The following is a 53,688-nucleotide window of genomic DNA, read 5'->3' as shown; positions in this document are numbered from 1 at the left end:
GCTCACCGTACCTGAGTACGGCTGCGCTTCTTGGCCACCATTGCTTCCGCTCGTTACGGTTTCTCGAATCCTCTTGAGGCACGTAGCCCCTCATCGTTAGGCGCGCAGTCTGGCGCCGTGTTGTTGCGCCGCCGATGCCAGCGCGGCCATGATGGCCTCGACCGCATCGTCCTGGAGCGTCGATTGAGTATCTTGCAAGCCAAAGCGGAAAGCAAGACTTTTTTCATCTTGCTCCAAACCCTTGCCGCGATATTCATCAAATAAAACAACGGCTTGCACGAGTTTACCATACGCGTTCGACGCCAGCTCGGCCTTGAACGCGTCGAGCAGCACCTGTGCCGGAACGTCCTGTTTCACCACCAGCGCGAGGTCGCGGGTTGCGCCCGGGAACTTCGAGATTTCGGTGTAGGTCGGCACCACGCGCTCGCGCAGGGCTTCGGCATCGACCTCGAACAGCACCGGCGCCTGCGGCAGGTCGTACTTCTGCAGCCAGCGCGGATGCAGTTCGCCGATGAAGCCGATCACCTTGCCATCCAGTTCCACCTGGGCGCAGCGGCCCGGGTGCAGGGCCGGGTGTTCGAGCTTGGCGAAGCGCAGGCTGCGCGGCGCGAACAGCGCTTCGAGGTCGCCCTTGACATCGAAGAAGTCGACGGCGCGGGTCGGCATGCCCCACTGCTCGTCGCTGGCCGGACCGTAGGCGATCGCGGCGACGCGCTTCGGCTGGTCGAAACCGGCGATCGACAGCGGACCGTCGACGGCTTGCGGATTGCGGTGGAACACCGCGCCCACTTCGAACACGCGCACGCGGCCGGCCTTGCGGTTGACGTTGTAGCGCACGTTGGCGACCAGGCTGCCGATCAGGTTCGAGCGCATCACGCTCATCTGGCTTGCGATCGGGTTCTGCAGGCGGATCGGATCGGTGTTGCCGGCGAAGTCGGCTTCCCACTGGCTTTCCACGAAGCTCATGTTGACCACTTCCTGGTAGCCGAGATCGGCCAGCTGGTGGCGGATCGCGAACAGCGAGCGCGTGTTTTCCGGCTCGATCAGCATCGCGCTCGGCGCGCTAGGGGGCAGCGCCGGAATGTTCTCGAAGCCGTACACGCGGGCGACTTCCTCGATCAGGTCTTCCTCGATCTCGATGTCGAAACGGTAGGACGGCGCGGTGACCGTGAAGCGGCCCGGCTCGCGCTCGAACGGCAGGCCAAGGCGGGTGAAGATGTCGGCCACGGTGTCGTCGTCGATCGCCACGCCGATGACCTTCTGCGCGCGTTCGGTGCGGAGTAGGACGGGCAGGCGCTGCGGGATGTTCACGATCTGGTCGTCGACCGGGCCGACCCTGGTGTCGGGCGTGCCGCAAATCTCGACGATCAGCGAAGTGATGCGCTCGATGCGCTCGCAGGTAGAAGCAAAGTCGACGCCGCGCTCGAAGCGGTGCGCCGCATCGGTCGAGAAGTTGAAGCGGCGCGCACGGCCCTGGATGGCGCCCGGCCACCAGAACGCGGCTTCCAGGTAGATGTCGGTGGTGTCCAGCGTGACGGCGGTGGAGTCGCCGCCCATGATGCCGGCCAGCGATTCGATTTCCTTTTCATCGGCGATCACGCCGACCCACTCGTCGACCTCGACGGTGTTGCCGTTCAGGAGCTTCAGCGACTCCCCCTTCTTGCCCCAGCGCACGTCGATGCTGCCGTGGATCCTGGCCAGGTCGAACACGTGCGAAGGCTGGCCGGTTTCCAGCATCACGTAGTTGGAGATGTCGACCAGGCTCGAGACCGAGCGCTGGCCGCTGCGTTCCAGGCGGCGCTTCATCCACTCGGGCGTGGCGGCGCGCGCGTTCAGGCCGCGGATCACGCGGCCGGTGAAGCGGCCGCACAGGTCCGGCGCGGACACTTTCACCGGCAGGACTTCGTCGATGCCGACCGGGACGATGCGCTGGGCCGGGAAGGTCAGCGGCGTGCCGGTCAGGGCCGACACTTCGCGTGCCACGCCCAGCACCGACAGGCAGTCCGCCTTGTTCGGGGTCAGCTTGATGGTGAACTTCTGGTCGTTCAGGCCCAGGTAGTCGCGGATATTCTGGCCGACCGGCGCGTCTTCCGGCAGTTCCATCAGGCCGCTGCTCTCTTCGGAGATTTTCAGCTCCTTGGCCGAGCACATCATGCCCTGCGACTCGACGCCGCGCAGCTTGCCGACCTTGATCTCGAAGGGTTTGCCGTCCGCACCCGGCGGCAGCACGGCGCCGGCCATGGCGCAGATCGCCTTCATGCCGGCGCGTACGTTCGGGGCGCCGCAGACAATATTCAGTAAGGTGCCGCTGCCGACGTCGACCTGGCACACGTTCAGGCGGTCGGCGTTCGGGTGYTTGGCCACTTCCTTGACCTCCGCCACCACGACGTTCGAGAACGGCGGCGCGACCGCTTCCACTTCTTCGACCTCGAGGCCGGACATGGTGAGCAGGTGGGCCAGTTCGTCCGAAGTCATTTTAGGATCGACCATGGAACGGAGCCAGTTTTCGGAGAATTGCATATTAGTTTGCCTTATCGCTGCTTGTCTTTTATAAGAGTTTCTTCTTAATTGAACTGCTTCAGGAAGCGCAGATCGCCCTCATAGAAGAGGCGCAGATCGTTGATCCCGTAGCGCAGCATGGTGAGGCGTTCGAGGCCGGAGCCGAACGCGAAGCCGATGAATTTTTCCGGATCCAGGCCGAAGTTGCGCACCACGGTCGGGTGCACCTGGCCGGCGCCCGAGACTTCCAGCCAGCGGCCCTTCAGCGGACCGGAACCGAAGGCGATGTCGATCTCGGCCGACGGTTCGGTGAACGGGAAGTAGGACGGACGGAAGCGCACCTGCAGGTCGTCGGTCTCGAAGAAGGCCTTCACGAAGTTCAGGTACACGCCCTTGAGGTCGGCAAAGCTGATGTTCTCGCCGATCCACAGGCCTTCGACCTGGTGGAACATCGGCGAGTGGGTGGCGTCGCTGTCGACGCGGTAAGTGCGGCCCGGCGCGATCACCTTGATCGGCGGCGTGTGGGTGCGGGCATAGCGCACCTGCATCGGGCTGGTGTGGGTACGCAGCAGCAGCGGCTTGCCCTGGCTGTCGTTGCCCTCGATATAGAAGGTGTCCTGCATCGAACGCGCCGGGTGGTTTTCCGGGCTGTTCAGTGCGGTGAAATTGGTCCAGTCGGTCTCGATCTCGGGGCCGTCGGCCACGTCGAAGCCGATCGAGCGGAAGATCTGTTCGACCCGCTCCCAGCTGCGCATCACCGGGTGGATACCGCCGGTCGAGCGGCCGCGGCCCGGCAGGGTGACGTCGATGCTCTCAGCGTTCAGGCGCGCCATCAGCTGGACGTTCGCCAGGTCTTCGCGGCGGGCGGTCAAGGCCTGTTCGATTTTTTCTTTGGCGGCATTGATCAGGGCGCCCTGCGCCTTGCGCTGGTCCGGATCGAGCTTGCCGAGGCCCTTCATCAGTTCGGTCACCTGGCCAGTCTTGCCCAGGTATTTCGCTTTTGCGTTTTCCAGCGCGGCGGCGTCTTGCGCGGCACTAAAATCGGATTGGGCCGAGACGACAAGTTCTTCCAGGGCGAGGTTTGCGAGATCCATGCTTGTTCTTTTCCTGTTCGATGGCGGGGAACGCCAGAAACAAAAACAGGGCATCGGTCGTGAAACCTTTGCCCCGTCCTTTGCGCGCCGGCGGTCTTTCAACCGCGCGACGCTGTACTTCTGCTTTGCAGGCTAGCGATTAAGCAGCCAGCTTTGCCTTGACGGTGTTCACGATAGCGGCAAATGCCGGCTTGTCGTTCACAGCCATGTCGGCCAGGACTTTACGGTCCAGTTCAATCGCGGCTTTCTTCAGGCCGTTCATGAATGCGCTGTAGGTCATGCCGTGCGAACGCGAAGCCGCGTTGATACGGGTGATCCACAGTGCGCGGAAGACGCGCTTCTTGTTGCGGCGGTCGCGGTATGCGTACTGGCCAGCGCGCATGACTGCTTGCTTGGCAATACGGAATACTTTGCTGCGGCGGCCACGATAGCCTTTTGCAAGCTCAAGAACCTTCTTATGACGGGCACGTGCAGTAACCCCACGTTTTACTCGAGGCATATTCGCTCCTTAGTGTGAGATTAAACAGCAGACGGCATCATGCGGTAGACGCTCTGGACGTCGGACGCATTGATGTTACGGGTGCCGCGCAGTTGGCGCTTGTTCTTGGTGGTCTTCTTGGTCAGGATGTGACGCTTGAACGCCATACCCGATTTGACGGTACCACCCGGACGCACGCGAAAACGCTTTTTCGCGGAGCTTTTGGTTTTCATTTTCGGCATAGTCTTCTGCCCTCTTAGAGGCAGCCTCATATGTAACAGGATTGCAGGTGGCAGCAACGCTGCTCTTGGATGCCTGCTTTCACTTGTTTCTGCAGCAGAAGCGAGTCCACTACAGTCTTGCATTCCTGCATCATTACGATACGGGAACCGCAGATTTTAGCATAGTTTTCGTTCCGTGGGCACAGCGTGCTCACGCCAAAAGCTTGCATATCAACAGCCCAGGCAGAATAGGCCAGGCCCGGGCAACAGGCGCACCTGCAGCCCGGGCCTGGCCCGGCTTGACTGTCTCAACGAGCGAAGTAGCTTATTTCTTCTTCTTCGGCGCGACCACCATGATCATCTGGCGGCCTTCCAGCTTCGGGAACTGCTCGACCTGGCCGTAGGGCTCCAGGTCGCCGCGCAGACGCTCCAGCATGCGCTGGCCGATGTCCTGGTGGGCCATCTCGCGGCCACGGAAGCGCAGCGTGATCTTGGTCTTGTCACCCTCTTCCAGGAACTTGATCAGGTTGCGCAGCTTGATGCTGTAGTCGCCTTCGTCCGTACCTGGACGGAACTTGATCTCCTTGACCTGGATGATCTTCTGCTTCAGCTTCGCTTCGTGCGCCCGCTTCTGCTCCGAATACTTGAACTTGCCGTAGTCCATCAGGCGGCAGACCGGCGGAGTCGCATTCGGGGCGATTTCCACCAGATCGACGTTCGCTTCTTCAGCCAGACGAAACGCTTCGGCCAGGCTCACAATGCCCAGCGGCTCGTTATCCACCCCGCTCAGACGCATTTCGGGATGGTTGATTTCGCCATTGATGCGATGTGACGACTTGTCAGTAGCTATGGTGTTTCCTTTAAAAGTTAATTAGATCGGGCCGTCTCAAGGCGCAAGAAAACTCACTTCGCCTTGGTTGCCACCTCGCTCTGGAGGCGTTCCAGCAGCGCATCGACGGACATGACGCCCAAGTCGACGTTGCCGCGCGCGCGAACGGCCACAGTATTGGCATCCCGCTCTTTATCACCGACAACTAAGATGTACGGCAGCTTTTGGACGGAATGCTCCCGGATTTTATAGGTAATCTTCTCGTTCCGCAAATCAGCGTGAACACGCAGGCCGGCCGCCTTCAGGCGGGCTTCCACTTCTTTCACATAGGAAGCTTGCGCATCAGAAATGTTCAAGATCGCCACCTGGACCGGCGCCAGCCACAGCGGCAGCGCGCCCGCGTAGTTTTCGATCAGGATGCCGATGAAGCGCTCCATCGAACCCACGATCGCGCGGTGCAGCATCACCGGCACCTTGCGGGTATTGTCTTCCGCCACATATTCGGCACCAAGGCGGCCCGGCATCGAGAAGTCGACCTGCATGGTACCGACCTGCCACGGACGGCCGAGGCTGTCCTTCAGGTGGTACTCGATCTTCGGGCCGTAGAAGGCGCCCTCGCCCGGCAGCTCGGTCCACTCGACGCCGCAGCCGCGCAGGGCCGAACGCAGGGCCTCCTCGGCCTGGTCCCAGACCTCGTCGCTGCCGATGCGGTTTTCCGGACGCAGGGCGATCTTGACATCGATGTTCTCGAAGCCGAAGTCCTCGTAGACCTTCATCGCCTGGGCGTGGAAAGCCACGACTTCCGGCGCGATCTGCTCTTCGGTACAGAACACGTGGCCGTCGTCCTGGGTGAAGCCGCGCACGCGCATCAGGCCGTGCAGCGCGCCCGAGGACTCGTTGCGGTGGCACTGGCCGAACTCGCCGTAGCGCAGCGGCAGGTCGCGGTAGGAACGCAGGCCGGCGTTATAGATCTGCACGTGGCCCGGGCAGTTCATCGGCTTGAGCGCGTAGGTGCGGTTCTCCGACTCGGTGGTGAACATGTTTTCGCGATAGTTGTCCCAGTGGCCGGTCTTCTTCCACAGCGACACGTCGATGATCTGCGGAGCCTTGACCTCGTTATAGCCGGTCACCTGGTAGGTATGGCGCATGTACTGCTCGACCTGCTGCCAGATCGACCAGCCCTTCGGATGCCAGAAGATCAGGCCCGGGGCCTCGTCCTGGAAGTGGAACAGGTCCAGCTGCTTGCCCAGCTTGCGGTGGTCGCGCTTCTCGGCCTCTTCCAGCATGTGCAGGTACTGCTCCTGCTCTTCCTTCCTGGCCCAGGCGGTGCCGTAGACGCGCTGCAGCATCTCGTTCTTCGAGTCGCCGCGCCAGTAGGCGCCGGCCAGCTTCATCAGCTTGAATACCTTCAGCTTGCCGGTCGAAGGCACGTGCGGGCCGCGGCACAGGTCGGTGAACTTGCCTTCCGAGTACAGCGACACGTCTTCGTTTGCCGGGATCGAGGCGATGATCTCGGCCTTGTAGTCTTCGCCGATGGATTTGAAATAGGCCACCGCCTCGTCGCGCGGCAGGACCTTGCGGGTCACCGGCTCGTCCTTCTTGGCCAGTTCGACCATCTTCTTCTCGATGGCTTGCAGGTCTTCCGGGGTGAACGGGCGCTTGTACGAGAAGTCGTAGTAGAAACCGTTGTCGATGACCGGGCCGATGGTGACCTGGGCTTCCGGGAACAACTCCTTGACCGCGTAGGCCAGCAGGTGGGCGGTCGAGTGACGGATCACATCCAGGCCTTCCGGATCCTTGTCGGTGACGATGGCGAGATCGGCATCGCTCTCGATCAGGAAAGAGGTGTCGACCACCTTGCCGTCGACCTTGCCGGCCAGCGCGGCCTTGGCCAGGCTCGGGGCTATATTCTGCGCCACCTGGGCCACGGTCACCGGGCCCTCGAATTGACGGCTGGAGCCGTCCGGAAGTCGCACATTCAGCATCTTGATCTCCTGTTCGGCGCCGTCGCGCCCGCAAAGTTGGGATATGAGTTGAAAAATTTGAAACGAAAAATATTTGGACGAAAAAAAACGCGCACCAGGCGCGTTTTTATCAGTGTTGTCGAGCTTCTCGAGACAAAAGACCACCGTACCGCGTCTAGCGATTCCCCCACAACTCAGTTGTAGTTCGCGGTGTCATAACCGTCGGTGCCTTTCTCGCTCTTACTGAAGAGTATTCTGGTGGGCGGTGCAGAATTCGAATCTGCGACCCCTTGGATGTCGACCAAGTATTCTAACCAGCTGAACTAACCGCCCGTATGCCGCCATTATAGGGGGTCGGCTGCAGTTGTGCAAGGCAGCACGGATGATGGGCATCTTATGCGCACGCCTGAGGTTCGCGGATCGCAGCTGCCGCGTGGGCACGCAGTGCCCACCCTACATGTATACTGCCGCCTGTTCATCTTTATAACGCATCCCAATGTCCGACCAGTCCGCCTCCTCCGCCCACCTGCACGCCCACCTCGACGGCGACGCCCGCCATGGCCACGTCATCGAAGGCCGTAGCCAGGCCGCGATGGGGCTGGCGCTGGGCCTGACCCTGCTGTTCGCCGTGATCGAGGCGGTCACCGGCTTCTTCTCGAATTCGCTGGCCCTGATCTCCGACGCCGGCCACATGACCACCGACGCCGCCGCCCTCGGCCTGGCGCTGATGGCGCAATTGATTGCGCGCCGGCCGCCGTCGAGCCGCCACTCCTTCGGCTTCGTGCGCGCCGAGGCGCTGGCCGCTTTCGTGAACAGTCTGGCGATGCTGCTGCTGGTCGGCTGGATCGTCTACGAGGCGGCCAAGCGGCTGGCCCATCCGGAGCATGTGCAGGGCGGCACCGTGTTCGTGGTCGCTACGATCGGCGCCTGCATCAATATCCTGGTGGCCTGGGTGTTGTCGCGCGGCGAGCAGAGCATCAACACCCGCGCCGCCCTCGTCAACGTGCTGGGCGACCTGCTCGGCTCGGTCGCCGCGATCGCCGCCGGCGCCATCATCCACTTCACCGGCTGGCTGCGGATCGACCCGATCCTGTCGATYTTCGTGTCGCTGCTGATCCTGAAATCGACGTTCGGCGTACTGCGCGAGTCCTACCACTTCCTGATGGAAGGCGTGCCGCACCAGATCGACTACCTGGGCGTCGGCGCCGACCTGGCCGCCGTGCCCGGCGTGCTGTCGGTGCACGACCTGCACGTGTGGGACATGTCGCCGGGCGAACCGGCCCTGATCGGCCACCTCGAGATTGCCGACCTGAACGCCTGGCCCGAGGTATTGCGCGCGGTGAAAGAGATGCTGCTGGCCAAGCATGGCATCGATCACGTGACCCTGCAGCCGGAGCCGCATAATCACTAAGCGATCGACACGGAGGACGCATGCAGACCCAACTCGACTTCCAGCAGATCGTGCAGGACCTGGGCGACTGCGTGATCGTGTGCGACGCCGCCGGCGTGATCGTGTTCTGGAACACGGCGGCAACGCGGATCTTCGGCTTTACCCAGGAAGAAGCGCTCGGCCGCTCCCTCGACCTGATCATTCCGAGCCGCCACCAGCAGCGCCACTGGGACGGCTTCCATCGGACGGTCGCCACCGGGAGTACGCGCTACGGCGGCGAGCTGTTGCGCGTACCGGCCCTGCACAAGGAAGGCCGGCCGCTGTCGATCGCCTTCACGGTGGCCCTGCTGCACGCGCCGGGCACAGTGGAAAACAGGCCGGTAACGGGCATCGCCGCCGTGATCCGTGACGACACCGAGCGCTGGAAGGCGGAGCGCGCCGCGCGGGCCGACCTTTCCTCTTCCTAGTGCTTGTCAGCGCCCTCCGACCCCATGCCGGGGCGCACGCCGATAGGCCGCGCGATGGGTGGATGCCGATAATCGGCACATGCCTATCCAAGATCAAGTCTACGACTGCCTCATCATCGGCGGCGGCCCCGGCGGCCTGACCGCCGCCATCTATCTGCGCCGCTTTACCCGCAGCGTCGCCCTGGTCGACAAGGGCAACAGCCGGCTGCGCCTGATTCCCGTGTCGCACAACTATCCGGGCTTTCCGGAAGGCGTGCCGGGCAACGTCCTGCTCGGCAATCTGTCGGTCCAACTGGAACGCTACGGCGGCAGCGTGATGCCGGGCGAGATCGTCGACCTGCGCATCGAGGACGGCCTGTTCGTCGGCGACTACGCCGCCGAAGATGCGCCCGAGGGCGAGCTCACCCGGATCCGCGCCCACACCGTGCTGCTGGCCACCGGCGTCGCCGATGGCGGCCTGCCGATCGAGAACTGGCGCGAAGCGATCGCCTTCGGTTCGCTGCGCCTGTGCCCCGTGTGCGACGGCTTCGACGTGATGGACAAGCGCATCGCGGTCGCCACCGCCGACACCAACCCGGTCGGCCACGCCCTCTTCATGCGTACCTTCAGCGCCGACGTGACCCTGTTCGAACGCGGCTCGGCCTCGATGCTGAACGATGAAGACAGGCGCCGCCTGGATGCCGCCGGCGTGCGCCTGATCGAATCGCCGCTGCTGTCCGTCACCTTGGACGCGTCGATGAAGCCGGTGCTGCATACCGAGGACGGCGAGGACTATTCGGCCGACGTGTTCTACCCGATGCTGGGCGAGAAGGCGCGCTCGAACCTGGCCGCGAAGCTGGGCGCCCGCACCGCGCAATGCGAGGAATTGCTGGTGGACGCGCACCAGGCCACCAGCGTGCCGGGCCTGTACGCGATCGGCGACGTGACCGTGGGCCTGAACCAGATCGCGGTGGCGACAGGCGGCGCGGCCAGGGCGGCGGTGCGGATCCACAACCAGCTGCCGCCGGCGCTGCGCCGGCCGCCCATTCGGCCGTCCCCCCTTCGGCCGGCTTCCGGCGGTCCGGCGCAGGCGGGATGAACGGCTTCCTGACGGGCAAGGTGTCGATATAATAGTGTCAAGCCGCGCCCGCCCCGGACCGGCATGACAACGTCGACGAGCCCATGAAGAAGACCTTTCCGTCCCTGCTGCTGATCGCCTCCACCCTGTCCGGCGCCGCCTTCGCCGCCGATGATGCCGCCATCCTGAAATGCCGCGCCATGGCCGAAACCGCGAAGCGGCTGGCCTGCTATGACGCGATTCCGGTCGACTTCGCCGCTCCCCCTGCCGCCCGGCCCTCCGCACCGGCTGCCGCGCCGGTGGCGGCCGCCACTGCCGCACCGGCCGCTTCGACCGAGCAGAATTTCGGCCTGCGCCCGGTGGTCAAGAAGCAGAAGGATGCCGAACCCTCGGCCATCCACAGCAGCGTGGTAGGCCGCTTCGACGGCTGGAGTCCGGGAACGGTCTTTACGCTCGCCAATGGACAGGTCTGGAAAGTCACCGACGATGCCGACGCCGTGCTGCCGATCATGCAGAACCCGAAGGTCGAGATCACGCGCGGCCTGCTGGGCGCCTACTTCCTGCAGGTCGAGGGCCATACCAACAGCGCAAGGGTGGCACGGGTCAGGTAAGGCCCGCCTCAGCCTTCCGACGCCAGCGCCATCCGGCGCCGTATCTGTTCCACGGCCTGCATATCGCCCGCCGCCTCGGCGCGCCGCTCCTGCACCCCCAGCCAGGCCAGCAGCGGCCTGCGCCAGCCCTGGTTCGACGCCGTGTCGACCGCATTCCCGATGTCCGCCGGGCTGATCCTGCCAGCCTTGAACAGGGCGCCGGCCGCCACCAGGCGCGCCAGCGGATCCTGCACGCCGGCCAGGCTGCCGCCGGTGACGACGGCGCGGTGCTGCTCGGGCAGCAGGCTGGCGTTCAGCCCCTGCCAGCGGCCCTCGAGGTAGGCCGCATAGGCCTGCTGGGCCGGGTTCGCGTCGCCCGCCACGGCCGCATAGCCGGGACAGTCGAATTCCAGGGCGGCCACGCGCGCCGCGCAGCGCACCAGCTCGGCCTGGGCCACGTTGTCGAAGCGGCCGGTGCTGGCGGTGGCGCGGCGGGCGCGCACGAATTCGGCGTCGGCGGCGGCCGTGTCGCCATGCAGCCAGGCGTCGGTATAGCCTTCGAGTGCGCTCTTCGCGTTCGGCTGCCAGTCGGGCGGCTGGGGCTTGCTGGCGCAGCCGGCCAGGGCGATGGAAGCCATCGTCACGAACAACAAGGCGGTCTTCTTCATGGCAGCTTGATCTCCTCGTCGCGCTTGAACGGCCACTTGCGGTTGATTTCGTCGACCAGCCGGTTCACCTTGCGCAGGCTGGCGTCGACCTCGCCGCGCAGCCGGCCCAGGTCCTGGGTCGCCACCTTCGCATTCGCACCGACGGCCTGGGCCTCTACCAGCACGGCATCGACCTTCTGCAAGGTCGTGCGGGCGTCGCCCAGGACGCCGTTCAGCTGCCGGACCGCGGCCTGGGTATCGTCCATCACGCCGTTCTTGCCGAACACGCGCTGGTCGGTCTTGGCCAGAATGGCGTCGACCCGCTGCAGGGTCTGCAGCAGCTTCTTCGCTTCCTCGTCGCCGCCGAGGGCGGTGCCGAGCACGCCGTATTTGCCGGTCAGGCGGCCGCTGAGGGTCTCGACGTTGGTCAGTGTGTTGCCGATCGCGGAATCGGGGCGGGTCATGGCTTCCAGGTTCTCCAGCAAGGTGTGGGCGGTGGAGAGCAGGCGCGGGATCTCGGCGGCGGCGTCGCCGCGCAGCACCGGGCGCTGGGCCTTGTCCGGCAACGGCGGGTCGGTCAGGATGCCGCTGTAGGCGCGCAGCCGGGTCTGGCCGACCACGCTGGACTCCAGGGTGAACACGCTGGTGGTGCGCAACCATTTGGCGTCATCCTTCGGGATGTCGACCAGGATGTTGACCTTGCCGTCCTGGCCGAGGTCGACCTGGCGCACGCGCCCGATCGGAAAGCCGGCGAAGCTCATGTCCATGCCGGGGATCACGCCCTCGGAATTGTCGGTCACCAGCACCAGGCGCTGGGTGGGCTCGAACACGCCGCGCGCGTACATCACGTACACGAAGAAGGCGATGATCAGGGCGCCGATCACGATCAGCAGGATCAGCGCCTTCGCCTCCACGTGTTTCGGTTCGTCGGGCGGGTTGGCGGAAATGGGGTCGGCCATGCGGGGTCCTTGGTTCCTTGTTTTCTTTCAGATGTATTTCACGGCCAGCGAACTGGCCTCGATCAGCAGCAGCACGAACAGCAGGCGCAGCGCGCCCGGCTGCACATTGCTGCGGTGGCGGCGACGGTGGCGCAGCATGTCCAGGATGGCCGCGCTCGGGATCACGGCCACGGCCAGCCCGAACAGCACGGTCTTGAACACGAAGCCGAGGGTCACGGTCGGATCGAACACGCGGCCCACCGTGCGGGTGTAGTCGGACAGCCCCCACGGCGACACGCCGTACACGTTCAGGTAGGCCAGCACCAGCACGATCACGCTGCTGACCATGGCCAGGCTCAGCACCGAGAAGGCGTTCGCGATCACCTGCGGCACCAGGTCGTGGCGCACGCGGCGCAGGGTCGACTCAAGCGCGTCGCCGGTTGCAACGCCGCTGGCCGCCAGCCCCATCGCATTGGCGTCGAAGGCCATGCTGACGCGCAGGGCTGCGAACATCGCCGCCGACAGCGGGAGCAGTTCCAGCACCAGCACCCGCACCATCATCTCCAGCGCGAAGCCGGACAGGCCGTAGCTCTGCGCCGTCACCAGCACGATGCGGATGATGACGAGGCTGATCAGGGCCGTCAGCACGGTGAACCAGGGCAGCACCGCCCAGGTGCTGGCGTAGATGTAGCGCGAGGTCGCGAGCCGGTTGCCGCGGTGCCAGATGGACGGCGACATCGCCATCACCAGCGCGACGGCGCCCAGGTGCAGCATGGCCCACCAGCTGCCAAGGTAGCGCGCGATGCGGGCGCCCCAGTCGCGCGGCTTGATGTAGAGGAAGGTCGAGAGTGGCATATTTACATGATACATTTTTCGGCATGCGGCACGTCGGGACGTATCACATCGTAGGGTGGGGCCGGCCGGCGCAGGCGCTCCGCGCCCACGCGACCGTTTGCGTCACGCCTGCTTACGCGTGGGCGCGGCGAGCCCACCCTACGTGCGTCGTGCCTCCTGCACGCCGCTCACTTCCCCGATCGCGGCCAGGGCTTTCTGCAGCTGCCCGGTCGATCCGATCTCCGCCGTGAACACCATGCGCGCGAAGCCTTTCGCGCTTTGGGTGTTCACGCCGATCACGTTGATCTTCTCGCGCGCCAGCACCTCGGAGATGTCGCGCAGCAGGCCCTGGCGGTCGGAAGCCAGGATGAAGATGTCGATCGGATAGACGGTCTCCTTGTCGGCGCGGCCCCACTCGGTCTCGATCACGCGTTCCGGCGCCTTGGACGCCATCTCGCCGAAGTTCTTGCAGCTGGCGCGGTGGATCGACACGCCCTTGCCGCGCGTGACGAAGCCGACGATCGGGTCCGGCGGCGCCGGCTTGCAGCACTTGGCCAGCATGGTCAGCATGCCTTCGGTGCCGACCACCAGCACGCCGGACTTGGCGCCCTGCTCCACGCTCGAGGCGCGGCTCTTGTTGACCACCGCAGTGTCTTCCTGCGGCGGGCTTTCTCCCGGATCGTGCAGAGCGGCTTCGACGTGGCGCAGGCTGAACTTCTCCTTGCCGACCGCAATGAACAGGTCGTCGACCTTGGCGAAGCCCAGCTTGTGCGCCAGCGCCTCCAGGTTGACCGCGGTCTTGCCTTCGCGCTGCAGCGATTTCTCGACCAGGGCGCGGCCGTGCGCCAGGGTCTCGGCCAGTTCCTGGGCGTGGAACCAGGCGCGGATCTTGGTGCGGGTGCGGCTGCTGACGGTGTAGCCGGGGCTGAGCCAGTCGCGCGAGGGTCCGGCGCTGCCGGGCGCGCCCTTGGCGGTGATGATCTCGCAGGTCTGGCCGTTCTTCAGCGGCGTGTTCAGCGGCACCATCACGCCGTCGATCTTGGCGCCGCGGCAGCGGTGTCCGACCTCGCTGTGCAGGTGGTAGGCGAAGTCGATCGGGGTCGCGCCCTGCGGCAGCTCGATCACGCGCGCCTGCGGGGTCAGCACGAAGATGCGGTCGTCCAGGGTGGTGGACTTCAGCTTCTCGACCCACTCGCGCTGCAGTTCTTCCTGGTCGCCGCCCGTCATGGCGTCGGCGACTTCGCTGTTCCAGGCCAGCAGCTGGCGCAGCCAGGCGATCTTCTCGTCGTACTGCTGGCTCTTGAAGTTGGAGCCGCCCTCCTCCTTGTAGCGCCAGTGCGCGGCCACGCCGTATTCCGCGAAGTTGTGCATCTCCTGGGTGCGGATCTGCACCTCGAGCGGACGTCCGTCGTCGGCGGTGACCACCGTGTGCAAGGACTGGTAGCCGTTCGCCTTCGGGCGCGAGATGTAGTCGTCGAACTCCTTCGGGATCGGGGTCCAGATGTTGTGGATGACGCCCAGCACCGTGTAGCAGGTCTTGACGTCCGGGACGATCACGCGGAAGGCGCGCACGTCATACAGCTCGCTGAAGTCGAGCTCCTTGCCGCGCATCTTCTTCCAGATGCTGTAGATGTGCTTCGGCCGGCCGCTGACTTCGGCCTTGATGCCGGCCGCGGACAGCTCCGCCTGCAGGCGCTCGATCGAGGATTGCACGAAGCTCTCGCGCAGCATGCGCTTCTCTTCGAGCATCTTGGCGATGCGCTTGTAGGTGTCGGGCTCCATCATCCGGAACGACAGGTCTTCCAGCTCCCACTTGAGCTGGAAGATCCCAAGACGGTTGGCCAGCGGGGCATACAAATCCAGCACTTCGCTGCCGTAGTTGCGGGTCAGCTCGTCGAAGCGCTTCTGCTCCGCGAAATAGCGCAGGGTCGTCACGCAGGAGGCCAGGCGCACCAGCACCACCCGCATGTCGGAGGCCATCGCCAGCAGCATCTTGCGCAGGGTTTCCACCTGCGCCATGGCCTGCTGGGCGGCGTTCTTTCCGCGGCCGACCGGGGCCTGGGTGGCGGTCAGGTCGCGCAGGCGGATCAGCTGGTGCACGCCGTGCACCATGTCGGCGACTTCCTTGCCGAAGCGTTCCTCGAGCTTTTCGGCGATCAGCGGTTCGACCAGGCAGAGCTCGAACAGCAGGCCGGCGATGCGGGTCTCGGCGTCGCTGCGCAGCACGGCGAGCGTGCCCGCCACACCGAGCGAGAACTCGAAGGCGCTCTGGCCGGAGGCGGCATGACGCTCGCCATAGGCCTCGGCGGCGAAATCCAGCGCCGCCTGCACCCGCGCGCAATCGTCCTTGCCTAAGCCGTGGACGAGCTGGGTGGTGGCGTCGCCGAGCGCGGCAATCGATACCATACGGCTTTCTTACGCCTGGGCGGCGGCGACCACGATCTCGACCAGGCAGGCGGGATTCGCGAGCTTCGCCTCGACGGTGGCGCGCGGCGGGGTGTGGCCCGGCACGACCCAGGAATCCCAGACTTCGTTCATGCCCGGGAAGTAGCTCATGTCCGAGATGTAGATCTGGCAGCTCAGGATGCGGGCCTTGCTGCTGCCGGCTTCGTTCAGCAGGCGGTCGACGTGGCCCAGCACTTCGCGGGTCTGGCCGACGATGTCCTGGGTGGTGTCCTCGGCGATCTGGCCGGCCAGGTAGACGGTACCGTTGTGGATGGCGGTTTCGGACAGGCGCTTGCCTACGTGCAGACGTTGGATTTCCATGTGTGTTCTACCTTTTGATTTAAATAAGTTATTCGGTGCTCAAAAAATCCCTGACGATGGCGATCTGGTTCGCGTGCATCAGGGTCGGCGCATGGCCGACGCCGGGGATCTCCGCCAGTATCGGCTTCGGTCCGCGGCGCGTCATTTCTTCCGCTGTCGCGCGCGACAGCAGGTCGGACAGCTCGCCGCGCAGCAGCAGGGTCGGGCAGCGGATCGCATCGTAGGCGGCCCACAGCGCGGCCTGGTCCTGCTCGGCGCGTTCCGGCGTGATCGCGGCGAAGGGCCTGGCCAGGCCGAGATCGTAGTGGCGCACCCATTCGCCGCCGGGTTCCTGGACCAGCACGTCGCTGGCCAGCTTGTGCCATTCGGCGTCGCTGTGCGGGCCGAAGGAGCTCGACACATCCTTGACGAAGCGCGCGCCGGCCTCGAAGTTCGGGAAGCGCAGGTCCTGGCCGATGTATTCGCCGATGCGCGCCATCGCGGCCGGGTCCAGTACCGGGCCGATATCGTTCAGCACCAGGCGGCGGATCGGGCTGTTGTCGAAGGAAGCCAGGATCATGCCGATCAGACCGCCCATCGAAGTGCCGACCCAGTGCACGGCTTCGTCCTCATCGTTTGCCGTCACGCGGGCGATCAGGGTCACCATGTCGGCCACATATTGCGGCACCACGTAGAGATTCGGGTCGCGCAGGCGCTCCGACCGTCCGCGGCCGGCCACGTCCGGGCAGACCACGCGGTAGCGGTCGCTCATGGCATCCGCCAGCGCGTCGAAGTCGTCGGCCACGCGGGTCACGCCATGCACGCAGACCAGCACGCGCGGGTTGGCGGGATCGCCCCACTCCTTGTAGGCCATGCGGTGCAGGCCGGCCGGCGAACTGCATTGCACGCTCTTCAGCCTCGGTTCGCCCATGCCCTGCCTCCTCTCGATTCGTGATGTCTGAACGGCCGCCAACATTTTAACCGGCTAAGCGATTAGAATTCTACCAAGTCCGCGACGCATCACTTCACGATCACCATTTTCTGAGAAGAGGAAGCAATGAAATCAACCATGTTAAGCGGCAAGACCGCCCTCGTGACCGGCTCGACCTCGGGCATCGGCCTGGGCATCGCGCGCGCGCTGGCCGAACAGGGCGCGAATATCGTGTTCAACGGCTTTGGCGACGCCCAGCAGATCGAGAAGCTGTACACCGATATCGGCCAGGAATTCGGCGTGCGCACCGCTTACCACAATGCCGACATGTCCAGGCCGGAACAGATCGAGGCCATGATGGCCTTCGCGGCCGAGAAATTCGGCGGCGTCGACRTCCTCGTCAACAATGCCGGCATCCAGCACGTCGCCAACGTCGACGAATTCCCGGTCGAGAAATGGGACGCCATCATCGCCATCAACCTGACCTCGGCCTTCCACACCAGCCGCCTGGCCCTGCCGGGCATGAAGCAGAAGAACTGGGGCCGCATCATCAACCTCGCTTCGGTGCACGGCCTGGTGGGCTCGGCGGGCAAGTCGGCCTATGTGGCGGCCAAGCACGGCCTGGTCGGCTTCACCAAGGTGACGGCGCTGGAAAACGCCCACACCGGCGTCACCTGCAACGCGATCTGCCCGGGCTGGGTCCTGACCCCGCTGGTGCAGAAACAGGTCGACGACCGCGCCGCCCGCGAAGGCGTCTCGAACGAAGCGGCCAAGAAGGCCCTGCTGAGCGAGAAGCAGCCGTCCGGCGAATTCGTCACTCCCGAGGAACTGGGCGCGCTGGCCGTGTTCTTCTGCTCGCCGGCCGCCGACCAGGTGCGCGGCGTGGCGTGGAATATGGATGGCGGCTGGGCGGCGCAGTAATCTCCTTCCCGCGATTCCCTCCTCCGGCGGCGCCTCCTGCGCCGCCGTTTTGATTGGCTGTGTTCGCGTTATTTCGGTCACTGCGCCATGTAGCTGAGATGGACGGCGGCTTGCAGCAGATGCCGGGGCGTCGCCAGACGCCGCGCATCCAGCATGCGCTGCCAGCCCGAATAATTGATCAGGTAACGGCTTGCCACGCCGCGAAACCGCACCAGCCAGCTCTTGAACCGGCTATGCCAGCCGTTCACGTTTTGCACGTGGATCGCGCCGCGTGTGCGCTCTCGCGCCTGCACGTTCACCCACGCATGCGTGATACCTGAGCGCGCGGCGAAGCGGCGATCAGCGAGCCGAGGTCCGCAGCCTGGCGCTGGAGATCAAGCTGCCTTCGGCGCCCTTCGGGGCGGCCTTGCCGCTCGAACTGCGCGGCAACCTCAGCCGCAACTGGTCGAGCGTCGACACCGTGCCGGGCCCCGGCAACCGTCTCGACCAGCAACCACGCTGGTCGGGCAAGCTCGGCGCCGACGTCAACGGCGCGCRCGGCATGCTGTATGCGAATGCGCTCGGCGCCACCGAACGCGATGCCACCAGCGCCACCTATCGCAGCCTGCGCCTCCAGTACGAACGCAAGTTCGAGCAAGGCCGCGGCCGGCGCGAATCGCCGATTCATGGCATGCTGCGCTTTTTTCAACGCAAGAAAGCAGCACATCCATGACTCAGCGCCTCGACGAACGGGAATTGCAGGACGCCTGCCTGGACCTGGCCCGGGTCGTGCTGGCCGCCGGCCAGCCGCAAGTCTCGAACGACATCCTCGAAACCCTGGCCGACCGCTTCCACCGCGAAGTCATCGACTTCGCGCCCGGCATCGCGCGCGCCGGGCGCGATCCGAATCTCCTGAGCCGCGCGGTCTACTACATGATCGACGCCCACGCCCTGCCCCTGATGGGCACCGACATGGAATGGTTCCGCCAGGCCCTGGTATGCCTGGTCGAACTGGCGGTGCCGGGCATCGCCCTATCGGACAAGGGCGGTGCCTTCCTGCGCGACGTGCAGCTGGGCGTCGAGCAGTCGCTGGGGGACCTGGAGGGCTGAACCGTTCAGCCGGAAGGCTTGCACCGCGGCCGCCAGGCTGTCCGCCTCTTCGCGCAGGGCCTGGGCGGCGGCGGAGGCCTGTTCGACCAGGGCCGCGTTCTGCTGGGTGGCCTGGTCCATTTGCGCAATCGCCTGGTTCACCTGTTCGATGCCCGCCGCCTGCTCCTGGCTGGCGGCCATGATATCGCCCATGATGCCGGTGACCCGGCCGACGCTGCCGACGATCTCCTGCATCGTGCTGCCGGCGCGGTCCACCAGCGCCGAACCGTGGCGCACCTGCCGCACCGAATCGTCGATCAGGGCCTTGATTTCCCGCGCCGCCGCTGCGCTGCGCTGGGCCAGGTTGCGCACCTCGCCGGCGACCACCGCGAAGCCGCGTCCCTGCTCGCCGGCGCGCGCGGCCTCGACCGCGGCGTTCAGCGCCAGGATATTGGTCTGGAAGGCGATGCCGTCGATGACGCCGATGATGTCGGCAATCCGCGTGGCCGAAGCGTCGATCGCACCCATGGTGCCGACCACCTCGGCCACCACCGCGCCGCCCCGGTTGGCCACTTCGGAGGCCGACAGCGCCAGCGCATTGGCCTGGCGCGCATTGTCGGCGTTCTGGCGCACGGTCGCGGTCAGCTCCTCCATCGAAGACGCGGTCTGCTCGAGCGAGGCCGCCTGTTCTTCGGTGCGCGAGGACAGATCCAGGTTGCCCGCCGCGATCTGGCCGGAAGCCGTGGCGATGGTGTCGGTACCGCCGCGCACCCGGCCCACCAGGCTCGCCAGCCCGCGGTTCATCTCGTTCAGCGCGCGCATCAGGCGCCCGGTCTCGTCCTGCGCCGTCACCGCGATGCTCTGGGTCAGGTCGCCGCCGGCCACCGCGCCGGCGACCCGCACCGCCTCTTCCAGCGGCGCGACGATCCCTCGGATCAGCATCGCGCCGACGACGCCGGCCAGGACCAGGCCGAAGGCCATGCCGCCCAGGCAGACCAGGCGCACGATCTCGTAGGTGGACTGCGACTCGCTGCTGGCCCGGCCGRCTTCGTCCAGCTGGAGCTGGATCAGGCCGTCGACGGCAGTGCGCACCGGCACGAACAGCGCGATCATCGGCCCCTGCACGAGGGCCTTGGCGCGCTCCATGTCCCGGGCGCGCAGCGCCTCGACGGCCGGCTGCAGGGCCTCCCCGACGAAGCGGCCACGGGCGCGCACGAAGCCTGCGGCCAGCTCCTTTTCGCGTTCCGTCATCCTGGTGCCGCTGTAGGCCTTCCATTGTTCGTCGATGAACACCTTGTTGCGGGCGATATTCTCGAGCAGGGCCGGCACCGCGCCCGGATCGGCGTTCAGGGCTTCCGCGGCGGCCAGCTGGTTCAGGTTCAGGCGCCGCACGATGCGGTCGAGCTGGCCCAGGCAGACCATGCGGTCGTCGTACAGCGAGTGCAGCTGGTCGTTGGCGTGGCCGAGGCTGAGCAGCCCCACGGTGGCGCCGACGATCAGTTCCAGGCCCAGGAGCACGATCACGAGGATCAGGCGCGTCTTGATAGTGAGTTGTTTGGTGAGTTTATTCAGCATGAACAGCCCTGCTTGTACCGGTTAGAGGATTGGATAGGGAAGGTCTTTCGTCAACAGCCGCTCCAGCTGTTCCGGCCATACCGGCGAGCTGAAGTAATACCCCTGGAACTCGTCGCAGCCGTTCGCCTTCAGGAAGGCCACCTGCTCCGCGGTCTCGACACCCTCCGCCACCGCCTCGAGGTTCAGGCCATGCGCCAGGTCGATGATGGCGCGGGTGATCGCGGCGTCACTGCGGTCGTCGACCACGTCCTTGACGAAGGCGCGGTCGATCTTCAGCACGTCGAGCGGGAAGCGCTTCAGGTAGCTCAGCGACGAATAGCCGGTGCCGAAATCGTCGATCGACAACGCGACCCCGAGCCCCTTCAGCGAGCGCAGCACCTCGACCGCCCTGGCGGTGTCGCGCATCACCGTGCTTTCGGTGATCTCGATTTCCAGGCCGGCCGGATCGAGGCCGCTCCCGGCCAGCGCGGCGCTTACCTGGGCGGTCAGGCCGGCCTGCTGGAACTGGCGCGCCGACAGGTTCACCGACACCCGGCCCAGCGGCAGGCCTTCGTGGCGCCAGCGGGCGGCCCGGCCGCTGGCTTCGCGCAGCACCCACATATCGAGCTGCTCGATCATGCCGGTTTCCTCCGCCAGCGGGATGAAGCGTGCCGGCGCCACCAGGCCCAGCACCGGATGGCGCCAGCGCACCAGGRCTTCGACCCCGGCCATGCCGCCGTCCGGACCCACGCGTGGCTGGTACTGGAGGGCGAGCTGGCCGCGTCCGATCGCATGGCGCAGCATCGATTCGAGGTCGACGCGGTCGCGGATCACCTGTTCCATCTCGGCGCGGTGGAAGCACATCTGGGCCGGGCCGCCGGCGCGCGCCGAATCCAGCGCCACCTCCGCCATCTGCAGCAGCTGCGCCGGCGTGCACGGCGCCGGCGGTGCGGTGGCGATGCCGATGCTGGCCGACAGGAACAGGCGCTGGCCGCCCAGCACGAAGGAATCGCGCATGCAGCACAGCATGGACCGGCCCAGGCGCGCGGCCGCATCGATGCCGGAATCCGGCTGCACCACGATGAACTGGTTGGCGCCTGGCCGCGCCAGCATGTCGTCCGGACCCAGCAGGCGCGCGAGCCGCGCCGCGCACTCGCGCAGCACCTCGTCGCCGCCGGCGTGGCCATAACTGCCGTTGATCTTCCTGAATTCGTCGACATCGAATACCAGCACCGCCGGCACCCGTCCATCGCGGCGCGCGGCATCGAGCGCGGCCTCCAGCAGGTCGAGGATGCCGCGCCGGTTCGGCAGCCCGGTCAGGTCGTCGCGGGACAGCCGCTCCACCAGGGCGCGCTCGAGGCGGCGCCGCTCGGCTTCGCAGCGCCGCAATACACTCCACAAGGGTTTCCTCATGCCGCCGCTTCCGCCCGCCGCGCCCGCAGCAGCGCTTCGATGTCCGCTGCCGGCACCGGCGCGCCGAAGCGGTAGCCCTGCATCCGCCGGCAACCGTGCGCGCTCAGGAAGTCCTGCTGGCCGGCGCTCTCGACGCCCACCGCCGTCACGTCCAGCTTCAGGGACGCGGCCAGGGCGATCACGGCCGCGACGATGGCGGCATCGTCGCTGTCGGTTTCGATGTCGGCGACGAAGGAGCGGTCGATCTTCAGTCCATGGATCGGGAAGCGCTTCAGGTTGGCCAGGCTCGAATAGCCGCTRCAGAAGTCGTCGATCGCCAGCTGCACGCCCATCGTCGCCAGGCGGGCCATGGTCTCGGCGGCCACGGCGGGGCTCTCCATCAGCAGGGTTTCGGTAATCTCCAGGGTCAGCGCGGCAGGATCGCAGCCGCTGCGCGCGGCCAGGCGCTCCACCTGGGCGGCAAGGTCCTGCTGCTGGAACTGGCGCGCGGACACGTTAACGCTCATCCGCAGCGGGCCAAGGCCGATGCGCTGCAAGGCCGCCAGCTGGTCCATCGCGGTGGCCAGCACCCATTCGCCGATCGGCACGATCAATCCGGTTTCTTCCGCCAGCGGGATGAAATCGGCCGGCAGGACCATCTCCCGCCCTTCCGGCCGCCAGCGCAGCAGCGCTTCGAGGCCGACCACGCAGCCGCTGGCGACGTCGAACTGCGGCTGGTAATACAGCGCGAACTCGCCGCGCTGGAGCGCGCGCTGCAGCCTTGCCTCGACCTTCAGGTGCTCCTCGGCGTGCATGCCCATGTCCGCCGTATAGAAATGGAAGTGATTGCCGCCCTCGGCCTTCGAACTGTACATCGCCGTGTCGGCCGCCTTCAGCAGCGCATGGCAATCCGTCCCGTCGCGCGGATACATCGCGATGCCGACGCTGCCGGTCGGGAACAGCTCGGTGCCGCACAGGGTCAGCGGCTGGAACAGCTGGGCCAGCAGCTTCTGCGCCACCAGCGCCGCGTCGTCCGCGCAGGCCAGGTCGGGCAGCACCACCACGAATTCGTCGCCGCCCTGGCGCGCCACGGTGTCGCTTTCGCGCAGGGCGCAGGCCAGGCGGCGCGCGATCTCGATGATCATCTGGTCGCCGGCTTCGTGCCCGAGACTGTCGTTGACGTGCTTGAAACGGTCGAGATCGATGAACATCACGCCCACCTGGCGCCTGGTGCGCTGGGCCTGGGCGATGGCGTTTGCCAGCCGGTCCTGCAACAGGGTGCGGTTCGGCAGGCCGGTCAGCGCATCGTGGCTGGCCATGCGCTGCAGGGCTTCCTCGGCCTGCTTGCGGCGCGAGACATCCTCGACCGCGATGATCAGCCGCAGCTGGCCGCTGGCGACCTCGCGCATCACGGAGGCACTGACGGTTACCCAGATCGGATTGCCGCCTTTGGCCACGTAGCGGGTCTCGCGCTGGAAATCGCGGATCTCGCCATCGACCAGCCGCCGGATCAGCACCCGGTCTTCGAGCAGCTCGTCCGGGTGGGTGATCTGGTGGACGAAGCGCTGCAGCAGTTCGATCTCGGTAAAGCCGACGATGCGCGTGAGCCTGCGGTTGACGCGCACGAATCGGCCCTCGCGCGACAGCAGCGCGATCCCGACCGCGGCCTGAGTGAAGGTCAACCGGAAGAACTCCTCGCTTTCCTGCAGCCGCAACTTGGCCTGGCGCCGGAAGGTGATGTCCTGGCCGATCAGCAGCAGCATCGCGCCGCCCGCCTGGCGCGTACGCCGGATATTGAATTCGAAGTAGCGCGCTCCTTCGGCATGGCCGTCGACGGTGACCACCACGCCGTCCTGGGGCGCGCCCGAGGCCAGCGCGGCCGCCATGCGTTCGGCCAGCTCGGGGGCCGGAATCAGGCTGTCGAGCTGGGGCTGGGCCTCGACCGCGTCGTCCGGAATGCCGAGCATCTGCAGCATCGTCGCGTTGATCGAGCGGATCCGGTATTCGTCGTCGACCACGATCAGGCCGGCCGGCATCCCGTCGATCACCTGCTCCAGGTAGTTCTGGTACTGGACCACGCTGCGCTGGTCGGCATGCGCATAGGTGTCGAGCGCCAGGCCCATGTCCAGGCAGACGACCTTGAGGATGCTGTCGCAGGCGGCGCGGAAACGCCGCGGCTCGGCGTGCAGGCGCTCCCACAGGAGCTCGATCATCTCGGCCAGGTATTTGCGGTAGGCGCCGATATACCACTTCGGCTCCAGGCCGATGCGCTGGTGCACCAGGCCGACGCGCAGGCGGTCGCGGATATAGGTCTCGCCATACTCTCCGGCGCTCAGGCTGCGAAAGTACCCGGCCTGCGCGTGCTTCAGGCGCTGCACCGTACCGCCGTCCTCCATCAGGGCCTGCAGTTCCGGGAAGCTCAGGATGTGATCGTAGAAGCTGTCCGAAAAGGTATCGAGGTCCTTGTCGATCAGGCCGTGCAGTTCGCGCAGCAGCGCGACATCCCCTTCGCCCAGTTCGAGGAAGGCCATGCGGGCGGCCAGTTCCTCCCGGTCGAGGCCGATCTCGAGGGCGATCGCATCGATGGAATCGTTCGTTTTATCACGCATAAATTGCAAAAGAGCCACAAATGTGAACTGTTTGCAATTTTATGAACGCGTTAATCTTTGTTCAAACCCGTTGCTTGATCTGCATCAAAAACCATTCGAATTTACCCGCTTCAACTAAAAAGGCCGGCACAAGGCCGGCCTCTCCTACTCGCCTGCTACGGCCGCTCAGGCCATCGCGGCCGCACGGCGCCGCCGCGCCGCCCCCACCGCAGCCGCGCCCAGGGCCAGCAAGGCCAGGCTGCCCGGCTCCGGCACGTCGCTGCCGGTCTGGACCGCCGTATCGAGGGCGGTCACGGCGATGTCGTTCAGATTGCTGTCCAGGAACAGGACATCCGAGAACGACAGCGGCGACTCGCCGGCGCCCAGCACATTGAAGCTGATGGTGGCCAGCAGGCCGCTGCCGCTGATGCCCGGCACGGCGCTGAACAGCGAACCGAAGGCGTAGCTCACCAGGCCGGAGGCGTTATCGAGATCGACGACGTCCTGCATCGCGGTGTTGGCGTCACCCAGGAAGTCGCCGGCGGTATAAGCCGTCGCTTTCAGCAGGCCGGGGGCGAAGCCGAGGCTGAACTGATAGCCATACAGGTCGGCGATATTCGAGATCATCACGGCAACGCTGACCGTCGAACCGTCGCTGGACTTGGTCGCGACGGTCGACAGGATCGGCGCCGCCCAGGCTTGCGCGCAACTGGCCATCAGTACCGCCGCGCCCAGCATTTTTTTCCAATTTTTCATCATGTTTCTCCGGATTTGTTAAGGATGCGGTCAATTGCAGCTGCTGCCTTGCGGCAGGCGCGCGTTCACATAGCTCAGGTCGCGGATGTCGATCACGTTGTCCTTGTTGACATCGGCGCGGGCATCGAAGCCGGCCTGGCCGTTGCGCTTGCCGATCAGGGCCTTGACGATGGATACATCCGCGCAGCTCACCGCGCCGTCGCCATCGACGTCGCCGGCCACCGGCGGCAGGTTGATGGTGAAGTTCGCGTTGGACACGTCGAAGAACACATTACCCACGGCTTCCACCTTGATGCGCGCGGCGCTGGTGGCCACCCGCGGCAGCACCACGCTGGCGCTGCCGGTGTTCGGCGTGCTGGCCGCCAGCTCGTAAGGCCAGGTCGCGCCGCCGTCGGTCGACAGCGTGATCCTCACCTTGCTGGTCGAAACCGGCGCGACGTTGGTGTTCGCCACGCTCCAGCTGACGGTCTGCGGAACGCCCGCATCCAGGGTCACGGCCGTGTTGGGCGCGGTGACCTGGAAGGGACCGGCCGCCGGGGCCAGCACCAGGGTCGTGATGGCGCTGTTGATGCCGCCACGGCCGTCGCGCGCCGTCAGCTTGAAGTTCAGCGAGGCCGGGCTCGCGTTCACGCCCGCCACGCCGACATAGGCCGCGGTCGGCAGGAACTCCGAGAAGCACTCGATCTGGTCCGCGGTCGGCGTGGGCGAAGCCGTCGGGCAGGCGCCGGTTTCCGCGTTGGTATTGTTGGCCAGGATCTGCTTCATGTCCGGGAACACGCGGGTCGGCTCGCCGGTCACGGTGTTCTCGCCCGGCGATTCATACTCCAGCGTGTCGGTGTTGTTGACGATGGCGCGCTGGCCGAACTGGCGGAACAGCGGTCCGTTGGTCTTGACGTTGCTCACCAGGCCGGTGCCGGTGGCGGCGCCGCGGTCGTTCTGCTCCCACATATAGGTCAGGGCGTCGCCGTCCGCATCGGTCGCGCTGCCGGTCAGCACGAAAGGCGTGCGCACCGGGATCGTGTAGGACGGCGTCACGCTGACGACCGGCGGCGTGTTGCCGGTTCCCGACAGGGTGCCGCGCCGGGTGGTGGGACCGCCGGCGGTGATCTCGCCGACGTAGCCGGTGCAGCCGCCGCTGCAGTTCAGCAGTTCCAGCGAGGGCACGTTGGTGTTCGCCAGGGTGCCGCCGAAGGTGATCGTGAACCCGGTATCCGTCAGCGCACTGATCGCAACCGTGCCGCCGGCCTGCCAGCCGGCGATGTTCTCGATCGCCGCCTTGATGCCGGCGGTGGTGAAGTTGGAACCGCGCACGATCRGCGCCGACAGCTTGCCGTTCCACGACAGCTGGAACTGCTGGGTGCCGGCAAAGCCGGTCAGCACGCCCATCTGCACTTCGCTCACCGAGGTTTCGGCGGCGGAGGTGTAGGCGGTGATCTCGTCGAAGCTGCGCTGCGACCAGTAGGGATCGCTGTGGGTCTGCAGGTTGTCGGTGCCGCAGATGCCGGCATAGGCCATGATCGAGGAACCGCTGCCCGGCTCCACCGAGGTGCCGGCGTTGCGGTTGGTGCTCGCGCAGTTGCTGATGGTGCCGTTGAACGTGTGGTTGCCCGAGAACTGGTGACCCATCTCGTGCGCCACGTAGTCGACCGCGTAGAAATCGCCTTTCGGGGTCGGGATGCCGGTGCAGCCCTGGGCCTTGCTGGTGCCGCCGACCACGCCCAGGCTGGCGATGCCGCCGCCGTTCAGGCCCAGGCCGATGTGGCCGACGTCGAAATTGCTGGCGCCGGCGAGCAGGCCCGCGACCACGCGGTTGCGCGACAGGGTGCCGCTGCCGCAGGTGGAGGCCTGGGCGGCGGTGAAGCAGGCGGAACCGCCGCAGGGGCCGTTGGCGCCGGTCATCTTGGCGGCGGTGTCGAGGTTCAGGGCCTCGGTGCCGTTGATCAGCACCAGGCGGATCGAGGTCTCATCCTCGTACACCTGGGTCACGCGGTTGATCAGCGTGACCTTGGCCGCGGTCACATTCGCCGGGTCGCCGCCGAAATAGGCGGCATACGAGGGGTCGGTCACCAGCGCCAGGCGGTAGGTGCGCAGCGTGCCGCCGGCGCTGGCCATCGGCGTCGCGTCCTGGCCGACCACGTGGAAGGCGGCGCTGGCGCCGCCGTCGGCCGCGCTGATCTCGTAGGCGCCAGGATTGGCTCCGGCCGGCAGCGCGATGCTGAAGCTGCCGTCCTTGCCGGCGGTGGCGCTGAGATTCTGCAGGGGAACGCTGTCGCCTTCGGCGTGCAGTTCGAGGTTGACGCTGGCGCCCGGCGCGAAGCCGGCGCCGCGCACTTCGACATTGTCGCCTTCGCCGACGAAGCCGCGCGACACGCTCAGCGTGGCCTGGTCGAGGCTCCCTTCGATCAGCGGACCACGCGGGCTGATCAGGTCGGCGCGGGTATAGGCGGCGTAGACGCTGGTGTCGTTGCGATAGTAGGGATCGACGTACCAGCCGCCGTTCGGCGAACGGACCGAGGCGTGCAGGCCGAGCGGGGTGATGTCCATGCGCAGGCTGGCGTTCGGGTCGTCGATGCCCTTGCCGCGATAAGTCTTGATCTCGGGGTGCCTGGCTGCCAGCTCGTCCTCCATGATCGGCGATTCGACCAGGGTGAAGCGCTGGTAGCCGCCATCAGGGTGGGGCAGCGAAATGGTCAGGGTGCTCGAGGTGGCGGTGGCGCCGGCGGCCAGGCGCTCGCGCGGCGCGCCGGCGGTAAACGACTTCATGCCGGGCAGGTCGAGCGTGGCAGCGTGAAAACGCTTGAGCTGCAGCTCGGGCAACCTTGCGGAGGCGCCGAGGGCCTGGGTCAGGCTGGAGGATGACTGGATCCCGCCGCCCACGTTCTGCCAGAACGGTGCTGCGGGCTGGCTCTTGACGCCGGAGCCGGCCTGGGCGAATGCCGCCGGCGCGGTCCCCAGGAAAGCCAGGGCTACACATAGTGCAATGGAACTCGAACACTTCGTTTTCATGCGGTGTCCTCTCTCGGAATGGTCTTGCTGTGCTTATGGTTATAGGTATGCCGGACCCACGCCCCGGCATGCGGTCGAGTCAATACAGCAAACCGATAGTATTGCCAAAAAATTATTAACACAAGCTAAATATTTCATTTATGCAAATGTTTTCTTGACCGCAAAGAAGTCCCGTCCGCTATGATTCCGTTTCCGCAAATTCACCCTCAGAAGGAAAAAAGCATGCCGAGCTGGACCAGGAAAATCGCCCTCACCGCCCTCGCCTCCCTTAGCCTGCTGGGCGCTGGCGCGCGCGCCGCCGAGCAGCGTCCGGTGCTGCTCACCGCCGACAAGGTCTGGACCGGCGAAGGCGCGCCGCATGCCGGCTGGGGCGTACTGGTGGCCCAGGGCCGCATCCAGGCCGTCGGCCCGGCCGACAGGCTGGCCGTGCCGGCGGATGCCGAACGGATCGACCTGCCCGGCAAGACCCTGCTGCCCGGCCTGATCGACCTGCACTCGCACCTGCTGCTGCACCCGTATAACGAAACCACCTGGGACGACCAGGTGATCAGGGAAGCGCCGGCCTACCGCATCGCGCTGGCGGTGCGCCATGCCGCCGACACCCTGCAGGCCGGCTTCACCACCCTGCGCGACCTCGGCACCGAGGGTGTCGACTACGCCGACGTCGGCATCAAGCGCGCCATCGAAGAAGGCCAGGTGCCGGGGCCGCGCCTGCTGGTGGCGACGCGCGCGATCGTCGCCACCGCCAGCTACGGCCCGGCCGAGCGCAACTACCGTCCGGACATGGAGATTCCCTACGGCGCCCAGCAGGCCACCGGCGTCGACGAAGTAACGAAGGCGGTGCGCGAACAGGCTTCGCACGGCGCCGACTGGATCAAGTTCTATGCCGACTACCGCACCGGTATCGACGGCAGCACCCGTCCGACCTTCACCCTGGAAGAAATGAAGGCGATGGTGGCGGCCGCCCACGTGACCGGACGCAAGGTGGCGGCCCACGCCAGCAGCGACGACGCGATCCGCATGGCCGTGCTGGCCGGCGTCGACAGCATCGAGCACGGCTACGGCGCCAGCGAGGCGACCTTCAGGCTGATGCTGGAGCGCCATACCGCCTATGTGCCGACCCTGACCGCGCCGGAAGCGATCGGTGAATATTTCCAGAAGCACGTGCGCGGCGGCACGCCGACCCCGGGCATGCAGGAAGCGGCGCGCGCCTTCCGCCTGGCGCACAAGCTGGGCGTCACCATCGGCAACGGCAGCGACGTCGGCGTGTTCACCCACGGCAGCAATGAGCGCGAGCTGGAGTGGATGGTGCGCCTGGGCATGACGCCGACCGAGGCCCTGCGCGCCGCCACCGTGGTCGCCGGCGACATCCTCGGCAAGAAGGACCTGGGGGCGATCCAGGCCGGCAGCCTGGCCGACGTGATCGCGGTCGAGGGCGACCCGACCGCCGACATCGCGGCGCTGCGCAAGGTGGGCTTCGTGATGAAGGCGGGCACGGTGTATCGCCGCGACTGATCGGCGCCGGTAAGGCGCCGTGATCCCGGGGTGCGCCCGCCAATCGGGCGCTCCTGACATTCAGGAAGCGTAGGATGGGTTATACGTGCCGGCGTTGCGGTTTTCCACAATAGCTGGCGCAGATATTTTCAGTAATGATGACGGCACTATCATTCGCTCATGAAGCCCGATCATGAAAAAACCATTCTATAAAGTACTGTACCTCCAGGTACTGTTCGCGATTATTGTCGGCGTGCTGCTGGGTATCTTCGATCCCGGCCTCGCCACTGCGATGAAGCCGCTGGGAGACGGCTTCGTCAAACTGATCAAGATGATCATCGCCCCGGTCATCTTCTGTACCGTGGTCGCCGGTATCGCCGGCATGCAGGACATGAAGAAGGTCGGCCGCGTCGGCGGCAAGGCCCTGCTCTACTTCGAAGTCGTGTCCACCTTCGCGCTGGCGATCGGCCTGATCGTCGCCAACGTCATCAAGCCGGGCGCCGGCTTCAACGTCAACCCGGCCACCATCGACACCCACTCGATCGCCCAGTACACCGACAAGACCAAGGCGCTGACGACGACCGACTTCCTGATGAACATCATCCCGAACACCTTCGTGGATGCGTTCGCCAAGGGCGAGATCCTGCAAGTGCTGCTGATCGCGATCCTGTGCGGCTTCGCGCTGTCGATGATGGGCGAGCGTGGCCGTCCAATCACCCGCGGCATCGAAACCCTGTCGCACATGATCTTCGGCGTGGTGAACATCATCATGAAGGCCGCCCCGATCGGCGCCTTCGGTGCGATGGCCTTCACCATCGGCAAATACGGCGTCAAGTCGCTGATCCCGCTGGCCTCGCTGGTCGGTTCCTTCTACCTGACCTGCGCCCTGTTCGTCGTGATCGTGCTGGGCATCATCGCCCGCCTGACCGGCTTCTCGATCTTCCGCTACCTCTCCTACATCAAGGAAGAGCTGCTGATCGTGCTGGGCACCAGCTCGTCGGAAAGCGCGCTGCCGGCCATCATGCGCAAGCTGGAAAAGCTGGGCTGCCCGAAATCGGTGGTGGGCCTGGTGGTTCCGACCGGCTACTCGTTCAACCTCGACGGCACCAACATCTACATGACCATGGCGGCCCTGTTCGTTGCCCAGGCAACCAACACCGACCTGACCCTGACCCAGGAACTGACCATCCTGCTGGTGGCGATGCTGACCTCGAAGGGCGCGTCCGGCATCACCGGCGCCGGCTTCATCACCCTGGCGGCGACCCTGGCCGTGGTGCCGACCATCCCGGTGGCGGGCATGACCCTGATCCTGGGCATCGACAAGTTCATGAGCGAATGCCGCGCCCTGACCAACATCATCGGCAACGGCGTCGCCACCATCGTCGTGTCGAAGTGGGAAGGCGAGCTCGACCACGAGCGCCTGAGCGCCGAGCTGAAGAATCCGAGCGTGGACGACAGCTCCCTGCGCGGCTATGAAGAACTGGATCAACCGCCTGCGCGGCGCCCCCGAGAATGCGCCCGCCGCAGCCGTTCCGGCGGCCGCGCCCGACGAACAGGCGGCCGACCTCGCGGCCGACATCGAAGCAAGCTATTACCGCTGGCTGACCGCGGCGCGCGGCTACGCCGCCCCCGAAGAGGTCGAGACCCGCATCCTCGACTCGGTACACCAGCTGAGCGCGCAACCGGGCGAAGCCGCCGGGCTGGTGCCGCGCGTGCCGGAAGCGATTCCCAAACTGCTGTCCAGTCTGAGCGACGAAGACGCCTCGGTGGCCGACCTGGCCCGCCAKGTCGCGCAGGACGTGGTGCTGGTGGCAGAGGTCATCCGCGAAGCCAACAGCGCCTACTACCGCCCGATCGCCCCGGTCAAGAACGTCGAGGCCGCCATCATGATGCTCGGCCAGAACGGCTTGCGCATGCTGCTGGCGCGCATCGCCTTCCGTCCCCTCATCAACATGCAGGCGAACGGCTTCGCCCGCGAGGCCGCGCCCCAGGTCTGGAACCAGTCGGTCAGCTGCGCGCTGGCGTCCAGCCTGATGGCGCCGGGCCTGAGCACCGGCGTGTTCGAAGCCTACCTGGCCGGCCTGATGCAGAACGTGGGCCTGGTGGTCGCCTTCCGCCTGGCCGACCGCATCTGCACCGACGGCCGCGTGCCCGGCTCCAGCGACTTCGGTGCCCAGCTGCTGGCCGCCAGCCGCCAGCTTTCCTCCGCCATCGCCGCCCACTGGAGCTTCCCGCAGGCAGTCGTCGACGCCATCGCCCACGCCGGCGAGCCGGGCAGCGACCACCTGGCCGAAGCCCTGGCCCAGGGCGACCGCATCGCCAAGCTGCGCCTGCTGATCGACGCCGGCGTGATCGGCGAAGACGACAGCCTCGTCACCGACGGACTCGACAATTTCCAGCGGCGTTGTCTGGGCAAGCTGGCGAAGCTCGAGGGCTAGCGGATATTCAGGCGGGCGACTGTTCGGCGCGATACGCTGCGGCGCCAGCCAAGGCTGCGCATACGCCCCCGCTCACGGTTTATTGGCCGGGCGCGCCCTGGCCGCCGCCCCGTTCTCCAGCCGGAACACGATGTCGACCGACTGCCGCAGCTTGAGCAACTGGACCATCACGAAAGTCTCGCGGTCGATGTCGGCGGCGCGCTGGTTGCTGGTAGCGCGGGCCCTGCGCTCTACCCGGAACTCGTCGCGTTCCAGGCCCAGGGTGGTGCCCAGCTTCTTGAGGGCGTCCGGGGTTGCCGCCATCATCGGCCCCAGCCGGCGTCCGCCGGCCGCCGCCATCACTTCGGCGCGGCGGCGCGCATCGGCGATGGCCGCGGCCACCATCTCGTCGTTGACCTGCTCCATGGTGCTGAGATCGAAATCCGCGGCGAAGCTGTCCAGGTTGGGCTTGCCGAGCAGGCCGCCGCCCAGCGCCGGCCAGTTGGCGGTATTCCGCAGCCGGATGTGCACGTCGCAGCTCAGCTCATATACCGGGGTACCATCGGCGTTGCGTTCCTTGCGCACGGACTGGCGCACCTCGCGCACCTGCATGTCGTCCTCCTCGATGCTCAGCTTCTGCATCAGCTCGCGCACCTCGGCCATCCGCGCATCGATCACCGCGCGCGCCGCGGCCGGATCGGCGTCAGCCGCGACGACCTGGAAATCGAGGGTGGCAATATCTGGCATCTCGACCCGGAAATTGCTGCCGGTGACATGTACGAAGGGATAGTCGGGGATGCTGGATGCCACGGCCGGCGCCGCCGGCAGGGTCAACGCGGCCGCCGCCATCGTGCAGGCAGCCAGGATCGGCAGCAAAGGCTTCAGTTTGAACATGGACACTCCATCATTGAAAAATCATTGGTCGCGCAAGGCCAGGGCCGGCGACATCCGCATCGCCGCCACCGCCTGGCGCGCACAGCCGGCCAGGGCGACCAGGCCGACACCGGCACAGGCGATCGCCAGCGGCCACCAGCCCATCGGCGCACGCTCGACGAAAACGGCCAGGTAGCGCTCGGTCCACAGCCAGGCCGGTGCCAGCGCCAGCAGCGCGCCCACGCCCAGCAGCGCAAGCCATTCGCGCGCGACCAGCAGGCCGATATGGCGGGGTGTGGCGCCGTGCAGCTTGCGCAGCACGAATTCGCGGGCGCGGCGGCGGATCGTGTAGCTCGACAGCACATAGATGCCGAAGCAGGCCAGGGCGGTCGCGACGATGCTGGCCAGCGCCAGCAGCTTGGCCTGGCGCAGGTCGTCGCTGTAATTGCGGGCGAACACCGAGGACGCGGTCTCGATGTCCGGCACGTCGTTTGGGAAGTGGCGCGCCCACAGGGCCTCGATGGCGGCACGGGCGCCGGCGATATCGCCGCGGGTGCGCACCGTCAGCACACCCTGCTCCTCGTTCAGGCGGTACAGGATCGCCTCCGGCTTCTCACGCAGCGAGTTGTAGCGCAGGTCGGGCGCGATGCCGATGACGCGGCTGTCGCCGTCGATGAGCTGGCCGACCGCCGCCTCGGGCGAAGGGAAGCCGAGCGCCAGCGCGGCGCGCGCATTCAGCACGACGCCTTCTTCACCCTGGCGCGAGAACAGCTTGCCCGCCAGCGGACGCAGGCCGAACACCTCGAAGAAATTCGCGCCGACGTCCTTCAGCTCCAGCGGCACGGATTCCGCGCCGGGCTGCCGGATCATGATGACGCTCTTGTTGCCGTCGCGGCCGACCGCTTCCTGCATGGCGGCCACGCCTGCGACGCCGGACTGCCGCGCCAGCTCCGCCCTGAAGGCATGGGCGGCGGCCGGGCCGGCCTTGTCGGGCAGTCCGATCACGAGCTGCGGACGCGGATCGAAGCCCGGATCGGCATGGCTGGCGTAGCGGGCCTGCCACCACACGGCGAGGCTGGCGGCCACCAGCCCGATCGCCGCGGCGAACTGGGCCACCGTTAGCACGCGGCGCATGTGCTGCCCCTCGGCCGTCTCACCGCTGCGTCCGCCGAGAGCAAGGCTGGCCGGGACCCGTGCCGCCAGCCATGCCGGATACAGCCCGGACAACAGCCCGGTGCCGAGCCCGATGGCGGCGAGCATGGCCCAGCCGGCCGACCCATAGGTGGACGAGAGCGGCCGGCCGACCAGTTCCGAAAACAGGGGCAGGGTCAGCCAGGCCAGCACGGCGCCGATCGAGCTCGAGGCGGCGCCGACCAGCAGGGATTCGGCCAGGAACTGCCCGGCCAGCGCGGCGCCCGAGATGCCCAGGGTCTTGCGCACCGCGATCTCGCGGCGCCGCGCGGCGGTACGTACGGCCGCCAGGTTCACGTAATTGCTGGCCGCCAGCGCAAGGATCAGGATGCCGAGGCTCGCCAGGCCGGCGATCGCCACCGGGCTGCCGTAACGGCTGCCGCCGCGGCTGGACAGCAGGTCGGGATCGAAATAGACCTTCGACAGCGGCGTCACGGCGATGCTGGTGTAGGGTTTGGGCCGGCCCGCGACCAGCGCGCCGCTGAACACGCTGTCGCGCTGGGTGGCGACCGCCTGCTCCAGGGTCAGACGCAGGGCGGCGGTATCGGTGGCCGGCGCGGTCTTCAGGTAGAGCCGCGCCCACCGCGACCACGCCTGGCGCTCGCTGTCCGGCGGCTGATCCCAGCTGTGCCGGCCCTCGCCGAGCAGAAGGCCGAACTCCGGACTGGTATTCGCCGGCATGTCGGCAAGGACCGCGCGCACAACGAAGGGGACGCCGTCAATCGAGGCCACCTTGCCGAGCGCATCGGCGGTCCCGAACAGGCGCAGGGCCACGCTGCGGCTCACCACCAGCGCATCTGGGCGCGCCAGCGCCGCGTCGGCATCGCCGGCCAGGGCCTTGATGCCGAAGAAGCGCAGGTAATTCGGTGCGGCCACCGCGAGGTCCACCTGAAGCAGGCGTTCACCCACGCGCACCGCCAGCCGGAGGGGCTTGGCGCTGGTCGCGTCCTGGACCAGCCCGGCCGCCAGCGCCACCCTGGCCAAGGGCGGCGGCGCGCTCTCGCCCCAGTCCGGGCGCGGCAGCAGGTTACGGCGCTCCTTGACCACGTAGATCCGGTCCGCATCGTGAATCGCGTCGTTATGCGTCCAGGCGTAGCGCACCAGCCCGAACAGCAGGAAGCAGGCGGCCAGCGCCACCGCCAGGCCCAGCACCGCGACCGCCGAATACAGGGGCTCCCTCGCCAGCAGGCGCCAGGCCAGTTTCAGGTTCCGAAGCCGCATCCGCACTCCCGCAGAAGTAGACAATGATGTCTATGCTAGGCCTTTTATGGCTGTTCTCGCAATAGCATCTCAATAAATATTTCTGTAGACAGTCCTATCTAGAAGGGCTAGTCTACGCGCGTGTGCATTGTGTTTTTCGAGGATGAATCATGGCCAGGTCCCCCGCCCCCTCCAAGCCGACCCCGGCCGAACTCGACCTGTTGCAGGTGCTGTGGCCGCTGGGCTCCGGCACCGCCCGCCAGGTGCATGACGAGATCCTCAGGACGCGGCCGGACGTGACCTATGCGACCGTGCTGCGCCTGATGCAGATCATGCATGCCAAGGGTTTACTGATCCGCGACGAGAGCGAACGGTCTCACGTGTACGCGCCGGCCCAGGCCCAGGAATCGCTGCAGACCAATCTGCTGAAGGACCTGATGCAGCGCGCCTTCTCGGGCTCCGCCAAGGCGCTGGTGCTGGCGGCCCTCAAGTCCGGGATCTCGAAGAAGGAAAGGGAGGAAATCGAAGAACTGCTCAAGAGCGAGGACAAACGATGAGCGCCCAGGCCCTGGTGGCGGCGCTGGGCTGGACCCTGGTCCATTTCGTGTGGCAAGGCGCCCTTCTCGGCTGCGCCGTCGCGGTGCTGCTCGTCGCCCTGCGCAATGCGCGGCCCGAGACGCGCTATGCGGTCGCATGCGGGGGCCTGCTGCTGTGCCTGGCTTGGCCGGCGGTCGACCTGGCGCTGTTGCTGAAGGCCGGCGCCGGTGATGCGGGCGGCAGGCTCTTCCCCGGCGCCGGCGGTGGCGGTGCCGTCGCACCCGGTGCGACCGGCCTGCTGCCCTGGCTTGGACAAAACCTGGGCTGGATCGTCGCCTTGTGGGCCGCCTGCTCCGGCGCGCTGAGCCTGCGCATGGCGGCCGGCCTGCTGTGGATCGGCCGCGCGGCCCGCGCGCAAGCCTGCGCCCCGGCCTGGCAGGAACGCCTGTCGCGCCTGGCGGAGCGCTGCGGCCTGGCCCGCGAAGTGCGGCTGCGCGTGGTCGACGGGCTCGCCAGTCCGATCACGGCCGGCTGGTGGCGCCCGGTGGTGCTGGTGCCGGCCAGCCTGGTCGCAGGCATGCCGCCGCATCTGCTGGAAGCCCTGCTGGCCCACGAACTCGGCCACGTGCGGCGCCACGACTACCTGGTCAACCTGCTGCAGAACGTGATCGAAACCCTGCTGTTCTACCACCCGGCCGTGTGGTGGCTGTCGCGCCGCATCCGCGCCGAGCGCGAGCAGATCGCCGACGACTTCGCCGCCCGCCACCTGGGCGAGCCGCGCCGCCTGGCGCTGGCGCTGTCGGAACTGGAAAAGCTGCAGTTTTCCAGCCACCACCTGGCCCAGGCCGCGAACGGCGGCGACCTGATGGCGCGGATCCGCCGCCTGCTGCGCCCTGACGTGCAGGCGCTCAACTGGAAGGCGGCGATTCCGGTGCTGGGCCTGGCCGTGGTGTGCGCGGCCAGCGCGCATGCGCCGGCGAACCGTAACGACGCGGCACCTGTCCTGCGCGGCGAAACCCGGGGCGCGATCGCAGATTTCTCGACCTGCCGCAAGCCCTACTACCCGAAGGCCGATATCGCAGCCGGCCATGAAGGCACCGTAACGATCGGCTTCATGATCGACGAGCATGGCATGGTAACCAGCTCGTCCATCGCTACATCGAGCGGTTACGCCAGCATGGACGAGGCCGCGCGCACTGCGCTGGCGCTGTGCCGCTTCAGTCCGGCGCTCGAAGCCGGCAAGCCGATCCAGCAACTGGCGCATATCCAGTACGTCTGGACGCTCAAATAAAAAGCCGCGGCCAGTCCCGGCCGCGGCTTCGGTGTGCAATGCCCGGCTTCAGACCGCCGAAACGTCCAGCTCGGCAGTCGTCGCGGCCACCACCTCTTCCTTGGTGACGCCCGGCGCCAGTTCCACCAGCTTGAGCCCGGTGTCGGTGACGTCGATCACGCCGAGGTCAGTAATGATGCGGTCGACCACGCCCACGCCGGTCAGCGGCAGATCGCACTTCTTGAGGAGCTTGTGGCTGACCGAGCCGTCCTTGGCGGTGGCGACGTGCTCCATCAGCACCACCACGCGCTTGACGCCGGCCACCAGGTCCATCGCGCCGCCCATGCCCTTGACCATCTTGCCCGGGATCATCCAGTTGGCCAGGTCACCCTTTTCCGAGACCTGCATCGCGCCCAGGATCGCCAGGTTGATCTTGCCGCCGCGGATCATGCCGAAGGAATCGGCCGAGCTGAAGTAGGCCGAGCCCGGCAGCGCCGTCACGGTCTGCTTGCCGGCGTTGATCAGGTCGGCGTCCACTTCGGCGTCAAGCGGGAAGGGGCCGATGCCCAGCAGGCCGTTTTCCGACTGCAGGAAGACTTCCACGTCCTTCGGGACGTAGTTCGCCACCAGGGTCGGCAGGCCGATGCCCAGGTTCACGTAGAAGCCGTCCTGCAGTTCCTTCGCCGCGCGCGCGGCCATTTCATCACGAGTCCATGCCATGTCGTCTGTCTCCTGTTCCTAGCTTAGGCTGCGCGCACGGTGCGCTGTTCGATGCGTTTTTCCGGCGTCGGGTTGTGAACGATGCGGTGCACGAAAATGCTCGGCAGGTGCACCTGGTCCGGATCGATCTCGCCGGTCTCGACCAGTTGCTCTACCTCGACGATGCAGATCTTGCCGGCGGTGGCGACGTTCGGGTTGAAGTTGCGCGCGGTCTTGCGGAACACCAGGTTGCCGGCGCGGTCGGCCTTCCAGGCCTTGACCAGGGCGACGTCCGGGTTCAGCGAGCGTTCCATCACGAACATTTCGCCGTCGAATTCGCGGGTTTCCTTGCCTTCGGCGACGATGGTCCCGTAGCCGGTCTTGGTGAAGAAGGCCGGGATGCCGGCGCCGCCGGCGCGCAGCTTCTCGGCCAGCGTGCCTTGGGGCGTGAATTCCAGCTCCAGTTCGCCGGCCAGGTACTGGCGCGCGAACTCCTTGTTTTCGCCGACGTAGGACGCAATCATCTTCCTGATCTGGCGCGTGGCCAGCAGCTGGCCGAGGCCGAAGTCGTCGACGCCGGCATTGTTCGAGATCGCCGTCAGGTCCTTGACGCCGGAATCGCGCAGTGCGGCGATCAGCGCTTCAGGAATGCCGCACAGGCCGAAGCCGCCCACGGCAATGGTCTGGCCGTCCTTGACGACGCCTTCGAGTGCGGACCGCGCATCTGGATAAACTTTATTCATACCCGTCCCTTTAGTAGTTAAGCCAACAGCTCTTTCTGTACAGCAGAGTAGAATTCGAGAATAAAATAGCCCCCTGCAAAGCACAATACCGTAGAAATACCGGCAAGGGCCGGCCATGGAGACTTTAGTTTGCATCAGACGACAGCATCATACGCCATCGATTACGAGATGATCTTCCAGCATGCCCCAGTCGGCATGTGCATCTCCGTCAATCGGATCATCCAGGCGTGCAACCAGGCACTGGCGTCGATGTTCGGCTACGACTGTGCCCAGCTCGACGGCAAGTCCTTCGAAGTGCTCTACCCGACCCAGGACGAATTCCTGCGCACCGGCGACCGCATCGTCCCCATCATGAACGCGAAGGGCCGCTACTCGGACGAGCGCATCATGCGCCGCGCCAACGGCGAGCTGTTCTGGTGCCACGTGAGCGGCCGCGCCCTCGACCCGCAGCAGCCGCTGGGCGCCGGCATCTGGACCTTCGAAGATGTCAGCGAGAAGCGCCCGGTGACGGCCGCACTGACCCCGCGCGAGCGCGAGATCGCGGCCCTGCTGGTCGAAGGCAAGACCAGCAAGGTGATCGCGCGCGAAACCGACCTTTCCCCGCGCACGGTGGAGATGCACCGGGCCAAGCTGATGAAGAAGTTCTCGGCATCGACTTCGTCCGAGCTGGTGCACAAGCTGGTCGGCGTGGCCCGCTGAGCCGCGTCAACGCCCGACCCGCCTCCCCTAGCCATTATGGATGAGCACGCTATGCGGCGTGCATTTCCATACGAATGCGCTCGAGGAGGACATGATGGCACGATTGACCTGGCGCGGATTGCTCACATCCGCCATTCTTGCAGCCGCGCTGGCCGGCTGTTCGCCCTTCCAGTATCAGCCCAACATCAAGAACGGCGGGCGTGCGGTCGCGGCCGCCGTCGCACCGGGCGACTCCAGCCGCATCGTGGTGGCGTCGGCCTCGGGCGGCATCTTTCGCAGCACCGACACCGGCGCTACCTGGACCCAGACCAGCGGCAACGGCACCTTCGCCTTCACCGACCTAAAGTACCTGCCGAGCAACGCGAACATCGTCATCGCCACCGCCCTCTCGGACACCAGGACCAGCACCGGCGGCGGCATCTGGCGCAGCCTCGACGCCGGCGCCAGCTGGTCGAGGGTGGCCGTCACCACGCCGGTCCCGGCCTGCGCGGCCGACCTCTCCGGCTTCGGGCTGGCCGCGGAAACCACGCGCAACCGGGTCTGGGCGGCCACCTCCTGCGGCGTCGCCTTCAGCAGCGACTCCGGCGCGAGCTGGCACTTCCTGCCCAAGGCCGCCGGCTACGACAACGACAGGAGCTATGCGGTGCTGGCGCCCACCACCACGCGCCTGGCGATCCTGACCGACGGCGGCGTCAAAGTCTCCACCAACGCCGGGGGTAGCTGGAGCCTGTCGACCACCGGCCTGCCGGGCTTCATCGTCAGGGGCGTGCATAACGAGATCGCCGTATCGCCGCTCAATCCTTCCCACCTCTTCTTCACCTTCAACCAGTGGGTCTGGAACGTCGCCGCGGCGAAATGGGAGGGCCACACCCTGCTGTACCGGTCCTGGGACAATGGCGCGACCTGGGGGCCGCTGCTGGATATTCCCGGCTATAACCGCCCCTCTTTCGTCAAGACGGCCCAGCCGAGCGATGCGACGCATTACGGCATCCACTTCGGCGACGGCAGCTGCACCCAGCAGAGCGCCACGGTGACGAACGGCCCGGTGCCGACCTTGTCGGGCTGGACCACGTCCGAACTCGACCACTGCGACACCTCCGACCTTGCCTTCAGCGCCGCCGACGGCAGGACGCCCCTGCTGCTCACCTCCGACGCCGGCCTGAACAGCACCCCCGACGCCGGCCTCCACTGGCACGTGACCGGCGGCGGCGACGCCGGCTACGATGCCCTGCAGATCACCGAGGTGATCGGCCAGCTGCACCCGGACCGCCGGGCTTCCGACCTGTATTTCGCGACCCATGACAATTCCATCTGGGCCTCGGCCGATGCCGGCGTCACCTAGCCGACCAATGTCTGCTGCGAAGGCTTTTACCTGAACATCTGGCGCGAGCCCATCCCGGCCGCGGATACCAGGCTCACCGGCGTCGATTGCGGCGCCTGCTTCAACTTCATCTCGGGCCCGCTGCTGGCAGGCTTCAGCGCCTTCCCCAACCCGCCGAACACGGCCGGCAACCCGCGCCTGCTCAAGCCCGGGGCCTATGTCCAGAACACCCAGCTCAGCGGCCTGCCGGGCAATATCTACGACCTGAGCACCGACAACGGCGCCAGCTGGACGCCACGCTACGGCTTCCTCGAGGATCCGCAGGACTTGCCGAAGGTCGCGGGGCCGGTGGCCAATCCGGTGATCTACACCGCGGTCAAGCTGTCGGGCGCGACGCCGGCCGGCTTCCCGGTCGTCGGCATCAAGCGTATCGCCGATACGCTGGCCGCCGGCTCGCCCCTGGTATCGGACATCGGCGGCTTCGGCAGCCTCGGCATCTTTCCCACCGAGTTCGCGTGGTACAAGCCTTTCGGGGTCGACCCGCGGGACGCCAACTTCCTGATCGTGCCCGACATCGTCGGCAACACGGTCAGGGTGACGCATGACGCCGGCGCCACCTGGACCACGGACACCGCGCTTACCAGCCTGGCCACGCGCGGCGGCATATTCAAGTTCAGCTTCGGGCCGTTCTCCCAGATCAGCGCGTTCGGCTTCGATCCCGACTGTGCGGGCCACATCCTGGTCGGGACCCAGCAGGCCGGCATGATGGAAAGCTTCGACCGCGGCGCGACCTGGAACTACCTGGCCGGCTCGGATAACATCCCGCAGGTGTCGTCCTTCTACTTCCAGGGCAGCGGACAGGTCATCATCTCTTCCTACGGCCGCGGACTATGGAAAAAGTTCACTACCTGCCCGCGCCGCGTCATCCGGCCCGGCATCCTGAGCGCCCTGGCCGAGCCGACCATCTACTGGAAGGGGGCCCGCGTGCCGCTCAGCCAGATCCACAATCCCGACGTCTGCCCGGTATGCGGCTATTTCGTCACCGAAGGCGGCGACATCCTCGACTTCGTGCTCGACCCGGCCACCGGCGAGTTGCGCGAAGTGGCGCTGAGCGGCGGCAGCATCCGCGGCCTCACCTGGGAGCGCACGCCGGTGCCGGCGCCGTTCAAGGTGACGCATGCCGACCGCCTCGGCAAGCTCGGTGGTGACCACGAGCTGCGCGCGCAGGTGAAGGCCGGCGCCCATATCAAGGGACTCTACCTGGATGGGGCGATCCTGAAAGGCGTGATCCTGGCGCCGCGGGACGTGCAGGAAGCGCAGCTGCCGCGCAAGCCGGCGCTCGGGCCTTATGTGCGGGTCGAGGTGAGGCAGGAAGAGAATCCGAACGGCGAAGGCGGTGCGCTGGTCGTGCTGCTGCACGGATTCGGCTTCGATCCGGCCCTGCCGCTGTCGGTCTCGATCGACGGCGTTCCCGTGCGGATCGACGTGCAGCCGCGTTTCGACGCGGCCCGCGGCTTCACCCTGCCCCTGCCGCCCGTGGTGAGCATCGGCGGCCACACCATCGTCGTCGAGCAGCAGGGACCGGAGGGCATCCTGCGCGACGCCGCCACCTTCATCATCCCCTTGCAGGACAATGAGCGCGGCGAGGAGGACAAGCGCAAGCGCCGCTGAGCGCGATCAGGCTGCCGGCAGCACGCTCCTGAGGTGCTCCGGCAGCGGCACCGATTTCTCCTTCTTGAAGTCGATCCACACCACCTTGCCGCCGCCTTCCGCATAGACGACGTCGGCCTTGCCCTCGGCATCCACCAGGCTGATCTCGTGGGTGACTTCGAAACTGGAACGGCCCGGGGCGCCGGCGTAGGTGCGGACCTCGATCTCGCCCGGATATTTCAGCTGCTTGATGAAGGTGCAGTAGGCGGTGACGATCACCGGTCCCTCGCCCTGCATATTGAATTCGCCCGCGGCCTCTTCCAGGAAGCAGATGCGGCCGCTTTCCATGTAGCGGAAATAGACTGTGTTGTTGACGTGGCCCAGCACGTCCATGTCGCCCCAGCGGATCGCCTGGCGCATCGTGTGCATCAGCTTGCGCGTCGGTTTTTCGTTGCTCATCGTTGCCTGCTTCGTTTTGAAAAAGCAGGCATTGTAGTCGTTCAGCCGCCGGCGTGCCGGCGCACGATGTCGCCGACGATGCCGCAGAAGGCGGCCGGGTCCTCGAGCATCATCATGTGTCCGGCCTTCGGCTGGACCAGGCTGGCGCAGGCCAGCGCCAGCACCCATTCGGGGATGTCCCAGCCGGCCGCGGACAGTTCGCCGCCCAGCAGGTAGAGCGGCACCCCTAGCCCGAGCACGCGCCGCACGCCTTCCAGGTAGCCGGGCGCGCCGGTCACTTCGAGCACCGAGCGCGCCATCGCCTGGATGGTCGTGTAGGGCTGGTTTTCCAGGACCTCGCGCGCCAGGGCGACGCGCTCGTCGCTGGCCTCGATGCCGATGCGCTCCAGCCAGGCGGCCGGATCGTCTTCCATGGCGCCGTATTCGGCCGCCCAGTCGGCGTCAAGCATCGGCGCGATGCGCGAGCACCAGAACGCGTCCTTCAGCGTGAAATTGCCTTCAACGCTGATCAATCCGCGCACCAGTTCCGGCACCTCCTGCGCGGCCAGCATCATGACGGCGCCGCCGACGCTGTGGCCGAGCAGCCAGGCCGGCTCGCCGACTTCCTCGCGCAGCACGCGCGCGATCTCCTCGGCCTGGGCGTGCAGGTCGATGCCGATGTCCACGCTGCGCTGCGCGCCGTAGCCGAGCAGGTCGGGGGTGCGCACGTCCAGCCCGGGCAGCCGCTGCTGCGGTTCGTAGTAGCTGCTTGACCCCAGCAGGCCGTGGACCACGACCAGTGCCGTCATTGCGCCGTCATGCCGTCGTCGGCCGTGATGATGGTGCCGTTGATGAAGTGGGCTTCCTCGGCCGCCAGCAGCAGGAGCAGGCCGTCGAGGTCTTCCGGCTTGCCGATGCGGCGGCGCGGCAGCATCTCGATCAGCTTCTTGCCCTGCTCGGAACCGAAGTAATCCTCGTTCATCTCGGTGGCGATGTAGCCGGGACAGATCGCGTTGACGTTGATGCCGTAGCGGCCCCATTCGACCGCCATCGCCTTGGTCATCTGCACCACGCCAGCCTTGCTCATGCAGTAGACGCCTATCTGCGGCAGCACGCGCAGGCCCGCCACCGAGGCGATGTTGACGATCCGGTGCTGCTTCCTGGGATCGCCCTTGGCGCGCTGAATCATGCGCTTCGCGCACTGCTGGGCCATGAAGAAGGCGCCGCGCAGGTTGGTGTCCATGATGTAGTTGTAATCGTCCTCGGTGACGTCCAGCAGGCGCTGGGTGTTCGACACCCCCGAGTTGTTGACCAGGATGTCGATCGGGCCGGCCTCGGTCTCGGCATGCGCGATCGCCGACTTGATGCTGGCAAGGTCGGTCACGTCCAGCGACACCACGTGGGCCGCGCCGCCGTCCGCCTCGATCTCGGCGCGCAGCTCCTTCAGGCGCTCGACGCGCCGCGAGGCCAGCACCACCTGCGCCCCCGCCCCTGCCAGGGCCTTCGCGAAACGCGCGCCCAGTCCACTGGATGCGCCCGTCACCATTGCGATCTTGCCTTCGAAATTGACTTCAATCCCCACGTTCCACTCCTCTGCCTGAGCCCACCGAACTATATTCTGTTGCGACGACATAATCATTACATACTTCACCAAATTCGCCTCGTTTAGATTGCCGCATCTAATATCTGCCCTACAATAGCGCGCTGCGTTGCAATCATGAGCAAAAAAGTGCACACTCGTGCTTAAATTTTTCTAACACTATTAAAACATGACTCAGCCCAACAACCTCATCGAACAATACGGTCCGCGCGAAGCGATGGAATACGACGTCGTCATCGTCGGCGGCGGCCCTGCCGGCCTGGCGGCAAGCATCCGCCTGAAGCAGCTGGCTTCGGAACAGGGCCGCGACGTTTCGGTCTGCGTGCTCGAGAAAGGCGGTGAGCTGGGCGCGCACATCCTGTCGGGCGCGGTGATGGATCCGCGCGCGCTGAACGAACTGTTCCCGAACTGGAAAGAACTGGGCGCACCGCTCCACACCGCCGTCCTTGAGGACCGCGTGCTGTTCCTGACCGAGACCAAGTCCTACGCGACCCCGCACTTCATGGTGCCGAAGGCGCTGACCAACCACGGCAATTACGTGATCTCGCTGGGCAACGTGGTGCGCTGGCTGGGCCAGCAGGCGGAAAGCCTCGGCGTCGAGATCTTCCCCGGCTTCCCGGCCGCCGAGATCCTGTACAACGACGATGGTTCCGTGAAGGGCGTCGCCACCGGCAATATGGGCGTCAAGCGCGACGGCGAACCGGGTCCGGATTTCCAGCTGGGCATGGAACTGCACGCCAAGTACACATTGTTCGCGGAAGGCTCGCGCGGCCACCTGGGCAAGCAGCTGATCGCCAGGTACAGCCTGGACCAGGGCAAGGACCCGCAGACCTATGGCATCGGCATCAAGGAACTGTGGGAGATCGACCCGGCCAAGCACAAGCCTGGCCTGGTGATCCACACGGCCGGCTGGCCGCTGCCTTCCGATACCTACGGCGGCTCCTTCCTGTACCACCTGGAGAACAACCAGGTCGCGGTCGGCTTCGTGGTCGGCCTGGCCTACCAGAACCCCTACCTGTCGCCCTACGAGGAATTCCAGCGCTACAAGACCCACCCGGAGATCCGCCACTTCTTCGAAGGCGGCAAGCGCATCTCCTACGGCGCCCGCGCGATCACCGCCGGCGGCCTGCAGTCGCTGCCGAAGACCGTGTTCCCGGGCGGCGCCCTGGTCGGTGACGACGCCGGCTTCCTGAACGTCAGCCGCATCAAGGGCAGCCACGCCGCCATCAAGACCGGCATGCTGGCAGCCGACGCCGCCTTCGCGGCACTGGGCGAAGGCCGCCAGAACGACGAGCTGGCGAGCTACCCGGCCGCCTTCGAGCAGTCCTGGCTGCACGAGGAACTGCACGTGGCGCGCAACTTCAAGCCGTGGATGAGCAAGGGCCTGGTCCTGGGCACCATCATGACCGGCATCGACCAGATCCTGTTCAAGGGCAAGGCGCCGTGGACCCTGCACCACCAGCACGCCGACCACGAATGCCTGCGCCCGGCATCCAGCTTCAAGCCCATCGTCTATCCGAAGCCGGACGGCAAGCTGACCTTCGACCGCCTGTCCTCGGTGTTCATCTCGAACACCAACCACGCGGAAGACCAGCCGGTGCACCTGACCCTGAAGAACCCGGACGTGCCGGTCGAGATCAACCTGGCCAAGTACGCCGGTCCGGAACAGCGCTACTGCCCGGCGGGGGTCTACGAGTTCGTGAAGCTTGATTCGGGCAAGGACCGCCTGCAGATCAATGCGCAGAACTGCGTGCACTGCAAGACCTGCGACATCAAGGATCCGACCCAGAACATCGTCTGGGTCACGCCGGAGGGCGGCGGCGGGCCGAATTACCCGAACATGTAATCCGGTCGGCGCGACACGTACGTCGCACGTGGGCACGGTGTGCCCACGTGTCAGCGCAGCGCCAGCTTTTCCAACTCCTGCGCCGTCATCGGGCGCCCGAACATATAGCCCTGCGCATAATCGCAGCCGGCATCGACCAGCAGCGCCCGCTGCGCCGCCGTGTCCACGCCCTCCGCCACCACCTTCAGTCCCAGCTTGTGCGCCATGGCGACGATCGCCTCGTACAGCGCCAGCTCCCCGCCCTCTCCGTCCAGGGTCTGCGCCAGCGAAGGGTCGATCTTCACCAGGTCGATGTCGTAGCGCTTCAAATACGCCAATGAGGCATGGCCGCTGCCGAAGTGATCCAGCGCCACCTGCAGCCCCAGCATGCGGAACTGGGCAAGCCGGCCGAGCAGCGCGTCGGCGCCGCCCTGCAGCGCGCCTTCGCTGATCTCCACCACGATGCTCTGCAGCGGCAGCGCCAGCTCGCGCAGGTAGTCGAGCCAGCCCTGGTACTGGCCGGCGCCGCGGTCGGCCTTGCGCATCTCCTGGGCCAGGCGGTCGCGGAACATGTGGCGGTTCGGCGGCCCGGTCAGCTCGTCGAAATTCGCCGGGTGCCAGATCCGCTCGGCCGACGCCTTGCTGCGCCTGATGTCGGTGACCAGGCTTAGTGTGCTTGATGGCCCCGGCTGAAGCGCCGCTCGGCACGGCGTTGCAGGCGTTCGAAGAACAGGCTCAGGATCCAGTAGATGATGGCCGCTGCGAGGTAGAGCGGCAATGGACGGAATGTTACGGAGATCAATTCTTTGGTGACAAGCATCAACTCGGTCATGGTGATCACCGACACCAGCGAGGTGTCCTTGATCAGGCTGATCAAGGTATTGCTCATCGACGGCACCGCCACCCGCAGCGCCTGCGGCAGCACCACGTGGCCCAGGGTCTGGCCCCAGCCGAGGCCGAGGCTGTAGGCGGCCCGCCACTGGCCCTGGGCGACCGCCAGGATGGCGCCGCGCAGGCTCTCGGACAGGTAGGCGCCGGCGTTCAGCGACAGGGTCAGCACCCCGGCCGTGACCGGCGTGAACTCGATGCCGATGCTCGGCAGGCCGTAATAGACGACGAACAGCTGCACCAGCAGCGGCGTGCCGCGGAAGGCGCTGACGTAGACCACCGCCGGCCAGCGCAGCAGCGCCCACGGCGATACCCGCATCAGGGCGGTGGGCAGGCCCAGCACCAGTCCGCCGAGCATGGCGGCGACCGCCAGCAGCAGGGTGTAGCCGGCGCCGCGCAGCATGACCGGCGCGGACTCGCGCAGCAAGTCCAGCAGTTCCTGGAACGCCATGCCGGCTTCAGTAAGGACCGGTCATGGCGCGTGGGTGGCGTCGACGCCGAACCACTTCACCGAGGCGGCCTTCAGGCTGCCGTCGGCGCGGGCGTCCTCGAGCGCCTTGTCGATGGCGGCACGGAACTGCGGATTGTTCTTCTGGAAGGCGACCGCGGTGCGCTCGACCGCGCCCACGCGGGCGCCGGCGCGGATCGGCAGCTGCGAGGATTTCAGCAGGTAGGCCACCATCAGGCTGTCGTTCAGGGCCGCGTCGATGCGACCGAAGGCCAGGTCCTGCAGGTTTTCCGGCGCCGCCGGGTAGCTCTTCACGTCGATGCCGGGCATGGCCTTGGCCTGCTGCTCGAACACGCTGCCCTGGCCGACGCCGACCTTCTTGCCCTTCAGGTCTTCCAGCTTCCGGTACTCGATGCGCTCGTTGCGGCGCACGATCAGCTGCGGGGTCGAATAGGTGTAGGGGGTGGAGAAGTCGAAAGCCTGTTCGCGCCTGGGCGTGACGTTGACCTGGCTGATGATGACGTCGTACTTGCCGGCGCCCAGGCCAGCCAGGATCGAGGCCCATTCGGTGGTCACGAATTCCGGCTTCAGACCCAGCCTGGCCGCCACCAGTCTGGCGACGTCGACGTCGTAGCCGGTCAGCTGGCCGGTCTTCGGATCCTTGAAATTGAAAGGCGGATAGGTTCCCTCGAGGGCGATGCGCAGGGTGCCGCGCGCCTTGGCGGCGTCGAGCAGGTCGGCCGCATGGACCGGCAACGCCAGCACCGCGCAGGCCGCGACGACGGCGCCCAGCAGCGTTCTACGGAAATTGTTCGGGGACCCCGTTTGCATCGCCTCGCTCTCCTTTCAAGCACTAGAGCCAGAGTTATAACGCAATTACGGGCATGCGAAAAGGGAATTATTCGTCTATCAATATAGCCTGCGGCTATGCTTGCCGAAGTTGTGGCCGGTGACGATCAGGGTGCTCTCGACCAGGGTCGACAGACCCAGCAGCAGCTGCACCAGCTTGTCGTCGGGCAGGACCCAGACCTGGCCGGACGGCTGTTCGGCCCCGGTCGCGGCCATGATCAGCGGCGCGATCCAGGAGGCATCCGGCTCGACGTCCAGCAGCACGGCGTCGCCGGCGGTCTGCAGGTAGACCTCGCCGCCCGGCGCCAGGGTGAAGCGCACCCCGACCCCGGTCTCCTGCGGACCGATCATCTCCTGCATGGTGCGGTTGTGCGCATCGATCCAGAGTTCGACGTCCTGCGGGGTTTCCAGCGGGCTCCAGGGCACCGGACGGAAACGGGGGCGTTCGGCACTGTCCTTGGTCGAATCTTGGCTCATGAGGGGCTCGGCTACGGTGATGATGAGGATGGAAACGGCGCGTATGCTAAGCCACTATACCCGGCGGCGCAAGAAGGACGGCTCACATGAGCGTGACCAGCCTGGCCTCGACCCGTCCATCCTCGACCAGCAGTTCGCCCGCCGCGATCGGCAGGCTGAAGCGGCGCCGCCCCGCGCTGCCAGGGTTCACGTAGAGCACGCCGCCGCGCTCCACGCAGGCCGGCTTGTGCGAATGCCCGGACACGACCACGCGCACGCCGTCCGCGGCCGGCTCGCCCGCGAGTTCCTTCAGGTCGTGGATGACGAGGATGGCCACCCCGCCCACGACCAGGCGGGCGGTCTCGGGACTCGTCCCGGCCCAGGCGGCGGTATCGTTATTCCCGCGCACCACGGTCAGCGGCGCGATGGCGGCCAGGCGCTCGAGGATCTCGGGCTTGCCGATGTCGCCGCCATGCACGATGTGTTCGCTGCCCGCCAGGAAGGCCAGCGCTTCCGGGCGCAGCAGGCCGTGCGTATCCGAGATCAGTCCGATCCGCATGGCCCGCCGTGCACTCAGCCCGAATGCCGGGCGCGACCCATCCTGGTGGCCGTCCAGATCGACCACAGGGCGGCAATGCCGACGATCACATACACGAGCCGGCTGGCCGGGCTGCCGGCGCCGAACAGGCTGGCGACGACGTCGACGTCGAACAGGCCGACCATGGCCCAGTTCAGGCCGCCGATGATCAGCAGGGCCATCGCGATGTAGTCGATCGCCGACATCGTCGAGTGCTCCTCGCGCACGGCCGCCCGCCGCTCGGGCAGGTGCCGCCGTTCCATGGTAGGTGCGTTCATGGTTGCCATCATGTCCTCCCTCGAAAAGGTCGATGCGGTAACCACGATAGCAAAAATGCGCGCGGGCGCGCGCCGCCTACCGCTCGGGCCTCAGCCCTTCCAGGTACGGTTGAGGCCGGTGTCCGTGTGGATCCAGCCGCCCTTGGGACCGGAGCGGTAATAGAAGCCGACGCCGCCCTGGCGGAAACTGCGCACCAGGCCGCCCAGCACCTCCTCGGTGAGGCCGGCGATGCGGACGTCGGCCGCCTTGCCGGACATGTGCAGGGACTGACGCGCGGCCGGCACGCCCTGCTCGATCAGGCGGTTGTTGGAAGCCGGGGTGCGGTAGCCGGACAGGATCTCGAGCGGCTTGTCGAGGCCGTAGCGCTGGACGAAGGCCTGGGACGCCCACAGGGTCTCGATCAGCTTGGGGTCGATCGCCATGCTGGCCTTGCCGTTCACGTCGCGCAGCATATGGCACAGTTCCTGGTAGGCCGAGTCGATGATCTCGCCATCCTTCCAGTACAGGACCTTGCTGCGTTCGCCGCTGGCGGGACGGATCACGGACAGGGTGCGCGGCTTGACCCAGAAGTCGAGGTCGACGACCTGGGCGTCGAACAGGTCGGGCGGCGGAGCGATGTCGATGCTGGGTGCGTCCGGCGTGGCCTGGCTGGAGGCGCCGGCGTCGCGCCTGGCGGCCCTGGCGTCGATCAGCGGCGTCGCGACCAGGCCGAGTGCGGTAAGACGCAAGCCTTGGTGAAGAAAATCTCTGCGGGAAGCCATATCAAACTCATCATTGAAACTTCCTTACTATATCTCAATGGACAAAAGGAAAAAAGATGAGTTCGTGTAACGTAAGGTTTCGTGCAACAAACGCGCCAATTACGCGCCGTTCTGCTTATTTGCCGGTGCAATTGCAGAATCGCTTGCCGGCCGGCGGCTCGACCGCATTCAACTGCTTCCACAGGAAATCGCATTCGAGGCCGAAACAGGCCTTGTCCTTGCCCGCATTGATATAGCCGAGGGTTTCGAAGAAGGGACTGGCCGAGGCCGGGGATTGCATGTGCAGGCGGCCGATGTCCCAGCTGCGCGCCTGGACCTCGACGGCGCGCATCATGGCGCGGCCGATGCCCTTGCGCAATTGGCCCGGCATCACATAGCACAAGGCCAGCTTGCCGGCCTGGGTCAGCAGGGCCAGCCCGGCCAACTCCCCGCCGTCAACGGCGACCACCGCGTAATTGCTCGGCGAGGACAACCAGGCGCTGACGTTCTGCGTGGTCTTGTTGCTCAGCCAGGACTGGAGGATGTCTGCGCGCCGGCCGTGATCGGCCGCGCAGCCTTCCTCGATCGAGCGGCGCAGCAGTGTGCACGCTGCCGGCGCGTCGTTCAGTGTTGCCTGGCGAATGTCAATACCCATGTAGTACTTGCGAGGTTTAAAAAAGTTGTTCCGGGATGTGGAAGGCCGGACTATAACCCAAAGTCCGGGATCCTGCTGTCCGGCCATGCGCCGGGCATCCGCTCCAAAAGAGGCGCTCTAAGCATATGATTAAAATGTACTTCTGTTCCCCTGAGTCTTCGTCGATGATGAATCCGCTTTCCACTGGTCTCTACAAGGAAGAACAAATAATGGTCCAAACTTATTCCCCGCTGCGCCGCCGCCTGCTGGCGCTCACCCTGGCGTTGGGCGCTGCGCTCCCGATCGCCTCCCAGGCCGCCGAGGTCGAACTGCTGAACGTCTCCTACGACGTCGCGCGCGAACTGTACAAGGACGTGAACCCCGCCTTCATCGCCGAATGGAAGAAGAGTACGGGCGAAACCGTCACCATCAAGCAGTCGCACGGCGGCTCCAGCAAGCAGGCGCGCGCCGTCGCCGACGGCCTCGAAGCCTCGGTCGTGACCCTGAACCAGGCCAACGACATCGACATGCTGGCCGACCGCGGCCTGGTCGCCAAGGACTGGACCAAGAAGTTCCCGAACAATGCCTCGCCGTATTACTCGACCATGGTGTTCCTGGTGCGCAAGGGCAACCCGAAAGGCATCCACGACTGGGCCGACCTGGCCAAGCCTGGCGTCAAGGTCGTGATCCCGAACCCGAAGACCGCCGGCAACGGCCGCTACACCTATCTGGCGGCCTGGGGTTCGGTCATCAAGAAAGGCGGCAATGAAGCCCAGGCCCGCGAGCTGGTCGGCAAGATTTTCAAGAACGTGCCGGTGCTGGACGCCGGCGGTCGCGCCGCCACCACCACCTTCACCCAGCGCCAGATCGGCGACATCCTGGTGACCTTCGAGAACGAGGTGAACCTGGTGCGCGCCGAGTTCGGCGACAACTTCGAAGTCGTCTACCCGTCGATTTCCGTGCTGGCCGAAACCCCGGTGGCCATCGTCGACAAGGTGGTCGACCGCAAGGGCGTGCGCAAGGAAGCCACCGCCTACCTGAACTTCCTGTACTCGGATGCCGGCCAGGCGATCGGCGCCAGGCACTACCTGCGCGTGCGTAACGAAAAGGTGATGAAGCAATACGCCGCGAACTACAAACCGATCCAGCTGTTCACGGTCGACGACGTATTCGGCGGTTGGCGCGCGGCCCAGAAACGTCACTTCGACGATGGCGGCGAATTCGACAAGATCTATCAATCCAAATAAATAAGTCGAATTAGAATGTATAAATACAATAATGCTGTATAGATATACAGGATTAATCGCAGGAAAATAAAGCTGAGTCGCTTTTAAGAGATTTCTTTAAGATAATTCGCTAAATTTCCGTTCACAAAGAAGGCCTTGCTTCAACGCGAGGCCTTTTTTCTTGTAGAATCTTGCTGTTGGTTTCGATCTCTATGGATCGCCAATAAAAGTTCCCATGTAGCTCGACGCTATTGGGCTAACTGAACGATTTGATGCTCCGCCGCCGTCCGGCGCCCGACCATTAACCGTACCCCATACACACACACATGATCAAAAAATTCCTCGCTGCGGTGCTGATGACGATTTCCAGCGCGGCCGCCTTCGCCGTGCCTTTCGGATCGCAATCGGTGCTGGTGGTCGAAGACGACACCGGCAAGGTGCTGTACGAGAAGAACGCCTCGACAGTCGCGCCGATCGCTTCGCTGACCAAGCTGATGACCGCGATGGTCGTGCTCGATGCCCACCAGGACATGAACGAGCCGATCGAGATCGAGAAGCAGGACGTGGACATGCTCAAGCACAGCAGCTCGCGGGTGCCGGTCGGTGCGACCATTCCGCGCCGCGACGTGCTGCAGCTGGCCCTGATGTCTTCGGATAACCGCGCCGCCGCCGCTCTCGGCCGGACCTATCCGGGCGGCATGGATGCCTTCCGCATGGCGGTGAAGCGCAAGATCGCCGCCCTGGGCATGACCCAGACCGTGATCGAGGAACCGACCGGCCTGAGCCCGCATAACCAGTCGACCGCGGCCGACCTGGTCAAGATGGCGACCGCCGCCGCCAACTACCCGGAGATCACCCGCATCACGACCTCGTCGGAGCACCTGATCAACATCAAGGGCCGCGACGTCGAGTACCACAACACCAACCGCCTGGTCGGCGCCAAGGGCTGGGACATCGGCCTGTCGAAGACCGGCTACACCCAGGAAGCGGGCCGCTGCCTGATCATGCGCATCAAGGCCGCCGGCAAGAACGCGACCATGGTGCTGCTGAACGCCGGCGCCTCCTCGGTGCGCGTGCTGGACGCCCTGAACATCCGCCGCCACGTGCTGGGCGACGACGCACCGGTGGCCACCAGCCCGGTCCGCGCACGCGCCGCCGTCGGCGGTCCGCGCATCAAGGCCTCGGCCGGCGGCGCCCGCGTCAAGGCCTCCGCAAGCCGCGGCCGCTTCAAGCATGCGCCGGTGTCGCGCCACCGCCGTCACCGCTGATCGCCAGCGCATCATTCACCAATAAAAAGGCCGCAGCGGGAAACCGCTGCGGCCTTTTTATTCATGACCCGCGTGTCGATCAGAACACGTGGCGGATACCCAGGTTGTAGCCCGTGTTGCCGGTGCCGGTCTCGGTATTGTTCGCCACGGTGTAGCCTGCGCCGTTCTTGTTATCGATGTGGGCGTAGGCCGCGTACAGGCCGGTGCGCTTGGACAGGCCATACAGGTAGCCGATGCCCCAGGAATTCGCGTCCTGGTTGAAGCTGGTGCGGTCGTCCTTGTGCATGACCGAAGCCATCAGCGTGCCCGGGCCGATCGCCGCGGAGATGCCCAGCAGGACCGAGCGTCCGTCTAGCGACGGGGTCGGCTTGACGCCACCGTAAGGATTGTTGGCATT

Annotated in this window: 52 protein-coding genes, 1 tRNA gene and 2 pseudogenes; 19 read left to right on the top strand and 36 right to left on the bottom strand. The window is 66.1% G+C overall.

Features of this window, described 5'->3' with window-relative positions:
• Nucleotides 1–96: 96 nt before the first annotated feature.
• Both pheT and pheS read right to left on the bottom strand, forming a co-directional pair.
• The gene (gene pheT, locus AC1DIX_RS24905; RefSeq protein ID WP_477328052.1) at nt 97–2,520 is read right to left on the bottom strand and encodes a phenylalanine--tRNA ligase subunit beta; all 2,424 of its coding nucleotides are present in this window, start codon (nt 2,518–2,520) and stop codon (nt 97–99) included.
• A gap of 44 nt (nt 2,521–2,564) precedes the next feature.
• Complete coding sequence (pheS, locus tag AC1DIX_RS24900) at nt 2,565–3,593, bottom strand: phenylalanine--tRNA ligase subunit alpha (protein WP_441934304.1); 1,029 nt, start codon at nt 3,591–3,593, stop codon at nt 2,565–2,567.
• Between pheS and AC1DIX_RS24895 the strand changes: the two genes are divergently transcribed.
• A complete protein-coding gene (locus AC1DIX_RS24895; RefSeq protein ID WP_477249507.1) occupies nt 3,592–3,729 on the top strand; it encodes a hypothetical protein in 138 nt (45 codons plus the stop codon). The two genes, pheS and AC1DIX_RS24895, sit on opposite strands and share 2 nt — an antisense overlap.
• A 3-nt stretch (nt 3,730–3,732) precedes the next feature.
• Here the strand turns inward: AC1DIX_RS24895 and rplT are convergent, their stop codons facing one another.
• The 5 genes from rplT to AC1DIX_RS24870 all read right to left on the bottom strand — a co-directional run bounded on the left by rplT (nt 3,733) and on the right by AC1DIX_RS24870 (nt 7,418).
• Entirely contained in the window at nt 3,733–4,092 is a 360-nt protein-coding gene (gene rplT / locus AC1DIX_RS24890; protein WP_036228505.1) for a 50S ribosomal protein L20, read from the bottom strand.
• 20 nt (nt 4,093–4,112) lie between these two features.
• Nucleotides 4,113–4,313, bottom strand: a complete 201-nt coding sequence (rpmI, locus tag AC1DIX_RS24885) for a 50S ribosomal protein L35 (protein ID WP_036228503.1) — start codon at nt 4,311–4,313, stop codon at nt 4,113–4,115.
• Between the two features lie 304 nt (nt 4,314–4,617).
• Complete coding sequence (gene infC / locus AC1DIX_RS24880; protein WP_441934458.1) at nt 4,618–5,142, bottom strand: translation initiation factor IF-3; 525 nt, start codon at nt 5,140–5,142, stop codon at nt 4,618–4,620.
• A 53-nt stretch (nt 5,143–5,195) separates the two neighbouring features.
• Nucleotides 5,196–7,106: a threonine--tRNA ligase gene (thrS, locus tag AC1DIX_RS24875; RefSeq protein WP_441934301.1), complete on the bottom strand. Its 1,911-nt coding sequence runs from the start codon at nt 7,104–7,106 to the stop codon at nt 5,196–5,198.
• A 235-nt stretch (nt 7,107–7,341) separates the two neighbouring features.
• Nucleotides 7,342–7,418: transfer RNA gene (locus tag AC1DIX_RS24870), tRNA-Val, on the bottom strand.
• 163 nt (nt 7,419–7,581) lie between these two features.
• Here AC1DIX_RS24870 and AC1DIX_RS24865 point away from each other — a divergent pair.
• The 4 genes from AC1DIX_RS24865 to AC1DIX_RS24850 all read left to right on the top strand — a co-directional run bounded on the left by AC1DIX_RS24865 (nt 7,582) and on the right by AC1DIX_RS24850 (nt 10,610).
• The gene (locus AC1DIX_RS24865; protein ID WP_441934299.1) at nt 7,582–8,496 is read left to right on the top strand and encodes a cation diffusion facilitator family transporter; all 915 of its coding nucleotides are present in this window, start codon (nt 7,582–7,584) and stop codon (nt 8,494–8,496) included.
• A 20-nt stretch (nt 8,497–8,516) separates the two neighbouring features.
• Nucleotides 8,517–8,942: a PAS domain-containing protein gene (locus tag AC1DIX_RS24860; protein WP_477328051.1), complete on the top strand. Its 426-nt coding sequence runs from the start codon at nt 8,517–8,519 to the stop codon at nt 8,940–8,942.
• A gap of 79 nt (nt 8,943–9,021) precedes the next feature.
• Nucleotides 9,022–10,020: an NAD(P)/FAD-dependent oxidoreductase gene (locus AC1DIX_RS24855; RefSeq protein WP_441934295.1), complete on the top strand. Its 999-nt coding sequence runs from the start codon at nt 9,022–9,024 to the stop codon at nt 10,018–10,020.
• Nucleotides 10,021–10,103: 83 nt separating this feature from the next.
• Entirely contained in the window at nt 10,104–10,610 is a 507-nt protein-coding gene (locus AC1DIX_RS24850; protein WP_441934293.1) for a hypothetical protein, read from the top strand.
• 8 nt (nt 10,611–10,618) lie between these two features.
• On the opposite strand, the gene AC1DIX_RS24845 is transcribed toward AC1DIX_RS24850, so the two are convergent.
• The 6 genes from AC1DIX_RS24845 to AC1DIX_RS24820 all read right to left on the bottom strand — a co-directional run bounded on the left by AC1DIX_RS24845 (nt 10,619) and on the right by AC1DIX_RS24820 (nt 16,684).
• Nucleotides 10,619–11,257 (bottom strand): YajG family lipoprotein, encoded by a 639-nt coding sequence (locus AC1DIX_RS24845; protein ID WP_477249494.1) that lies wholly within the window; start codon nt 11,255–11,257, stop codon nt 10,619–10,621.
• Complete coding sequence (locus tag AC1DIX_RS24840; protein WP_441934289.1) at nt 11,254–12,195, bottom strand: MlaD family protein; 942 nt, start codon at nt 12,193–12,195, stop codon at nt 11,254–11,256. Before AC1DIX_RS24840 ends, AC1DIX_RS24845 begins: the two co-directional genes overlap by 4 nt.
• 27 nt (nt 12,196–12,222) lie before the next feature.
• The gene (locus tag AC1DIX_RS24835) at nt 12,223–13,029 is read right to left on the bottom strand and encodes an MlaE family ABC transporter permease (RefSeq protein ID WP_477328050.1); all 807 of its coding nucleotides are present in this window, start codon (nt 13,027–13,029) and stop codon (nt 12,223–12,225) included.
• Nucleotides 13,030–13,167: 138 nt separating this feature from the next.
• Nucleotides 13,168–15,414 carry a RelA/SpoT family protein gene (locus AC1DIX_RS24830; RefSeq protein WP_441934285.1) on the bottom strand — a complete coding sequence of 749 codons (2,247 nt, stop codon included), beginning with the start codon at nt 15,412–15,414 and terminating at the stop codon, nt 13,168–13,170.
• 9 nt (nt 15,415–15,423) lie between these two features.
• On the bottom strand, nt 15,424–15,774 hold the full coding sequence (locus AC1DIX_RS24825; RefSeq protein WP_477328049.1) for a RidA family protein: 351 nt from the start codon (nt 15,772–15,774) through the stop codon (nt 15,424–15,426).
• A gap of 28 nt (nt 15,775–15,802) precedes the next feature.
• Entirely contained in the window at nt 15,803–16,684 is an 882-nt protein-coding gene (locus tag AC1DIX_RS24820) for an alpha/beta fold hydrolase (protein WP_477328048.1), read from the bottom strand.
• Between the two features lie 126 nt (nt 16,685–16,810).
• Here AC1DIX_RS24820 and AC1DIX_RS24815 point away from each other — a divergent pair, with 126 nt between their 5' ends.
• Nucleotides 16,811–17,605 (top strand): 3-hydroxybutyrate dehydrogenase, encoded by a 795-nt coding sequence (locus tag AC1DIX_RS24815; RefSeq protein WP_477328047.1) that lies wholly within the window; start codon nt 16,811–16,813, stop codon nt 17,603–17,605.
• 77 nt (nt 17,606–17,682) lie between these two features.
• On the opposite strand, the pseudogene AC1DIX_RS24810 reads toward AC1DIX_RS24815, so the two are convergent.
• Nucleotides 17,683–17,868, bottom strand: a pseudogene (locus AC1DIX_RS24810) (IS1595 family transposase); the annotation flags it as partial.
• Nucleotides 17,869–18,011: 143 nt separating this feature from the next.
• Between AC1DIX_RS24810 and AC1DIX_RS24805 the strand changes: the two are divergent.
• Both AC1DIX_RS24805 and AC1DIX_RS24800 read left to right on the top strand, forming a co-directional pair.
• A complete protein-coding gene (locus AC1DIX_RS24805; protein ID WP_477328046.1) occupies nt 18,012–18,317 on the top strand; it encodes a hypothetical protein in 306 nt (101 codons plus the stop codon).
• Nucleotides 18,314–18,694, top strand: coding sequence for a hypothetical protein (locus AC1DIX_RS24800; RefSeq protein ID WP_477328045.1), 381 nt, complete (start codon nt 18,314–18,316; stop codon nt 18,692–18,694). The genes AC1DIX_RS24805 and AC1DIX_RS24800 overlap by 4 nt, the downstream gene beginning before the upstream one ends.
• Here the strand turns inward: AC1DIX_RS24800 and AC1DIX_RS24795 are convergent.
• The 5 genes from AC1DIX_RS24795 to AC1DIX_RS24775 form a co-directional block, all read right to left on the bottom strand.
• Entirely contained in the window at nt 18,617–20,248 is a 1,632-nt protein-coding gene (locus AC1DIX_RS24795; RefSeq protein ID WP_477328044.1) for a methyl-accepting chemotaxis protein, read from the bottom strand. The two genes, AC1DIX_RS24800 and AC1DIX_RS24795, sit on opposite strands and share 78 nt — an antisense overlap.
• 21 nt (nt 20,249–20,269) lie before the next feature.
• A complete protein-coding gene (locus AC1DIX_RS24790; protein ID WP_477328043.1) occupies nt 20,270–21,640 on the bottom strand; it encodes a putative bifunctional diguanylate cyclase/phosphodiesterase in 1,371 nt (456 codons plus the stop codon).
• A complete protein-coding gene (locus AC1DIX_RS24785; RefSeq protein ID WP_477328042.1) occupies nt 21,637–24,228 on the bottom strand; it encodes an EAL domain-containing protein in 2,592 nt (863 codons plus the stop codon). The genes AC1DIX_RS24790 and AC1DIX_RS24785 overlap by 4 nt, the downstream gene beginning before the upstream one ends.
• A gap of 165 nt (nt 24,229–24,393) precedes the next feature.
• Complete coding sequence (locus tag AC1DIX_RS24780) at nt 24,394–24,963, bottom strand: cohesin domain-containing protein (protein ID WP_477328041.1); 570 nt, start codon at nt 24,961–24,963, stop codon at nt 24,394–24,396.
• 30 nt (nt 24,964–24,993) lie between these two features.
• Nucleotides 24,994–27,969 (bottom strand): reprolysin-like metallopeptidase, encoded by a 2,976-nt coding sequence (locus tag AC1DIX_RS24775; RefSeq protein WP_477328040.1) that lies wholly within the window; start codon nt 27,967–27,969, stop codon nt 24,994–24,996.
• 222 nt (nt 27,970–28,191) lie between these two features.
• Here AC1DIX_RS24775 and AC1DIX_RS24770 point away from each other — a divergent pair, with 222 nt between their 5' ends.
• From AC1DIX_RS24770 to AC1DIX_RS24760, 3 genes and pseudogenes are all read left to right on the top strand, one after another.
• Complete coding sequence (locus AC1DIX_RS24770) at nt 28,192–29,484, top strand: metal-dependent hydrolase family protein (protein WP_477328039.1); 1,293 nt, start codon at nt 28,192–28,194, stop codon at nt 29,482–29,484.
• 169 nt (nt 29,485–29,653) lie between these two features.
• A pseudogene (locus AC1DIX_RS24765) lies at nt 29,654–30,901 on the top strand (dicarboxylate/amino acid:cation symporter); the annotation flags it as partial.
• Between the two features lie 34 nt (nt 30,902–30,935).
• Nucleotides 30,936–31,901, top strand: a complete 966-nt coding sequence (locus AC1DIX_RS24760) for an HDOD domain-containing protein (protein WP_477328038.1) — start codon at nt 30,936–30,938, stop codon at nt 31,899–31,901.
• A gap of 72 nt (nt 31,902–31,973) precedes the next feature.
• On the opposite strand, the gene AC1DIX_RS24755 is transcribed toward AC1DIX_RS24760, so the two are convergent.
• Both AC1DIX_RS24755 and AC1DIX_RS24750 read right to left on the bottom strand, forming a co-directional pair.
• A complete protein-coding gene (locus tag AC1DIX_RS24755; protein WP_441934259.1) occupies nt 31,974–32,774 on the bottom strand; it encodes an SIMPL domain-containing protein in 801 nt (266 codons plus the stop codon).
• A gap of 21 nt (nt 32,775–32,795) precedes the next feature.
• Nucleotides 32,796–35,165 carry an ABC transporter permease gene (locus AC1DIX_RS24750; protein ID WP_477328037.1) on the bottom strand — a complete coding sequence of 790 codons (2,370 nt, stop codon included), beginning with the start codon at nt 35,163–35,165 and terminating at the stop codon, nt 32,796–32,798.
• Between the two features lie 149 nt (nt 35,166–35,314).
• On the opposite strand from AC1DIX_RS24750, the gene AC1DIX_RS24745 reads away from it, so the two are divergent.
• Together AC1DIX_RS24745 and AC1DIX_RS24740 are read left to right on the top strand one after the other, a co-directional pair.
• On the top strand, nt 35,315–35,701 hold the full coding sequence (locus AC1DIX_RS24745) for a BlaI/MecI/CopY family transcriptional regulator (protein WP_477328036.1): 387 nt from the start codon (nt 35,315–35,317) through the stop codon (nt 35,699–35,701).
• The gene (locus AC1DIX_RS24740; protein ID WP_477328035.1) at nt 35,698–36,972 is read left to right on the top strand and encodes a TonB family protein; all 1,275 of its coding nucleotides are present in this window, start codon (nt 35,698–35,700) and stop codon (nt 36,970–36,972) included. Before AC1DIX_RS24745 ends, AC1DIX_RS24740 begins: the two co-directional genes overlap by 4 nt.
• Nucleotides 36,973–37,020: 48 nt before the next feature.
• On the opposite strand, the gene AC1DIX_RS24735 is transcribed toward AC1DIX_RS24740, so the two are convergent.
• Together AC1DIX_RS24735 and AC1DIX_RS24730 are read right to left on the bottom strand one after the other, a co-directional pair.
• The gene (locus AC1DIX_RS24735) at nt 37,021–37,671 is read right to left on the bottom strand and encodes a CoA transferase subunit B (RefSeq protein WP_477328034.1); all 651 of its coding nucleotides are present in this window, start codon (nt 37,669–37,671) and stop codon (nt 37,021–37,023) included.
• A 23-nt stretch (nt 37,672–37,694) separates the two neighbouring features.
• Nucleotides 37,695–38,393: a CoA transferase subunit A gene (locus tag AC1DIX_RS24730; RefSeq protein ID WP_441934250.1), complete on the bottom strand. Its 699-nt coding sequence runs from the start codon at nt 38,391–38,393 to the stop codon at nt 37,695–37,697.
• 168 nt (nt 38,394–38,561) lie between these two features.
• On the opposite strand from AC1DIX_RS24730, the gene AC1DIX_RS24725 reads away from it, so the two are divergent.
• Nucleotides 38,562–39,092 (top strand): LuxR C-terminal-related transcriptional regulator, encoded by a 531-nt coding sequence (locus AC1DIX_RS24725; protein ID WP_441934454.1) that lies wholly within the window; start codon nt 38,562–38,564, stop codon nt 39,090–39,092.
• Nucleotides 39,093–39,183: 91 nt separating this feature from the next.
• A complete protein-coding gene (locus AC1DIX_RS24720; protein ID WP_477328033.1) occupies nt 39,184–40,434 on the top strand; it encodes a WD40/YVTN/BNR-like repeat-containing protein in 1,251 nt (416 codons plus the stop codon).
• A 26-nt stretch (nt 40,435–40,460) separates the two neighbouring features.
• Here the strand turns inward: AC1DIX_RS24720 and AC1DIX_RS24715 are convergent, their stop codons facing one another.
• Nucleotides 40,461–40,619: a hypothetical protein gene (locus AC1DIX_RS24715; protein ID WP_477328032.1), complete on the bottom strand. Its 159-nt coding sequence runs from the start codon at nt 40,617–40,619 to the stop codon at nt 40,461–40,463.
• A gap of 121 nt (nt 40,620–40,740) precedes the next feature.
• Between AC1DIX_RS24715 and AC1DIX_RS24710 the strand changes: the two genes are divergently transcribed.
• Nucleotides 40,741–42,084: a WD40/YVTN/BNR-like repeat-containing protein gene (locus tag AC1DIX_RS24710; protein ID WP_477328031.1), complete on the top strand. Its 1,344-nt coding sequence runs from the start codon at nt 40,741–40,743 to the stop codon at nt 42,082–42,084.
• Between the two features lie 6 nt (nt 42,085–42,090).
• Here the strand turns inward: AC1DIX_RS24710 and AC1DIX_RS24705 are convergent, their stop codons facing one another.
• From AC1DIX_RS24705 to AC1DIX_RS24695, 3 genes are read right to left on the bottom strand one after another with little or no spacing between them, the layout of a single operon-like run.
• Nucleotides 42,091–42,522: an acyl-CoA thioesterase gene (locus AC1DIX_RS24705; protein WP_441934246.1), complete on the bottom strand. Its 432-nt coding sequence runs from the start codon at nt 42,520–42,522 to the stop codon at nt 42,091–42,093.
• Between the two features lie 41 nt (nt 42,523–42,563).
• A complete protein-coding gene (locus AC1DIX_RS24700; RefSeq protein ID WP_477328030.1) occupies nt 42,564–43,310 on the bottom strand; it encodes an alpha/beta fold hydrolase in 747 nt (248 codons plus the stop codon).
• Nucleotides 43,307–44,047: an SDR family oxidoreductase gene (locus AC1DIX_RS24695; protein WP_441934452.1), complete on the bottom strand. Its 741-nt coding sequence runs from the start codon at nt 44,045–44,047 to the stop codon at nt 43,307–43,309. The genes AC1DIX_RS24700 and AC1DIX_RS24695 overlap by 4 nt, the downstream gene beginning before the upstream one ends.
• 223 nt (nt 44,048–44,270) lie before the next feature.
• On the opposite strand from AC1DIX_RS24695, the gene AC1DIX_RS24690 reads away from it, so the two are divergent.
• Nucleotides 44,271–45,947, top strand: a complete 1,677-nt coding sequence (locus AC1DIX_RS24690) for an electron transfer flavoprotein-ubiquinone oxidoreductase (protein ID WP_477328029.1) — start codon at nt 44,271–44,273, stop codon at nt 45,945–45,947.
• 50 nt (nt 45,948–45,997) lie between these two features.
• On the opposite strand, the gene AC1DIX_RS24685 is transcribed toward AC1DIX_RS24690, so the two are convergent.
• The 8 genes from AC1DIX_RS24685 to AC1DIX_RS24650 all read right to left on the bottom strand — a co-directional run bounded on the left by AC1DIX_RS24685 (nt 45,998) and on the right by AC1DIX_RS24650 (nt 50,818).
• Nucleotides 45,998–46,498 (bottom strand): EAL domain-containing protein, encoded by a 501-nt coding sequence (locus tag AC1DIX_RS24685; protein ID WP_477328028.1) that lies wholly within the window; start codon nt 46,496–46,498, stop codon nt 45,998–46,000.
• 95 nt (nt 46,499–46,593) lie between these two features.
• The gene (locus AC1DIX_RS24680; protein WP_477328027.1) at nt 46,594–47,265 is read right to left on the bottom strand and encodes an amino acid ABC transporter permease; all 672 of its coding nucleotides are present in this window, start codon (nt 47,263–47,265) and stop codon (nt 46,594–46,596) included.
• Nucleotides 47,266–47,286: 21 nt separating this feature from the next.
• Nucleotides 47,287–48,093, bottom strand: coding sequence for a transporter substrate-binding domain-containing protein (locus AC1DIX_RS24675; protein WP_477328026.1), 807 nt, complete (start codon nt 48,091–48,093; stop codon nt 47,287–47,289).
• A gap of 78 nt (nt 48,094–48,171) precedes the next feature.
• A complete protein-coding gene (locus AC1DIX_RS24670) occupies nt 48,172–48,588 on the bottom strand; it encodes a hypothetical protein (RefSeq protein ID WP_477328025.1) in 417 nt (138 codons plus the stop codon).
• Between the two features lie 82 nt (nt 48,589–48,670).
• Nucleotides 48,671–49,126 (bottom strand): metallophosphoesterase family protein, encoded by a 456-nt coding sequence (locus AC1DIX_RS24665; RefSeq protein WP_477328024.1) that lies wholly within the window; start codon nt 49,124–49,126, stop codon nt 48,671–48,673.
• A gap of 14 nt (nt 49,127–49,140) precedes the next feature.
• Nucleotides 49,141–49,422 (bottom strand): DUF378 domain-containing protein, encoded by a 282-nt coding sequence (locus tag AC1DIX_RS24660; RefSeq protein WP_441934231.1) that lies wholly within the window; start codon nt 49,420–49,422, stop codon nt 49,141–49,143.
• Between the two features lie 90 nt (nt 49,423–49,512).
• On the bottom strand, nt 49,513–50,184 hold the full coding sequence (locus tag AC1DIX_RS24655; protein WP_477249459.1) for a YcbK family protein: 672 nt from the start codon (nt 50,182–50,184) through the stop codon (nt 49,513–49,515).
• 115 nt (nt 50,185–50,299) lie between these two features.
• A complete protein-coding gene (locus AC1DIX_RS24650) occupies nt 50,300–50,818 on the bottom strand; it encodes a GNAT family N-acetyltransferase (RefSeq protein WP_441934228.1) in 519 nt (172 codons plus the stop codon).
• 209 nt (nt 50,819–51,027) lie between these two features.
• Between AC1DIX_RS24650 and AC1DIX_RS24645 the strand changes: the two genes are divergently transcribed.
• The gene (locus AC1DIX_RS24645; protein ID WP_477328023.1) at nt 51,028–52,044 is read left to right on the top strand and encodes a sulfate ABC transporter substrate-binding protein; all 1,017 of its coding nucleotides are present in this window, start codon (nt 51,028–51,030) and stop codon (nt 52,042–52,044) included.
• Between the two features lie 305 nt (nt 52,045–52,349).
• On the top strand, nt 52,350–53,291 hold the full coding sequence (locus AC1DIX_RS24640; protein WP_441934224.1) for a serine hydrolase: 942 nt from the start codon (nt 52,350–52,352) through the stop codon (nt 53,289–53,291).
• A gap of 79 nt (nt 53,292–53,370) precedes the next feature.
• On the opposite strand, the gene AC1DIX_RS24635 is transcribed toward AC1DIX_RS24640, so the two are convergent.
• A partial coding sequence (locus tag AC1DIX_RS24635) for a porin (protein WP_477328022.1) occupies nt 53,371–53,688 on the bottom strand: 318 nt, incomplete at its 5' end.

This window comes from Massilia sp. 05N420, from assembly GCF_056397205.1.
Note: the sequence above shows the minus strand (reverse complement) of the source record. Positions and strands in the feature narration are given on the sequence as shown.

Excerpts from the sequence above, each read along its gene's own strand:
- AC1DIX_RS24895 (WP_477249507.1), top strand. The coding sequence starts at position 3,592 with ATGCTTGTTCTTTTCCTGTTCGATGGCGGGGAACGCCAGAAACAAAAA.
- pheS (WP_441934304.1), bottom strand. The coding sequence starts at position 3,593 with ATGGATCTCGCAAACCTCGCCCTGGAAGAACTTGTCGTCTCGGCCCAA.
- rplT (WP_036228505.1), bottom strand. The coding sequence starts at position 4,092 with ATGCCTCGAGTAAAACGTGGGGTTACTGCACGTGCCCGTCATAAGAAG.
- rpmI (WP_036228503.1), bottom strand. The coding sequence starts at position 4,313 with ATGCCGAAAATGAAAACCAAAAGCTCCGCGAAAAAGCGTTTTCGCGTG.
- thrS (WP_441934301.1), bottom strand. The coding sequence starts at position 7,106 with ATGCTGAATGTGCGACTTCCGGACGGCTCCAGCCGTCAATTCGAGGGC.
- AC1DIX_RS24860 (WP_477328051.1), top strand. The coding sequence starts at position 8,517 with ATGCAGACCCAACTCGACTTCCAGCAGATCGTGCAGGACCTGGGCGAC.
- AC1DIX_RS24855 (WP_441934295.1), top strand. The coding sequence starts at position 9,022 with ATGCCTATCCAAGATCAAGTCTACGACTGCCTCATCATCGGCGGCGGC.
- AC1DIX_RS24850 (WP_441934293.1), top strand. The coding sequence starts at position 10,104 with ATGAAGAAGACCTTTCCGTCCCTGCTGCTGATCGCCTCCACCCTGTCC.
- AC1DIX_RS24845 (WP_477249494.1), bottom strand. The coding sequence starts at position 11,257 with ATGAAGAAGACCGCCTTGTTGTTCGTGACGATGGCTTCCATCGCCCTG.
- AC1DIX_RS24840 (WP_441934289.1), bottom strand. The coding sequence starts at position 12,195 with ATGGCCGACCCCATTTCCGCCAACCCGCCCGACGAACCGAAACACGTG.
- AC1DIX_RS24835 (WP_477328050.1), bottom strand. The coding sequence starts at position 13,029 with ATGCCACTCTCGACCTTCCTCTACATCAAGCCGCGCGACTGGGGCGCC.
- AC1DIX_RS24830 (WP_441934285.1), bottom strand. The coding sequence starts at position 15,414 with ATGGTATCGATTGCCGCGCTCGGCGACGCCACCACCCAGCTCGTCCAC.
- AC1DIX_RS24825 (WP_477328049.1), bottom strand. The coding sequence starts at position 15,774 with ATGGAAATCCAACGTCTGCACGTAGGCAAGCGCCTGTCCGAAACCGCC.
- AC1DIX_RS24820 (WP_477328048.1), bottom strand. The coding sequence starts at position 16,684 with ATGGGCGAACCGAGGCTGAAGAGCGTGCAATGCAGTTCGCCGGCCGGC.
- AC1DIX_RS24800 (WP_477328045.1), top strand. The coding sequence starts at position 18,314 with ATGACTCAGCGCCTCGACGAACGGGAATTGCAGGACGCCTGCCTGGAC.
- AC1DIX_RS24780 (WP_477328041.1), bottom strand. The coding sequence starts at position 24,963 with ATGAAAAATTGGAAAAAAATGCTGGGCGCGGCGGTACTGATGGCCAGT.
- AC1DIX_RS24770 (WP_477328039.1), top strand. The coding sequence starts at position 28,192 with ATGCCGAGCTGGACCAGGAAAATCGCCCTCACCGCCCTCGCCTCCCTT.
- AC1DIX_RS24755 (WP_441934259.1), bottom strand. The coding sequence starts at position 32,774 with ATGTTCAAACTGAAGCCTTTGCTGCCGATCCTGGCTGCCTGCACGATG.
- AC1DIX_RS24750 (WP_477328037.1), bottom strand. The coding sequence starts at position 35,165 with ATGCGGCTTCGGAACCTGAAACTGGCCTGGCGCCTGCTGGCGAGGGAG.
- AC1DIX_RS24745 (WP_477328036.1), top strand. The coding sequence starts at position 35,315 with ATGGCCAGGTCCCCCGCCCCCTCCAAGCCGACCCCGGCCGAACTCGAC.
- AC1DIX_RS24740 (WP_477328035.1), top strand. The coding sequence starts at position 35,698 with ATGAGCGCCCAGGCCCTGGTGGCGGCGCTGGGCTGGACCCTGGTCCAT.
- AC1DIX_RS24735 (WP_477328034.1), bottom strand. The coding sequence starts at position 37,671 with ATGGCATGGACTCGTGATGAAATGGCCGCGCGCGCGGCGAAGGAACTG.
- AC1DIX_RS24730 (WP_441934250.1), bottom strand. The coding sequence starts at position 38,393 with ATGAATAAAGTTTATCCAGATGCGCGGTCCGCACTCGAAGGCGTCGTC.
- AC1DIX_RS24725 (WP_441934454.1), top strand. The coding sequence starts at position 38,562 with ATGATCTTCCAGCATGCCCCAGTCGGCATGTGCATCTCCGTCAATCGG.
- AC1DIX_RS24720 (WP_477328033.1), top strand. The coding sequence starts at position 39,184 with ATGATGGCACGATTGACCTGGCGCGGATTGCTCACATCCGCCATTCTT.
- AC1DIX_RS24705 (WP_441934246.1), bottom strand. The coding sequence starts at position 42,522 with ATGAGCAACGAAAAACCGACGCGCAAGCTGATGCACACGATGCGCCAG.
- AC1DIX_RS24700 (WP_477328030.1), bottom strand. The coding sequence starts at position 43,310 with ATGACGGCACTGGTCGTGGTCCACGGCCTGCTGGGGTCAAGCAGCTAC.
- AC1DIX_RS24695 (WP_441934452.1), bottom strand. The coding sequence starts at position 44,047 with ATGGTGACGGGCGCATCCAGTGGACTGGGCGCGCGTTTCGCGAAGGCC.
- AC1DIX_RS24690 (WP_477328029.1), top strand. The coding sequence starts at position 44,271 with ATGACTCAGCCCAACAACCTCATCGAACAATACGGTCCGCGCGAAGCG.
- AC1DIX_RS24685 (WP_477328028.1), bottom strand. The coding sequence starts at position 46,498 with ATGTTCCGCGACCGCCTGGCCCAGGAGATGCGCAAGGCCGACCGCGGC.
- AC1DIX_RS24680 (WP_477328027.1), bottom strand. The coding sequence starts at position 47,265 with ATGGCGTTCCAGGAACTGCTGGACTTGCTGCGCGAGTCCGCGCCGGTC.
- AC1DIX_RS24675 (WP_477328026.1), bottom strand. The coding sequence starts at position 48,093 with ATGCAAACGGGGTCCCCGAACAATTTCCGTAGAACGCTGCTGGGCGCC.
- AC1DIX_RS24670 (WP_477328025.1), bottom strand. The coding sequence starts at position 48,588 with ATGAGCCAAGATTCGACCAAGGACAGTGCCGAACGCCCCCGTTTCCGT.
- AC1DIX_RS24665 (WP_477328024.1), bottom strand. The coding sequence starts at position 49,126 with ATGCGGATCGGACTGATCTCGGATACGCACGGCCTGCTGCGCCCGGAA.
- AC1DIX_RS24660 (WP_441934231.1), bottom strand. The coding sequence starts at position 49,422 with ATGAACGCACCTACCATGGAACGGCGGCACCTGCCCGAGCGGCGGGCG.
- AC1DIX_RS24655 (WP_477249459.1), bottom strand. The coding sequence starts at position 50,184 with ATGGCTTCCCGCAGAGATTTTCTTCACCAAGGCTTGCGTCTTACCGCA.
- AC1DIX_RS24650 (WP_441934228.1), bottom strand. The coding sequence starts at position 50,818 with ATGGGTATTGACATTCGCCAGGCAACACTGAACGACGCGCCGGCAGCG.
- AC1DIX_RS24645 (WP_477328023.1), top strand. The coding sequence starts at position 51,028 with ATGGTCCAAACTTATTCCCCGCTGCGCCGCCGCCTGCTGGCGCTCACC.
- AC1DIX_RS24640 (WP_441934224.1), top strand. The coding sequence starts at position 52,350 with ATGATCAAAAAATTCCTCGCTGCGGTGCTGATGACGATTTCCAGCGCG.